This is a genomic window from Streptomyces sp. NPDC051133, assembly GCF_040682635.1.
Lineage (GTDB): Bacteria > Actinomycetota > Actinomycetes > Streptomycetales > Streptomycetaceae > Streptomyces.
Map to the genome: position 1 here is coordinate 1 of NZ_JBFBBK010000063.1, position 46,428 is coordinate 46,428.

General features: G+C 72.7%; 40 protein-coding genes and 3 pseudogenes. 21 read left to right on the forward strand and 22 right to left on the reverse strand.

Annotation, left to right across the window (positions count from 1 at the left end; translation table 11 throughout):
* The first annotated feature begins 88 nt into the window (after positions 1-88).
* Positions 89-427 carry a nuclear transport factor 2 family protein gene (locus AB0N17_RS39220; RefSeq protein WP_366016452.1) on the forward strand — a complete coding sequence of 113 codons (339 nt, stop codon included), beginning with the start codon at positions 89-91 and terminating at the stop codon, positions 425-427.
* A 211-nt stretch (positions 428-638) separates the two neighbouring features.
* On the opposite strand, the pseudogene AB0N17_RS39225 reads toward AB0N17_RS39220, so the two are convergent.
* Both AB0N17_RS39225 and AB0N17_RS39230 read right to left on the reverse strand, forming a co-directional pair.
* Positions 639-1,106: pseudogene (locus AB0N17_RS39225) on the reverse strand (DUF4981 domain-containing protein); the annotation flags it as partial.
* 123 nt (positions 1,107-1,229) lie between these two features.
* Positions 1,230-1,418, reverse strand: a pseudogene (locus AB0N17_RS39230) (hypothetical protein); the annotation flags it as partial.
* Positions 1,419-1,758: 340 nt separating this feature from the next.
* Between AB0N17_RS39230 and AB0N17_RS39235 the strand changes: the two are divergent.
* Positions 1,759-3,096 (forward strand): 6-phospho-beta-glucosidase, encoded by a 1,338-nt coding sequence (locus AB0N17_RS39235; protein WP_366016453.1) that lies wholly within the window; start codon positions 1,759-1,761, stop codon positions 3,094-3,096.
* Between the two features lie 111 nt (positions 3,097-3,207).
* Here the strand turns inward: AB0N17_RS39235 and AB0N17_RS39240 are convergent, their stop codons facing one another.
* Complete coding sequence (locus tag AB0N17_RS39240) at positions 3,208-4,335, reverse strand: ATP-grasp domain-containing protein (RefSeq protein WP_366016454.1); 1,128 nt, start codon at positions 4,333-4,335, stop codon at positions 3,208-3,210.
* Positions 4,336-4,619: 284 nt separating this feature from the next.
* On the opposite strand from AB0N17_RS39240, the gene AB0N17_RS39245 reads away from it, so the two are divergent.
* On the forward strand, positions 4,620-5,525 hold the full coding sequence (locus AB0N17_RS39245; protein ID WP_366016455.1) for a metallophosphoesterase: 906 nt from the start codon (positions 4,620-4,622) through the stop codon (positions 5,523-5,525).
* Complete coding sequence (locus tag AB0N17_RS39250) at positions 5,473-6,153, forward strand: 4'-phosphopantetheinyl transferase superfamily protein (protein WP_366016456.1); 681 nt, start codon at positions 5,473-5,475, stop codon at positions 6,151-6,153. The genes AB0N17_RS39245 and AB0N17_RS39250 overlap by 53 nt, the downstream gene beginning before the upstream one ends.
* A gap of 25 nt (positions 6,154-6,178) precedes the next feature.
* Here AB0N17_RS39250 and AB0N17_RS39255 read toward each other — a convergent pair whose 3' ends face one another.
* From AB0N17_RS39255 to AB0N17_RS39265, 3 genes are all read right to left on the reverse strand, one after another.
* Positions 6,179-6,406 carry a hypothetical protein gene (locus tag AB0N17_RS39255; protein ID WP_366016457.1) on the reverse strand — a complete coding sequence of 76 codons (228 nt, stop codon included), beginning with the start codon at positions 6,404-6,406 and terminating at the stop codon, positions 6,179-6,181.
* A gap of 305 nt (positions 6,407-6,711) precedes the next feature.
* Positions 6,712-7,269: a toxin-antitoxin system, toxin component gene (locus tag AB0N17_RS39260; protein ID WP_366016458.1), complete on the reverse strand. Its 558-nt coding sequence runs from the start codon at positions 7,267-7,269 to the stop codon at positions 6,712-6,714.
* Between the two features lie 14 nt (positions 7,270-7,283).
* Positions 7,284-7,940, reverse strand: a complete 657-nt coding sequence (locus AB0N17_RS39265) for a helix-turn-helix transcriptional regulator (protein ID WP_366016459.1) — start codon at positions 7,938-7,940, stop codon at positions 7,284-7,286.
* Between the two features lie 241 nt (positions 7,941-8,181).
* Here AB0N17_RS39265 and AB0N17_RS39270 point away from each other — a divergent pair, with 241 nt between their 5' ends.
* The 9 genes from AB0N17_RS39270 to AB0N17_RS39310 all read left to right on the forward strand — a co-directional run bounded on the left by AB0N17_RS39270 (position 8,182) and on the right by AB0N17_RS39310 (position 20,490).
* Positions 8,182-8,853: a hypothetical protein gene (locus AB0N17_RS39270; RefSeq protein WP_366016460.1), complete on the forward strand. Its 672-nt coding sequence runs from the start codon at positions 8,182-8,184 to the stop codon at positions 8,851-8,853.
* Between the two features lie 131 nt (positions 8,854-8,984).
* A complete protein-coding gene (locus tag AB0N17_RS39275) occupies positions 8,985-9,983 on the forward strand; it encodes a LacI family DNA-binding transcriptional regulator (RefSeq protein ID WP_366016461.1) in 999 nt (332 codons plus the stop codon).
* A gap of 128 nt (positions 9,984-10,111) precedes the next feature.
* Positions 10,112-11,464, forward strand: coding sequence for a sugar ABC transporter substrate-binding protein (locus tag AB0N17_RS39280; protein ID WP_366016462.1), 1,353 nt, complete (start codon positions 10,112-10,114; stop codon positions 11,462-11,464).
* A gap of 5 nt (positions 11,465-11,469) precedes the next feature.
* Positions 11,470-12,426, forward strand: coding sequence for a sugar ABC transporter permease (locus AB0N17_RS39285; protein ID WP_366016463.1), 957 nt, complete (start codon positions 11,470-11,472; stop codon positions 12,424-12,426).
* Positions 12,423-13,304 carry a carbohydrate ABC transporter permease gene (locus AB0N17_RS39290; protein ID WP_366016464.1) on the forward strand — a complete coding sequence of 294 codons (882 nt, stop codon included), beginning with the start codon at positions 12,423-12,425 and terminating at the stop codon, positions 13,302-13,304. The genes AB0N17_RS39285 and AB0N17_RS39290 overlap by 4 nt, the downstream gene beginning before the upstream one ends.
* A 35-nt stretch (positions 13,305-13,339) precedes the next feature.
* Positions 13,340-14,947, forward strand: a complete 1,608-nt coding sequence (locus tag AB0N17_RS39295; protein ID WP_366016465.1) for a glycoside hydrolase family 13 protein — start codon at positions 13,340-13,342, stop codon at positions 14,945-14,947.
* 57 nt (positions 14,948-15,004) lie between these two features.
* Entirely contained in the window at positions 15,005-17,185 is a 2,181-nt protein-coding gene (locus tag AB0N17_RS39300) for a discoidin domain-containing protein (protein ID WP_366016466.1), read from the forward strand.
* Positions 17,186-17,523: 338 nt separating this feature from the next.
* Complete coding sequence (locus AB0N17_RS39305; protein ID WP_366016467.1) at positions 17,524-19,572, forward strand: phosphocholine-specific phospholipase C; 2,049 nt, start codon at positions 17,524-17,526, stop codon at positions 19,570-19,572.
* Positions 19,573-19,638: 66 nt separating this feature from the next.
* Entirely contained in the window at positions 19,639-20,490 is an 852-nt protein-coding gene (locus tag AB0N17_RS39310) for a phospholipid scramblase-related protein (RefSeq protein ID WP_366016468.1), read from the forward strand.
* A gap of 143 nt (positions 20,491-20,633) precedes the next feature.
* On the opposite strand, the gene AB0N17_RS39315 is transcribed toward AB0N17_RS39310, so the two are convergent.
* Together AB0N17_RS39315 and AB0N17_RS39320 are read right to left on the reverse strand one after the other, a co-directional pair.
* Positions 20,634-21,593: a hypothetical protein gene (locus AB0N17_RS39315; RefSeq protein ID WP_366016469.1), complete on the reverse strand. Its 960-nt coding sequence runs from the start codon at positions 21,591-21,593 to the stop codon at positions 20,634-20,636.
* Entirely contained in the window at positions 21,590-22,390 is an 801-nt protein-coding gene (locus AB0N17_RS39320; RefSeq protein ID WP_366016470.1) for a phosphatase PAP2 family protein, read from the reverse strand. The genes AB0N17_RS39315 and AB0N17_RS39320 overlap by 4 nt, the downstream gene beginning before the upstream one ends.
* Before the next feature lie 223 nt (positions 22,391-22,613).
* Between AB0N17_RS39320 and AB0N17_RS39325 the strand changes: the two genes are divergently transcribed.
* The gene (locus AB0N17_RS39325) at positions 22,614-23,228 is read left to right on the forward strand and encodes a TetR/AcrR family transcriptional regulator C-terminal ligand-binding domain-containing protein (protein WP_366016471.1); all 615 of its coding nucleotides are present in this window, start codon (positions 22,614-22,616) and stop codon (positions 23,226-23,228) included.
* A 170-nt stretch (positions 23,229-23,398) separates the two neighbouring features.
* On the opposite strand, the gene AB0N17_RS39330 is transcribed toward AB0N17_RS39325, so the two are convergent.
* A complete protein-coding gene (locus tag AB0N17_RS39330; RefSeq protein ID WP_366016472.1) occupies positions 23,399-24,496 on the reverse strand; it encodes a DUF2510 domain-containing protein in 1,098 nt (365 codons plus the stop codon).
* 536 nt (positions 24,497-25,032) lie between these two features.
* Between AB0N17_RS39330 and AB0N17_RS39335 the strand changes: the two genes are divergently transcribed.
* Positions 25,033-27,723: an AAA family ATPase gene (locus AB0N17_RS39335; RefSeq protein ID WP_366016473.1), complete on the forward strand. Its 2,691-nt coding sequence runs from the start codon at positions 25,033-25,035 to the stop codon at positions 27,721-27,723.
* 34 nt (positions 27,724-27,757) lie between these two features.
* Here AB0N17_RS39335 and pcaD read toward each other — a convergent pair whose 3' ends face one another.
* The 7 genes and pseudogenes from pcaD to AB0N17_RS39370 form a co-directional block, all read right to left on the reverse strand.
* Entirely contained in the window at positions 27,758-28,894 is a 1,137-nt protein-coding gene (pcaD, locus tag AB0N17_RS39340; protein ID WP_366016474.1) for a 3-oxoadipate enol-lactonase, read from the reverse strand.
* Entirely contained in the window at positions 28,891-30,231 is a 1,341-nt protein-coding gene (pcaB, locus tag AB0N17_RS39345; protein WP_366016475.1) for a 3-carboxy-cis,cis-muconate cycloisomerase, read from the reverse strand. The genes pcaD and pcaB overlap by 4 nt, the downstream gene beginning before the upstream one ends.
* The gene (gene pcaG, locus AB0N17_RS39350; RefSeq protein ID WP_366016476.1) at positions 30,228-30,830 is read right to left on the reverse strand and encodes a protocatechuate 3,4-dioxygenase subunit alpha; all 603 of its coding nucleotides are present in this window, start codon (positions 30,828-30,830) and stop codon (positions 30,228-30,230) included. The genes pcaB and pcaG overlap by 4 nt, the downstream gene beginning before the upstream one ends.
* A gap of 5 nt (positions 30,831-30,835) precedes the next feature.
* Positions 30,836-31,609 (reverse strand): protocatechuate 3,4-dioxygenase subunit beta, encoded by a 774-nt coding sequence (pcaH, locus tag AB0N17_RS39355; protein WP_366016477.1) that lies wholly within the window; start codon positions 31,607-31,609, stop codon positions 30,836-30,838.
* 33 nt (positions 31,610-31,642) lie between these two features.
* A pseudogene (locus tag AB0N17_RS39360) lies at positions 31,643-31,867 on the reverse strand (3-oxoadipyl-CoA thiolase); the annotation flags it as partial.
* Positions 31,864-32,508, reverse strand: coding sequence for a CoA transferase subunit B (locus AB0N17_RS39365; RefSeq protein ID WP_366016478.1), 645 nt, complete (start codon positions 32,506-32,508; stop codon positions 31,864-31,866). The gene AB0N17_RS39365 and the pseudogene AB0N17_RS39360, both read right to left, overlap by 4 nt.
* Complete coding sequence (locus AB0N17_RS39370) at positions 32,508-33,263, reverse strand: CoA transferase subunit A (protein WP_366016479.1); 756 nt, start codon at positions 33,261-33,263, stop codon at positions 32,508-32,510. Before AB0N17_RS39370 ends, AB0N17_RS39365 begins: the two co-directional genes overlap by 1 nt.
* A 184-nt stretch (positions 33,264-33,447) precedes the next feature.
* Between AB0N17_RS39370 and AB0N17_RS39375 the strand changes: the two genes are divergently transcribed.
* On the forward strand, positions 33,448-33,915 hold the full coding sequence (locus AB0N17_RS39375) for a MarR family transcriptional regulator (protein WP_366016480.1): 468 nt from the start codon (positions 33,448-33,450) through the stop codon (positions 33,913-33,915).
* A 58-nt stretch (positions 33,916-33,973) separates the two neighbouring features.
* Here AB0N17_RS39375 and AB0N17_RS39380 read toward each other — a convergent pair whose 3' ends face one another.
* A complete protein-coding gene (locus tag AB0N17_RS39380) occupies positions 33,974-34,969 on the reverse strand; it encodes a DUF3048 domain-containing protein (protein WP_366016481.1) in 996 nt (331 codons plus the stop codon).
* 338 nt (positions 34,970-35,307) lie between these two features.
* Between AB0N17_RS39380 and AB0N17_RS39385 the strand changes: the two genes are divergently transcribed.
* A complete protein-coding gene (locus AB0N17_RS39385) occupies positions 35,308-36,498 on the forward strand; it encodes a zinc-dependent alcohol dehydrogenase (RefSeq protein WP_366016482.1) in 1,191 nt (396 codons plus the stop codon).
* Between the two features lie 77 nt (positions 36,499-36,575).
* Here AB0N17_RS39385 and AB0N17_RS39390 read toward each other — a convergent pair whose 3' ends face one another.
* Positions 36,576-37,652: an ATP-dependent DNA ligase gene (locus AB0N17_RS39390; RefSeq protein WP_366016483.1), complete on the reverse strand. Its 1,077-nt coding sequence runs from the start codon at positions 37,650-37,652 to the stop codon at positions 36,576-36,578.
* Positions 37,653-37,726: 74 nt separating this feature from the next.
* Between AB0N17_RS39390 and ligD the strand changes: the two genes are divergently transcribed.
* Together ligD and AB0N17_RS39400 are read left to right on the forward strand one after the other, a co-directional pair.
* Complete coding sequence (gene ligD / locus AB0N17_RS39395) at positions 37,727-38,746, forward strand: non-homologous end-joining DNA ligase (RefSeq protein WP_366016484.1); 1,020 nt, start codon at positions 37,727-37,729, stop codon at positions 38,744-38,746.
* 535 nt (positions 38,747-39,281) lie between these two features.
* On the forward strand, positions 39,282-40,394 hold the full coding sequence (locus tag AB0N17_RS39400; RefSeq protein WP_366016485.1) for a LacI family DNA-binding transcriptional regulator: 1,113 nt from the start codon (positions 39,282-39,284) through the stop codon (positions 40,392-40,394).
* 177 nt (positions 40,395-40,571) lie between these two features.
* On the opposite strand, the gene AB0N17_RS39405 is transcribed toward AB0N17_RS39400, so the two are convergent.
* Positions 40,572-41,366: a VOC family protein gene (locus AB0N17_RS39405; protein ID WP_366016486.1), complete on the reverse strand. Its 795-nt coding sequence runs from the start codon at positions 41,364-41,366 to the stop codon at positions 40,572-40,574.
* A gap of 271 nt (positions 41,367-41,637) precedes the next feature.
* Between AB0N17_RS39405 and AB0N17_RS39410 the strand changes: the two genes are divergently transcribed.
* Positions 41,638-41,883: a WhiB family transcriptional regulator gene (locus AB0N17_RS39410; RefSeq protein WP_366016487.1), complete on the forward strand. Its 246-nt coding sequence runs from the start codon at positions 41,638-41,640 to the stop codon at positions 41,881-41,883.
* Between the two features lie 19 nt (positions 41,884-41,902).
* On the opposite strand, the gene AB0N17_RS39415 is transcribed toward AB0N17_RS39410, so the two are convergent.
* From AB0N17_RS39415 to AB0N17_RS39425, 3 genes are all read right to left on the reverse strand, one after another.
* Complete coding sequence (locus tag AB0N17_RS39415) at positions 41,903-42,877, reverse strand: acyl-ACP desaturase (RefSeq protein WP_366016488.1); 975 nt, start codon at positions 42,875-42,877, stop codon at positions 41,903-41,905.
* Positions 42,878-43,118: 241 nt separating this feature from the next.
* The gene (gene ddaH, locus AB0N17_RS39420; RefSeq protein WP_366016489.1) at positions 43,119-43,895 is read right to left on the reverse strand and encodes a dimethylargininase; all 777 of its coding nucleotides are present in this window, start codon (positions 43,893-43,895) and stop codon (positions 43,119-43,121) included.
* A 152-nt stretch (positions 43,896-44,047) separates the two neighbouring features.
* Complete coding sequence (locus AB0N17_RS39425) at positions 44,048-45,673, reverse strand: ABC-F family ATP-binding cassette domain-containing protein (RefSeq protein ID WP_366016490.1); 1,626 nt, start codon at positions 45,671-45,673, stop codon at positions 44,048-44,050.
* Between the two features lie 454 nt (positions 45,674-46,127).
* Between AB0N17_RS39425 and AB0N17_RS39430 the strand changes: the two genes are divergently transcribed.
* Positions 46,128-46,428, forward strand: a 301-nt coding sequence (locus AB0N17_RS39430) for a dihydrofolate reductase family protein (protein WP_366016491.1), incomplete at its 3' end; no start/stop codon positions are given.

The following is a 46,428-nucleotide window of genomic DNA, read 5'->3' on the forward strand; positions in this document are numbered from 1 at the left end:
GAGGGCGAACCGGCTTTCCCTGCCCTGCTCCGCAGGAGCTTCGTTTCCTCCCCCGGCTGAAGCCGGGGGTATCCACGAAGGAATCCCGATGAACGGTTCCCCGGCGAGCGTCGTCGAGGCGGCGTTCCGCCACTACCGGTCGCAGGACCGCGAGGCGGCCCTCCCGCTCTACGCCGACGACTTCACCTTCACCAGCCCCCAGGACGACCACATCGGCAAGGAGGCGTTCTTCGCGCGCTGCTTCCCCACCGCCGACCGGTTCACCGATCAGCGGATCCTGCATCTCGTCGCCGCCGACGAGGAGGTCGTGTTCGTCCAGTACGAGTACGGGCTGAGCGGCGGCGACCGGTACCGCAACGTCGAGGCGATCACCGTGCGGGACGGGCTCATCCGGGAGGTGCGGGTCTTCTTCGGCGGTACGGTGTGAGGCACGTCCGATACGTCGCCGCCCGCCCCGAGCACCGTCGTGCCGGACATCGTAGTGCCGGACACCGTAGTGCCGGTGCCCGGGACAGCGCCCCTTGCGGACACTGCCCGCCCCGGACACTGCCCGCGTCGGCCACTGCCCGCGCCGGGCACGCCCACCCGGCCCGATGCCGCTCGGGCCGCGAGTCGCCTCCTTACGTCGCCTCACCTGCGGCGGCCCGCAGCCGGATCCGGGGTGCGCACACCTCGGTGCCGGGCGGCGCCCACGGCTGGTCCTCGGCCGTCACGACCCGCAGCGTCAGCCAAGCCTCGCCGCCGTCCTGCGGCAGCTCCAGCGGCAGCGGTACGGCTGCGGTCTCGCCGGACCGCAGATCGGGCAGTTCGGCGTGGGCGGTCAGGGTGCGGCCGTCGGCCAGCGACAGCTCCCACATGCCCGTCAGCCCGCCCAGGCCCTGCCGGCGTCGGTGATTGGTGACGACGATGCCCTCGTGCCGGTAGCAGCGGATGCGCACCGGAGCCGCGTGTTCCCGCTGCGCGTACCGTGTCGGCGCCGGGGCACGACCCGGCGGGAAGGCCGCCCCGTCCGTGCCGAACGCCCCGTGGTGCGCCGGCTCGACGAAGGCGCCGCCGCACGCCCGGCGATGGCCGGAAGGGGCCAGACCGGAGGGAGCAAGTCCAGAGGGGCCAAGTCCGGCGAGGTCAAGTCCGGCCAGGTCAAGTCCGGAGCGGCCCGGTCCGGAGGGGAGCGGTCCGGAGGGGAGCGGTCCGGAGGGGAGCGGGTGTACCTGGGCGCCCGCTGCACGGGCGGCCCGGTGGGCCGCCGGCGCGGCGACACCGCCTGTATGCAGTCCTGCGCCGACTGCGCCGACTGCGCCGACTGCGCCCACTGCGCCCACGTGTCCGCCCGGTCTTCCGTCGCTCACGGGGTGCAGGATCGCGTGGTCCCGCAACTCCCGGATGAAGCGTCCTTGAAGACCCGGCGGGGACTCGATGACCACCGCGCACCAGGCCGAGATCTTCGTGAGGGGGCGCGTCGGACCGGTCGGCCGTCCGCGGACCCGAAGGCGTCCTCCCATGCTGCCGTGCCGTGCCGTGTCGCCCCCGCGATCATGGCAGGCTTGACCGGCACCTCGACCGGGCCCGTGGCCGCGGGACCTGGACGTGGCACCTCGGCCGCGGTCCGCGGTCCGCGGTCCCGGGGACGGGAACCGGGCCGGGCCTGGACGTGGTGGTGGCGCACGCACCGGTGACTTCGGCCGTGCGGTCCGCGCCGCCGTCGCGGGGCCCGGGGCCGAGGTGCTGGGCGACAGAGGACTCGGGAAGGGCGCAGAGGTGAAGCTGACGATTCTGGGTGGCGGCGGGTTCCGGGTGCCGCTTGTATACGGTGCACTGCTGAACGACCGCGCCGAGGGGCGGGTGACGGAAGTCGTTCTGCAGGATCTCGACGACCGTCGACTGTATGCGGTGACCCGTGTACTGGCGGAACAGGCAGCCGGAGTCCCGGACGCCCCCACCGTCACCGCCACCACCGACCTCGACGAGGCGCTGCACGGCGCCGACTTCGTCTTCTCCACGATCCGCGTCGGCGGCCTCGCGGGCCGCGCGGACGACGAACGGGTGGCCCTCGAGCAGGGCGTGCTCGGCCAGGAGACCGTCGGCGCCGGCGGGATCGCCTACGGTCTGCGGACCGTCCCGGTCGCCGTCGACATCGCCCGGCGTGTGGCCCGCCTCGCCCCGGACGCCTGGGTCATCAACTTCACCAACCCGGCCGGCCTGGTCACCGAGGCCATGTCCCGCCACCTCGGCGACCGCGTCATCGGCATCTGCGACTCGCCCGTCGGCCTGGGCCGCCGTATCGCCCGCGTCCTCGGCGCCGACCCCGGCGAGGCCTTCGTCGACTACGTCGGCCTCAACCACCTGGGCTGGGTGCGCGGTCTGCGTGTCGCCGGGCGCGACGAACTCCCGCGCCTGCTCGCCGACCCCGCGCTGCTCGGCTCCTTCGAGGAGGGCAGGCTCTTCGGCACCGACTGGCTGCAGTCCCTGGGTGCGATCCCCAACGAGTACCTGCACTACTACTACTTCAACCGGGAAGCCGTACGCGCCTACCAGGAGGCGGAGAAGACGCGGGGTGCGTTCCTGCGCGAGCAGCAGGCCCGGTTCTACGAGGAGGCCTGCCGTACGGGTGTTCGCGCCCTGGACGTCTGGGACCGCACCCGCGCCGAGCGTGAGGCCACCTACATGGCCGAGAACCGGGAGACGGCGGGCGCCGGTGAACGGGAGGCGGACGACCTCTCGGGCGGCTACGAGAAGGTGGCGCTCGCGCTGATGCGGGCCATCGCCCGGGACGAGCGGACCACGCTGATCCTGAACGTGCGCAACCGGGGCACCCTCGCGGCGCTCGACGCCGACGCCGTCGTCGAGGTGCCCTGCCTGGTCGACGCGAACGGCGCCCACCCGTTCGCGGTCGATCCGCTGCCCGGGCACGCGAGCGGGCTGGTCGGCGCGGTCAAGGCGGTGGAACGCGAGGTGCTGTCGGCCGCCGGTTCCGGGTCCCGCGCGACCGCGGTGAAGGCCTTCGCGCTGCACCCGCTGGTCGATTCCGTGAACGTGGCCCGCAGGCTCGTCGAGAGCTACACCTCCGTCCACCCGGGCCTCGCCTACCTCACGTAAGGGGGAGGCCGGAGAGACCGGGACGCCGCAGGACCTGCGAGCGGCCGACCGGATCGGACAGGACCGCTGAATCCTGCCCGGTGACGTCCGGGAGGCGGCGCGGGACGGCGTCTAGAGCGGCAGCGCCTGAGCCGTACCGGCCGTCTCCGCCCTGCCCTGAGGTGCGGGAACCGCCGGCAGCAGCACCGCGCCGGCCACCCGCTGCTGCGGCAGCGACGCGGTGAGCAGCGGACGCGGCCCCGCCACCACCGTGTAGTCCTGCCCCAGGAACGGCGGCTCGATCACTCCCGGGTCCTCACCCAGCGCCAGCTGCACGGCCGCCCACGGCGCGTTCACCCCGCAGAGGGACAGCTGATGCAGTCCCCCGGCGGGCCGCGTGTTGACGTCGAGGAGCACCGGGCGGTCGCCGAGCATCCGGAACTGGATGTTGGACAGGTGGTGCAGCCCGAACCCCTCCGCGATCAGCCGGGCCGGCGCCAGCCACCGCTCGTCCAGGGTGAATCCCCGGCGGCGGCCGTTCTTGGTGCGGCCGACCGCGAGCCGTACCCGGTTGTCCGGGCCGGTCAGGCAGTCCACGGACACCTCGGGCTGCTCCAGGCGCGGCATCACCAGCCAGTTCACCGGCTCCTCGGCCTCCCGCAGCGCCTCGACGACCATGTCGAGCTGGACGTACGGGCTGGGGAAGCCCGCGAGGCCGGCCAGCGAGAAGGGGGAACGGGTGATCATCCGGAACCCGGCGCCGCCCGCGCCGACCGCCGGCTTGAAGCAGGCCCGGTGCCCGGCTGCCTCCAACTCCTCGACAGCGGCGAGGAGTTCGTCGGCCGTACGCACCCGCCACCACGGTGGCACGGGCACGCCGACCGAGCGGACCGCCTCATACGCGGTCGCCTTGTCCTCGAAGACGGCCACCGCCTGCGGCGTCGGCGCCAGCAGCGCCGTACCGGCCGCCGCGAACTCTGCGCGGTGCGCCACGATCGCCGCCTGGTGCAGCCGGGGCACGAACACGTCGATGCCGCGCCGGGCGCACTGGTCGAGGGCGTACTCGGCGTAGGCGGCCGGGGACAGCCCCTCCGGCTCCGGTTCCGCGGTGTCGGCGGCGGCCAGCACGGGGGAGTCGGGGTCGCCGTGCGTGGCATGGATCTCCACCGCGCGGTCGCTGGGGTTTCTGCGCAGCTGATCCATGAAGAACACGTTCTCCGCGTACGTGCGGTTGAGCCAGACGCGTACGCGAGAGAGCATGCAGGCCGCCTTTCGGGCATTTTCGGGCACGGCGCAGCGGCCCGGGCCCGGGCAGGAGGGAGGAAGGGACACCGAACGGCCCTGTGGGAAGGGAGGTGAGGGCGTTGGCGTTGGGGCGATCATACGGCTTTCAAAGGCCCGTGCGTGCAACGCGGATGTTACGGATCCGCGGGTGCGGGAGACGGGCGCTCCGGGGTGCCGGCATGCGGCCGGGAGGTGTCTTGTCCGGGGTCCGTGAATGTGTTCTCGTGGTGCGGACGGGTGGTGATCGAGAGGGGTGCGGGGTGGATGCGACGGCCGGGGCCGGACAGCTGCTGGCCATCAGCGATCTGCACATCGGCTACCGGGAGAACCGGGAGCTCGTCGAGAGCCTGTACCCCGACGGCGAGGACGACTGGCTGATCGTGGCCGGTGACGTCGCGGAGACCGTCGCCGACATCCGCTGGACCCTCGCCACGCTCGCCGATCGTTTCCACACCGTGCTGTGGGCGCCCGGCAACCACGACCTGTGGACCCACCCGAGCGACAGCGTCACCCTGCGCGGCGTCGCCCGCTACGAGCATCTGGTCGGTGTCTGCCGCGAGTTGGGTGTGATCACCCCCGAGGACCCCTATCCCGTGTGGCACGGCCCCGGCGGCCCGGTCGTCGTCGCCCCGCTGTTCCTCCTGTACGACTACTCGTTCCTGCCGGCCGGCTGCGCCACCAAGGCCGAGGGCCTGGCCTACGCCGAGCGCACGGGCATCGTCTGCACCGACGAGTACCTGCTGCACCCCGATCCCTACCCGACCCGTGAGGACTGGTGCCGGGCCCGGGTCGCCGAGACCGAGCGCAGGCTCGCCGCGCTGCCCGCCGGCCTGCCGACCGTGCTGGCCGCGCACTACCCGCTGGACCGCCATCCCACCGAGGTCCTGTGGCACCCGGAGTTCGCCATGTGGTGCGGCACCGAGCTGACCGCCGACTGGCACCGCCGGTTCCGCGTCGCGACGATGGTCTACGGACATCTGCACATCCCCCGCACCACCTGGCGCGACGGAGTCCGCTTCACCGAGGTCTCCGTGGGATATCCCCGTGAGTGGCGAAAGCGCCCGGAACCCCCGGGAAGGCCGCGCCGCATTCTGCCGATGGAGGTCGAAGCCGGTGATCGAGGAGCTGCTCCCGGAGTCGGTCGTGGCCGTGGAGGCACACCGTGACGACCCGCTGTGGGACGCCCCGCTCCACCCGCGGGAGGAGGCGCTCGTCGCGCGCGCGGTGCCCAAGCGGCGCCGCGAGTTCGCCGCCGTACGCGGCTGCGCCCGGCGCGCCATGGAGAAGCTCGGCGTGCCCGCGCAGCCCGTGGTCAACGGCGAGCGGGGCGCGCCCTGCTGGCCGGCCGGCCTGGTCGGCAGCATGACCCACTGCGACGACTACTGCGCCGCCGCGCTGGTGCGCGCCACCGACCTGGTCTCCCTCGGCATCGACGCGGAACCGCACGGACCGCTGCCGGCGGGCGTCGCCCCGTCCGTGAGCCTGCCCGCCGAGGCCGAGCGGCTGGCCCGGCTCGGCGCGGAGCGGCCCGCCGTGCACTGGGACCGGATCCTGTTCAGCGCCAAGGAGTCCGTCTACAAGGCGTGGTTCCCGCTCACCCGGAAGTGGCTGGATTTCAGCGAGGCCGACATCACCCTGCTGCCCGGCCCGGGCGAGGAGCGGCGCGGCACCCTGAGCGCCGAACTCCTCGTCCCGGGGCCGGTGGTCGGCGGCCGCCGCTTGCGGACCTTCTCCGGCCGCTGGGCCGTACGCGACGGGCTGGTGACCACCGCCGTCGTCGTACCTCACCCCTGACCCGGCGGCGTCCCGGCCCGGCCGCTCAGGCGGGCGGGCACCAGTCGCGCAGCAGTTGGAAGAACTCCTCCTCGTTGCCCGCGAGTCCCGCCCGTGCCAGGGCCTGCTCCGCCTCGGCGAGCACGGCGGGTGGGACCATGGCGGGCCGGGCCGCGTCCGGTGGCCCGTCGAAGGCGGCACGCACCGTGTGCAGCAGCCGAAGGTAGGCCTGTACGGCGGTGCGCTCACGGTCGGTCAGTACGGCGGTGGGCATCGGTCGGCTCTCCCCGAGTAGGCAACGCGGTCACACGCCCTGCGGCGCACCTCCCAGCTTGCCGCCCACCACTGACAACGCCCCTGCGACCCGCACCGCTCAACCCGCTCGGCGGAGGCGGAATGCCGGGGGAGAGGCTGGAGAAGGCCGTGTCGAGCGGGGGTGGGGGGCCGGGGCGCAGGTGGGCCGTGGAGGTACCTCTGTCTCTCAGGTGTGCCCCCAGATGGGGGCGTCCCCCGGGGCACACCCGTGTCCGGGCAGAAGGTGCGGCAGGGTGGCGGCCCTGTGGTGGCGGCCCCGTGGTGTCAGCCCTGTGGCCCGAGGTAGCCGAGGGACGCCTCGATGCGGCCGGCCACGCCGTCGCGCTGGACCGGACCACGCAGGGCCGAGCCGGCCAGCCAGGTGCGGCACTTGCTGGCCAGGAGCAGGCCGAACGTCTCGGCCTGCCGTTCCTCGGCGAGGTCGAAGCGGGTCCGGGCCGCGACCCGGTGCACCGTCTCCTGCAACGCGGCGCGGTCGGTGTCGTCGTGCAGCAGCCGGGTGGCGACCCCCACCCCGTCCACGTGGTGCCCGGAGTGGTCGGCCTGCATGTGCCACAGTTCGTGACCGAGGATCACCAACTGGTGGTCGGGAGCGGTGCGTTCCTCCACGACGACGAGGTCGCGGTCGGCCAGGTCCAGCCACAGCCCGCTCGCGGTGCCGGCCGGGAAGGCGGCCGTACGGAACTGCACCGGCCGTCCGCGGCGCCGGCTCATCGCCTCGCACAGCGTGCCGTACAGCTCGCGCGGCGGTGCCGGGGCGGGCAGGGTCAGCCCGCCCACCAGCTCGTTGCACAGCCGGCGCATGTCCCTGCCGATGCCCACGGTCCTCCCCACGCTCACGACTCGGGCCGCTTGACGCTTTCCAGGAGCATGTCGAGCCACTCCGCGACCTTGTCCCGGTGCTGGTCGGTGGGCAACTGCGCGGCCCGCCAGGCGATGCCGCGCACGCCGTGGTCCTGCAGCAGCCGCTCCAGCGGATCCTCGACGGTCTCGGCCGCGGCCCGTTCCCGGTCGGCGAGCCGCTGCAGCAGCTCCTGCTCGGTGCGCTGCAGCGCGCCCGCGAGCGCCTCGGGGTCCTCCGCGGTGAGGAAGCCGGCGTGCACCCGGAAGAAGCGCTGCAGTGCGTCGCAGTGCTCCATGGTGGGCCGCCGGTCGCCGTTGATCAGGGCGCCGGCCTGCTGCCGGGACATGCCCGCGCCGTCGGCTATCTCCTGCTGGGTGTACTTGCGGCCGTTGGGCTTCAGCCGGGTGCGGCGCAGCAGGTCCAGGCGCTGCAGGAAGCGTGCCTGGACGTCCGGCTCGCCGGCCGGCCGCCCGCTCAGCAGTGCCTTGACCACCGGTTCGGGGACACCGCAGGCGACGGAGAGCCGCCCGGTGTCGACCACCTCGGCCTGTGGCACGCCGAGCCGGTCGGCGAGCGCGGTGACGCGGGCGACGACGGCCGGCAGCTGGGCGGTCGCCGTGGCGCCCGGATCCTCGTAGCCATCCGTCACCGACAGAACTCCTACGTCTCTTCGAGGGCAACAGGTGTGTCTGTGCGTCTCACCGGCGATCGCCGTGAACTTCCCGGAGAGTAGCGGGTGTCTCGAACTCCCATCCAGGTCTCGCCACAACTGTGGCGAATTTCAGCCGTCAACCGGCATGAAATGCCACGATAGTTGACATCGGTCGGCTCGGGACAGCAGGATCGCATCGCCGCGTGAAGGCGGCAGAGGCAAGAGGGGTGACCTCCCGATGGCACATCAGGCAGGAGGGCGGCGGCCGGTACCGCGGCCCGTCCCCGAGACCTGCGCGACCCAGGCCTACCTGCAGGACTACGCCGCGCTGCTGGAGTCCCTGCCCCTGCCGTCCCTGGTCGTGGACCACCGCTGGAACGTGGTCATGGCCAACGGCGCCTTCGGAACGCTCTTCCGTGGCATGCGGCCGCACCCGTCGGCCATGCCCGGCGAGAACTTCCTGAGGTTCGTCCTGTTCCACCCGGACGCCGCCGAGATCCTCGGCGAGCACGAGGCGGGCTGGTGCCTGCCGATGCTGGCGCAGCTCGGGGCGGCCCTGGAGGCGTACGGCCACGATCCCGAACTCCAGGCGGTCCGCCGGGACGTCACCCAGGACCCGCTCATGGAGGCCGCCTTCCGGCAGGGCCTGCCGCACTGGATCCGGGCCGTCGGCGAGGCCGCGACCCGGCTGGACGGCGCCGTCCGGCTGCTGCGCCACCCCGACCCGCGCCGGGGCCCGACCGAGTGCCGGATCGTGGACGAGACACCGCAGACCCTGCGGGAGCTCGGCTACCGGCGCCTGACGATGGTGCTGCGCGACGCCCGCCGCTCCGGCGCGCCCGCCCGCCGCGCGCGCCGCCCGCGCGCCACGAGCGCGCACCTCTCGGTCGTCCCGGCCCCCGAGGACTGACCCGGCACCGCCGGCGTTCAGGTCACCGGCGGCGCCGGGTCGGAACGGCCCACCCCTCTCCGCACACTCGACGGGTGCGTCGCGCGCTCCTTACGCAAGCGACTTGCATTACTTGCGCTACGCTTGCGCTCATGACGCGACGACTTGCGGAAGTGGCGAAGAAGGTCGGGGTCAGCGAGGCCACGGTCAGCCGGGTGCTCAACGGCAAACCCGGGGTCTCCGACGCCACCCGGCAGGCGGTGCTGACGGCGCTCGACGTCCTCGGCTACGAGCGCCCCACCCAGCTGCGCGGAGAGCGCGCCCGGCTCGTCGGGCTGGTCCTGCCCGAGCTGCAGAACCCCATCTTCCCGGCGTTCGCCGAGGTCATCGGCGGCGCACTCGCCCAGCTGGGGCTCACCCCGGTGCTGTGCACGCAGACCAAGGGCGGCGTCTCGGAGGCGGACTACGTCGTACTGCTGCTGCAGCAGCAGGTCTCCGGTGTCGTCTTCGCCGGCGGCCTGTACGCCCAGGCCGACGCGCCGCACGACCACTACCGGCTGCTCGCCGAGCGCAACATCCCGGTCGTGCTGGTCAACGCGGCCATCGAGCACCTCGGTTTCCCGGGCGTGTCCTGCGACGACGCGGTCGCCGTCGAGCAGGCCTGGCGGCATCTGGCCTCGCTCGGTCACGAGCGGATCGGGCTGGTCCTCGGCCCCGGCGACCACCTGCCCTCGGCCCGCAAACTGGCCGCCGCCCGGGCGGTCGCCGGCGACCTGCCCGAGGAGTTCGTCGCGCGCGCGATCTTCTCCATCGAGGGCGGGCACGCCGCCGCGTCCCGGCTGATCGACCGCGGTGTCACGGGCATCATCTGCGCCTCCGACCCCCTCGCCCTCGGCGCGGTCCGCGCCGCCCGCCGCAAGGGGTACGACGTCCCCGGCCGCATCTCCGTCGTCGGCTACGACGACTCCGCCCTCATGAACTGCACCGAGCCCCCGCTGACCACCGTCCGCCAGCCCATCGAGGCGATGGGGCGCGCGGCCGTCGAACTGCTGAACGTGCAGATCGGCGGCGCCGCCGTCCCCGCCGAGGAGCTGCTGTTCGAGCCCGAACTGGTGGTGCGCGGATCCACCGCGCAAGCTCCGCGGGACTGACGTCGCCAAGATCCATCCGACTGTCGAATAATTTCAGATTTCACGCGACATCTTGCGCAGCGATGTCGTCGGTGCTTGAGTGTGCGGCGCCCACCGCTCCTGCCCTAAGTGCCATGAGGGGTCCACCGATGAGACACACCGGGTTCCGCCGCACCGTCGCCGCGATCGGCGTCTGTTCCTCGCTCGCCCTCGCCGCCACCGCCTGCGGGTCGGGCGACGACGGCTCGGCGGGCGGGAAGACCCGCATCACCGTCAACTGCGAACCGCCCAAGAGCGCCAGGACCGACCGGGCGTTCTTCGACGAGGACGTCGCCGCCTTCGAGAGGCAGAACCCGGACATCGACGTCGTCGCGCACGACGCCTTCCCCTGCCAGGACCCGAAGACCTTCGACGCCAAACTCGCCGGCGGCCAGATGGAGGACGTCTTCTACACGTACTTCACCGACGCCCGGCACGTCGTGGACATCCACCAGGCGGCCGACCTCACGCCGTACCTGAAGGAGCTGAAGTCCTACGACACCCTCCAGAAGCAGCTACGGGACATCTACACCGTCGACGGGAAGGTCTACGGCATACCGCGTACCGGATACAGCATGGGGTTGATCTACAACCGCAAGCTGTTCCGGAAGGCCGGCCTCGACCCCGACAAGCCCCCCACCACCTGGGACGAGGTCCGCGCCGACGCCAGGAAGATCGCCGAGCTCGGCGGCGGCACCGTCGGCTACGCCGACTACAGCGCCCAGAACCAGGGCGGCTGGCACTACACCGCCGAGCTCTACTCACAGGGCGGCGACGTCGTCGGCCCCGACGGCAAGAAGGCCACCATCGACACCCCGGAGGGCCACGCCGTCCTGCAGAACCTGCACGACATGCGGTGGACCGACGACTCCATGGGCAGCAAGCAGCTGCTCGTCATCAACGACGCGCAGCAGATGATGGGTTCGGGCAAGCTCGGCATGTACCTCGCCGCCCCCGACAACATCCCGATCCTGGTCAAGGAGAAGGGCGCGGACTACGACGACATCGCCATCGGCCCGATGCCCGGCGGCAAGGGCACCCTCATCGGCGGCGACGGCTACATGTTCAACCAGCACGACACGCCCGCCCAGATCCGCGCCGGCCTGAAATGGCTGGACCACATGTTCCTCACCCCCGGAGCGGGCTTCCTCGGCGACTACGCCCGCGCCAAGAAGAACGACGCCCCCGTCGGCCTGCCCGAGCCGCGCCTGTTCACCGGCGCCGCCGACGCCAAGGACCAGCAGGCCAAGAAGGCCAACGCCAACGTCCCGGTGGAGAACTACCAGCCCTTCCTCGACGGCAACCAGCGGCTGCGGATGAAGATCGAGCCGCCGGACGCCCAGCAGATCTACTCCGTCCTCGACGGCACCGTCTCCGCGGTCCTCACCAAGAAGGACGCCGACATCGACCAGCTCCTCAAGGACGCGTCCGGCAAGATCGACAGCATCCTGGCCCGGAGCTGACCGCCGTGACGAAGACGGCCGAACGGCGGCCCGAGGCGACGGCCGCCGTCCACCCGGTCCCGGCGCCGCCCCCGGCAGGGGACCGCAGGCGGCGCCGCCTCGCCGACCAGGCCCGCGCCTACGGCTTCCTCCTCGGCGGCCTGATCTGCTTCGCCCTGTTCTCCTGGTACCCGGCGATCCGCGCGGTCGTCATCGCCTTCCAGAAGTACACGCCCGGTTCCCGGCCCCAGTGGGCCGGCACCGCCAACTTCACCCGCGTCCTGCACGACCCGGAGTTCACGGCGGCCTGGCGCAACACCCTCACCTTCACCCTGCTGGCCCTGCTCATCGGCTTCGCCGTCCCGTTCCTCCTGGCCCTCGTCCTGAACGAACTCCGCCACGCCAAGGCCTTCTTCCGGGTCGTGGTCTACCTGCCGGTGATGATCCCGCCCGTCGTCAGCGCCCTGCTGTGGAAGTGGTTCTACGACCCCGGGGCCGGCCTCGCCAACGAGACGCTGCGCTTCCTGCACCTGCCGACCTCGAACTGGTCCAACGGCACCGACACCGCCCTCGTCTCCCTGGTCGTCGTGGCCACCTGGGCCAACCTGGGCGGGACCGTCCTCATCTACCTCGCCGTCCTGCAGTCCATCCCGGGCGAGCTGTACGAGGCCGCCGAACTGGACGGCGCGAACCTGCTCCAGCGCATCCGGCACGTCACCGTCCCGCAGACCCGGTTCGTGATCCTGATGCTGATGCTCCTTCAGATCATCGCCACCATGCAGGTGTTCACCGAACCGTTCGTCATCACCGGCGGCGGCCCGGAGAACGCCACGGTCACCGTGCTCTACCTCATCTACAAGTACGCCTTCCTCTACAACGACTTCGGCGGCGCCTGCGCCCTCAGCGTCATGCTCCTCGTGCTGCTCGGCGCGTTCTCCGCCGTCTACCTGCGGCTCACCCGCACCGAGGGGGACGCCGCATGAGCAGCGCCACCCGGACCCTGATCTCCCCGGCCACCCTCGCCCGCCCGCGCGGCAGAGCGGTCTACTGGACCGTCTTCGGTGCGGTGACCGTCCTCTTCGCGCTCGCCTTCCTCTTCCCGGTCTACTGGATGGTGACCGGCGCGATGAAGTCCCCGGACGAGGTGGCCCGGACCCCGCCCACCCTGATTCCGCACCACTGGCACCTCGCCGGCTACACCGACGCCTGGGACCTGCTGCAGCTGCCCCGGCACCTGTGGAACACGCTGGTGCAGGCCGCGGGGGCCTGGGCGTTCCAGCTGGTGTTCTGCACGGCCGCCGCCTACGCCCTGTCCAAGCTGAGGCCGGCCTTCGGCACGGTGATCCTCGGCGGCATCCTCGCCACGCTGATGGTCCCGGCCCAGGCCCTGGTCGTACCGAAGTACCTGACGGCCGCCGACCTGCCGCTGATCCACACCAGCCTGCTCAACGACCCCCTCGGCATCTGGCTGCCGGCCGTCGCCAACGCCTTCAACCTCTACCTGCTCAAACGGTTCTTCGACCAGCTGCCCCGCGACGTGCTGGAGGCCGCCGAGATCGACGGCGCCGGAAGGCTGCGCACCCTGTGGTCGGTCGTGCTGCCCATGTCCCGGCCGGTGCTGGGCGTGGTGTCGATCTTCGCGCTGGTCGCCGTCTGGCAGGACTTCCTGTGGCCGCTGATGGTCTTCTCCGACACCGACGAGCAGCCGATCAGCGTGGCCCTCGTCCAGCTGTCGCAGAACATCCAGCTCACCGTGCTCATCGCCGCGATGGTGATCGCCAGCATCCCGATGGTGGCGCTGTTCCTCGTCTTCCAGCGGCACATCATCGCCGGGATCAGCGCGGGCAGCACCAAGGGCTGACGCCACCGCACCGCCTCACAGAAAGGCCAAGCTCCGTGGGACAGCCCACCCATGCCCCGAAGGACCGCGACTGGTGGCGCTCCGCCGTCATCTACCAGGTGTACGTCCGCAGCTTCGCGGACGGTGACGGCGACGGCACCGGCGACCTGGCGGGCGTCCGCGCGCGGCTGCCCTATCTCGCCGGACTCGGCGTGGACGCCCTGTGGTTCACCCCCTGGTACCTGTCCCCCCTGAAGGACGGCGGCTACGACGTCGCCGACTACCGGGTGATCGACCCGGCCTTCGGCACCCTCGCCGAGGCGGAGAAGCTCATCGCCGAGGCGCGCGAGCTCGGTATCCGGACCATCGTCGACATCGTGCCCAACCACGTCTCCGACCGGCACCCGTGGTTCCGGGCCGCCCTCGCCGCCGCGCCCGGCAGCCCCGAGCGCGAGCTGTTCCACTTCCGGGCCGGGCGCGGCGCGCACGGCGAACTCCCGCCCAACGACTGGCCGTCGCAGTTCGTCGGCTCCACCGAGCCGGTGTGGACACGCCTGCCCGACGGCGACTGGTACCTGCACCTGTTCACCCCCGAGCAGCCGGACCTCAACTGGGCCCACCCGGCGGTCCGCCAGGAGCACGAGGAGATCCTGCGGTTCTGGTTCGAGCGGGGCGTGGCCGGCGTCCGCATCGACTCCGCGGCCCTGCTCGCCAAGGACCCCGAGCTGCCCGACCTCGCCGTCCGCCCGGACCCGCACCCGTTCGTCGACCGCGACGAACTCCACGACATCTACCGCTCCTGGCGGCGGGTGGCGGACGAGTACGGCGGCGTGTTCGTCGGCGAGGTCTGGCTCCCCGACGCCGAGCGCTTCGCCCGCTATCTGCGCCCCGACGAACTCCACACCGCCTTCAACTTCTCCTTCCTGTCCTGCCCGTGGGACGCCGGACGGCTGCGCGCGTCGATCGACACCACCCTCGCCGAGCACGCCCCCGTCGGCGCCCCGGCCACCTGGGTGCTGTGCAACCACGACGTCACCCGCACGGTCACCCGGTACGGCCGCGAGGACACCGGGTTCGACTTCGCCGCCAAGGCCTTCGGCACCCCGACGGACCTGGCCCTCGGCACCCGCAGAGCGCGGGCGGCCGCCCTGCTGTCGCTGGCGTTGCCGGGGGCGGTGTATCTGTACCAGGGGGAGGAACTGGGACTGCCGGAGGCCGAGATACCGGTCGACCGCATACAGGATCCGATGTACTTCCGCTCGCATGGTGTCGACCCCGGCCGGGACGGCTGCCGGGTGCCGCTGCCGTGGGTCGACGGTATGCCGTATGCGGGATTCGGTGCACGGCAGGAGCCGTGGCTACCGCAGCCGGTCGACTGGCCATCGTATGCAGTCGACCGTCAGCAGCAGAACGCCGACTCCATGCTGTCCCTCTACCGCGCCGCCCTCGCCCTGCGCCCGCACTTCGGCGACGGCCCCCTGACCTGGCTCCCCGCCCCCGACGGCGTCCTCGCCTTCGCCCGCGCGGACGGCGCGCTGTGCGTGGTCAACCTCGCGCCCGCGCCCGCCGGCCTGCCCGCGCACTCCCGCCTCCTGCTGAGCAGCGGCCCGCTGGACGAGACGGGCCGGCTGCCCCAGGACACGGCGGCCTGGCTGCGCGCCTGAGCCGCATCGTACGCACCTCCCTGTCCCACCCCACCCCCACCACGAAGGGACCGGAACATGCACAGGAGCACGACCAGACATGTCAGGCGCATGCCAGCCATCGGGGCGACGGTCGCCCTCGCCGCCGGCATGCTCGTCACCCTCGCCCCCGCCGCGCACGCGGCCACGGCGGGCGCCTCCCTCCCCTTCACCTCGGTCGAGGCCGAGTCGGCGAGCACCACCGGTACGAGGATCGGCCCCGACTACACGCAGGGCACCCTGGCCTCGGAGGCCTCCGGGCGGCAGGCCGTCCGGCTGACGGCCGGGCAGCGCGTGGAGTTCACCGTGCCGCGTGCGTCCAATGCGGTGAACATCGCATACAGCGTCCCGGACGGTCAGTCAGGTGCGCTGAACGTGTACGTCAACGGCACCAGGCTCGCCAAGACCCTCCCGGTGACGTCGAAGTACTCGTACGTCGACACCGGCTGGATCGCCGGCTCCAAGACGCACCACTTCTTCGACAACGCCCGGCTGCTGCTGGGCCAGAACGTCCAGGCCGGTGACAAAGTCGCCTTCGAGCCGGCCGGCACCCAGGTCACCGTCGACGTCGCCGACTTCGAGCAGGTCGCCGCGGCCGCCTCCCAGCCGGCCGGCTCGGTGTCCGTCGTCGCCAAGGGGGCCGACCCCAGCGGCGCCGGAGACTCCACCCAGGCCTTCCGGGACGCCATCGCCGCCGCCCAGGGCGGCACGGTCTGGATCCCGCCGGGCGACTACCGGCTCACCTCCTCCCTCAGCGGCGTGCAGAACGTGACGCTGCGGGGAGCGGGCGGCTGGTACTCCGTCGTGCACACCTCCCGCTTCGTCGACCAGTCCGGTTCCTCCGGGAACGTCCACATCAAGGACTTCGCGGTCATCGGCGAGGTCACCGAGCGCGTCGACTCCAGCCCGGACAACTTCGTCAACGGCTCACTCGGCCCGGACTCCTCCGTCTCCGGCATGTGGATCCAGCACATGAAGTGCGGGATGTGGCTGACCGGCACCAATGACGACCTCGTCGTCGAGAACAACCGCATCCTCGACACCACCGCCGACGGCATCAATCTCAACGGCACCGCCAAGGGCGTCCGCGTCCGCGGCAACTTCCTGCGCAACCAGGGCGACGACTCGCTCGCCATGTGGTCGCTGTACGCACCGGACACGGACTCCAGCTTCGAGAACAACACCATCTCGCAGCCCAACCTGGCCAACGGCATCGCGATCTACGGCGGCACCGACATCGCGGTGAAGAACAACCTGGTCTCCGACACCAACGCCCTCGGCAGCGGTATCGCGATCTCCAACCAGAAGTTCATGGACCCCTTCAGCCCACTCGCCGGCACGATCACCGTCGACGGCAACACGCTGGTGCGCGCCGGCGCGATGAACCCCAACTGGAACCACCCGATGGGCGCCCTGCGCGTGGACTCCTACGACAGCGCCGTCAACGCGACCGTCGCCATCACCCACACGACGATCACCGACAGCCCCTACAGCGCCTTCGAGTTCGTCTCCGGCGGCGGGCAGGGCTACCCGGTCCGCAACGTCACCGTGGACGGTGCGACCGTGAAGAACACGGGCACGGTCGTGGTCCAGGCCGAGGCGCAGGGCGCGGCCGGCTTCAAGAACGTCACCGCCACGCAGGTCGGCTCCGCCGGCGTCTACAACTGCCCCTACCCGGCGAACTCCGGCTCGTTCGCCCTGACCGACGGCGGCGGCAACTCCGGCTGGTCGAGCACCTGGTCGGACTGCTCGACCTGGCCGCAGCCCGGCCAGGGCAACCCCGAACCGGACCCGAACCGCAACCTCGCCAAGGGCCGCCCGGCCACCGCGACCGGCTCCCAGGACGTCTACACCCCCGGCAAGGCGGACGACGGGGACGCGGGCACCTACTGGGAGTCCGCCAACAACGCCTTCCCGCAGTCCTGGACGGTCGACCTCGGCTCGTCCTACGCGGTGCGCCGGCTGGTGCTGAAGCTGCCGCCGTCCCCGGCCTGGGGCGCGCGCACCCAGACCGTCACCGTGCTCGGCAGCACCGACGGATCGAGCTGGTCCACCGTCGTCGGCCCGCAGGGTTACCGGTTCGATCCGGCCACCGGCAACACCGCGACGGTGTCCCTGCCGAGCGGCACGAACCTGCGCCATCTGCGCCTGACGGTCAGCGCCAACACGGGCTGGCCGGCGGGGCAGTTCAGCGAGGTGGAGGCGTACCTGACCAGCTGACACCGCCGGCCCCGCGCCGCGCGCCGCGGACCCGCTCGTGCCCCGGGCCGAGCGGTCCGTGTCCCCGCGGCGCGGGGCGCCGGCGTGTGCGGCCTGCGGCAGCGGGACGACCACCTATCCGGACAAGTCGATGCCCAAGGCGACCGTGTCACCGCGTAGAACTGGGGAAATGGTCGGGACGGTCGTTCCTACTGTGCGCAGCTGCACCACATGTACCGAGGACTTTCACACGGGCGCCACCAGACCCTTCCCTGACGTTTGGTGCTCTTGGAACACTCGCTCCGCGCATGTTTCCTCATGTTCCGAGCCTGCGTACCAGGATGAGAGGTTCCTCACCCATGTCCGAAGTCAACCGGCGCCGCTTCCTTCAACTCGCGGGCGCCACCACGGCGTTCACCGCGCTGTCCGGCAGCATCCAGCGTGCGGCCGCCCTGCCCGCCCACTACCGCACCGGGACGGTCGAGGACGTCGAGCACATCGTCGTCCTGATGCAGGAGAACCGGTCCTTCGACCACTACTTCGGGTCGCTGCGAGGGGTCCGGGGCTTCGGCGACCCCCGTTCCGTGACGCAGAACGGGCGCTCGGTCTGGAAGCAGTCCGACGGCACGAAGGACATCCTGCCCTTCCGCCCGGACGCCGACGACCTGGGCCTGGCCTTCATCCAGGACCTGCCGCACGGCTGGCAGGACACCCACGCCGCCTTCAACGGGGGCAGGTACGACAAGTGGGTGCCGGCCAAGGGCACCACGACCATGGCGCACCTGACCCGTGAGGACATACCGTTCCATTACGCCCTGGCGGACACCTTCACCCTGTGCGACGCGTACCACTGCTCGTTCATGGGCTCGACCGACCCCAACCGCTACTACATGTGGACGGGGTACGTCGGCAACGACGGCACGGGCGGCGGCCCGGTCCTCGGCAACGACGAGAAGGGGTACGGCTGGACGACGTACCCCGAGCGGCTGGAGAAGGCCGGGGTCTCCTGGAAGATCTACCAGGACGTCGGTGACGGTCTGGACGCCGCCGGCGGCTGGGGCTGGATCGGCGACGCCTACCGCGGCAACTACGGCGACAACTCCCTGCTGTACTTCGACCAGTACCGCAACGCCAAGCCCGGCGACCCGCTGTACGACAAGGCCCGCACCGGCACCGACGCCACGAAGGGCGAGGGCTTCTTCGACCAGCTGAAGGCCGACGTCAAGGCCGGCCGGCTGCCGCAGGTCTCCTGGGTCGTGGCGCCCGAGGCCTTCACCGAGCACCCGAACTGGCCCGCCAACTACGGCGCCTGGTACGTCTCCCAGGTCCTGGACGCGCTCACCTCGAACCCGGAGGTGTGGGGGAAGACGGCGCTGTTCATCACCTACGACGAGAACGACGGCTTCTTCGACCACGTCGTCCCGCCGTTCCCGCCGGCCTCCGGCGCGCAGGGCAAGTCGACCGTGGACCCCTCGCTCGACCTGTACAAGGGCGACGCGAGCCATGTCGCCGGCCCCTACGGGCTCGGCCAGCGCGTGCCGATGCTGGTGGTCTCCCCGTGGAGCAAGGGCGGTTACCTCTGCTCCGAGACCTTCGACCACACCTCGATCATCCGGTTCGTCGAGCGCCGCTTCGGCGTGCACGAGCCGAACATCTCGCCGTGGCGGCGGGCCGTCACCGGCGACCTGACGAGCGCCTTCGACTTCTCCGCCAAGGACACCAAGCCGGTCGCGCTGCCGTCCACGGCCGGCTACCGGCCGCCGGACCACGACCGCCACCCCGACTACGTGCCCAAGCCGCCCGCCAACGCCTCGCTGCCCAGGCAGGAGCGCGGCAGCCGGCCCACCCGCCCGCTGCGGTACGCGCCGGTGGCGGACGGTTCGGCGGACACGTCGGCCGGCACCTTCACGCTCACGTTCGCCTCGGGGGCGCACGCGGGCGCGGCCTTCCTCGTCACCTCGAACAACCGCACCGATGGCCCCTGGACCTACACGACCGAGGCCGGCAAGAGCCTCTCCGACACCTGGAACTCGGCCTACTCCGGCGGCTCCTACGACCTGTCCGTGCACGGCCCGAACGGCTTCCTGCGCGTCTTCAAGGGCCGTAACAAGGCCGCGGGGCCGGAGGTCACCGCCCGGCAGGCCGGCGACCACCTGGAGCTCACCTGCACCAACAAGGGTTCCGGCACGGTGAAGTTGAAGGTGGCGAACGGCTACGGCGGCAGGTCCCTCACGGTGAGCGTGCGGCCGGGGGCCACGGTGAAGCAGTCCTTCGACCTCACGGCGAGCAGGCGCTGGTACGACCTGACCGTCACCTGCGACGCCGATCCGGCGTTCCTGCGCGGTTTCGCCGGCCACGTCGAGAACGGGCTGCCCGGCGTCAGCGACCCGGCGATCGTGACGGAGTGAACGGCCGATGAACAGCGCTCCGTGCGGACTGGTCAGGTACCGGTCACATCAGGGTAGTGTGCCCCGGTGACCACGCAATCGAACACTCCTGCAGGCTGGTACCCGGATCCGCACGGAGCGCCGCAGACGCTGCGCTACTGGGACGGCACGCAGTGGACCGACCACACCAACCAGCAGGGCCAGCAGCCCGCGGGCCAGGTCCCGCAAGCGCAGGCCGCCGTCCAGCAGCCCCCCTTCCCGCAGCAGCAGACCGCCGACGCCAAGGTGCAGCGGCAGGTGCAGCAGCAGGCCGGGGTCGCGGCCGGCGGTCCCGGCGGCGGCACCCTCTTCACCGAGCCCGTCCTGGTCGTGAACCAGAAGGCCAAGCTGATCGAGGTGACCAACGAGTACAAGGTCATGGATCAGAACGGCCGGGACCTCGGTTCGGTCACCGAGGTGGGCCAGGGCGTGCTCCGCAAGATCTTCCGGTTCGTCTCCAGCTGGGACCAGTTCCTGACGCACAAGCTGGAGATCCGTGACGCCTACGGCCAGCCGCAGCTGCTGCTGACCCGGCCCGCGAAGATCTTCAAGTCGCGGGTGATCGTGACCCGTCCGGACGGCTCGCAGGTCGGCGAGATCGTCCAGCAGAACATGATCGGCAAGATCAACTTCGCGATGAACGTGAACGGCCAGCAGGTCGGCGCGATCAAGGCGGAGAACTGGCGGGCGTGGAACTTCGCGATCGTCGACCACGCGGACAACGAGGTCGCCCGGATCACCAAGACCTGGGAGGGCCTCGCCAAGACGCTGTTCACGTCCGCGGACAACTACGTCCTGCAGATCCACTACCAGCTGCCCGAGCCGCTGCTGAGCCTCGTGGTGGCGACGGCCCTGACCGTCGACACCGCCCTGAAGCAGGACTCGCGGGGCTGGAACTGAGCGGGTCCCGACGGGGAGCAGCCGCACGGGGAACACGGCGACGGCGGCCGGTGGGCGCGTGGTGACGCGCACACCGGCCGCCGTCGTGTCGGTTCGGCGTGTTCCCCCGTCGTGCCGTCCCGCCCTGTTCCCCCGCCGGCCCCTCAGAGCGCGGTGAGGTGTCCCGGCTGTTCCGGCTGCCGTGGTACCAGGGCCGGTTCGGCCGCCGCCGTGTCCGGCTCCAGCGCCAGCACCGCGGCCACGGGGTGGTCCTCGTCGCCCGGTTCCGGCGCCGGCTGCGGCACCGGGGGTACCCGGGTGAGCAGCAGCACGCCCCAGGAGGCCAGGCCCGCCCCCGCCAGGGCGAGCAGCACGCCGGCCGGACCGCCCCGCAGGCCCTGTCCGAGCAGGGTGAGGCCGATCACCGCGGCGGCCACCGGGTTGGCGAGGGTGACCACGGCCAGCGGGGCGCCGAGGCCGCCGCGATAGGCCGTCTGCGACAGCAGCAGCCCACCCACGGCGAACGCGGCGACCAGCACGGCGACCACGATCTCCTCGGTGTGCAGGCCCGGTCCGGAGCGGTCCGTGGCCGCCACGGTCACCGTCTGCGTGAGCGCCGAGGCGACCCCGGAGGCGAAACCGGACGCGGTCGCGTGCCGCAGGCCCGGCCGGGTGCCGGGCCGGGACAGCATGCCGATCGCCGCGGCGGTCGTACCGGCGACGGCCACCGCCTCGGTCAGCGACAGCACCCGCGCGGGCGCCGGACCGGACGCGCTGACCAGCAGCGCGCCGAGTCCGAGCAGGGTCAGGGCCGTACCGCGCCACTCCGCCGCGGTGACCCGCCGCCCGGCCGCGCGCGCCCCGAGCGGCACGGCCGCCACCAGGGTGAGCGCGCCGAGCGGCTGGACGACGGTCAGCGGGCCGTACTTGAGGGCGACGACGTGCAGCAGCGCGGCGGCGGCGTTCAGTCCGACCGCCGACCACCAGGCACCGGTGCCCAGCAGACGCAGCAGGCCGGTGCCTGCGCTGCGGGAGGCGAGGCGTTCCTGGGCGACGGCGGCCAGCGCGTAGGCGACGGCCGAGACCAGGGAAAGGGCGACGGCGATCAGCGCGGCGGTGCTCATCGGCCCGCTCCCACCAGGACGTTCCCGCGCGGTGCGAGCCGGTCCGTGCCCCGTCCGGCCGGGCCGGCCGTCCGGTGCGGCGGGTGGAGGACGGCGAGGGCGGCGCCGAGCATGGCGGTGGCGACGATCGCGTCGAGCCAGTAGTGGTTCGCCGTGCCCACGATCACCAGCAGGGTGACCAGCGGGTGCAGCAGCCACAGCCAGCGCCATCGGGAGCGGGTGGCCGCGATCAGGCCGGCCGCCACCATCAGGGCCCAGCCGAAGTGCAGCGACGGCATCGCCGCGAACTGGTTGGACAGATGGTCGCTGGACGGGGGGCCGTAGACGGAGGGGCCGTAGATCCGGGCGGTGTCCACCAGGCCGGTCCCGGTCAGCATCCGCGGCGGGGCCAGCGGGAACGTGAACGGCAGCACCAGCGCGGCCGCGGTGACGACGGCCAGCACCCGGCGGGCCCATGTGTAGTGCGCGGGCCGCCGCAGGTACAGCCAGATCAGGAAGGCCAGGGTGGCCGGGAAGTGGACGGTCGCGTAGTAGGTGTTGGCCAGGTGGACCGGGGTGCCGCCGTGCAGCAGTGCGGACTGCACGGCGCTCTCCCGGGGCAGGTCCAGCGCGCGTTCCAGGTCCCAGACGCGGTGGGCGTTGCGGAAGGCGGTCGCGGTGTGCCCGACGGCCAGCTGCCGGCCCAGTTTGTAGACCAGGAAGAGCCCCGCCACCAGCAGAAACTCACGTATCAGGGCCGGACGCGCGGTCGCGTCCGGCTCCTCGGATGCCTCTGCAGGCTCGGTGCGGGCATTCATCCCCCGGCCCCTTCACTGACGGTGGTGCGTGTGGTGGTGCGAGCGAGCCCGGGCGTGCCCGGCACTCATCGATACGTCCTCGTACCGATACGCCAGTGTACCGATACGCTGGAGTACCGGTACACTTGCGTATCGATTGATGTGCGACACACTGGAGACAGGCTCGGCGCTCGCTCTCGTGCGAGGCTCGAGCCGGGCGGACACGAGTGAGGGGATGCACCACATGACGTCGCAGGCCGCGGACGGACCGGACACGGTCGTCGCCTCGCGCCGCTCCAAGATCACGCCGGAGCGTGAGCGGGAGTTCTTCGACGCCGTGCTGGACCAGATCCGCGAGTGCGGCTACGAATCGGTCACCATGGAGGGCGTCGCCGCCAGCACCCGGTGCAGCAAGTCCACGCTCTACCGGCAGTGGAAGACCAAGCCGCAGTTCGTCGCGGCCGCGCTGCGGGCCAGCCGCCGGGTGCGGTTCGCCGGCATCGACACCGGGTCGCTCGCCGGGGACCTGCGCCAGGCGGCGCGGGCCGCGGGGGACTGGTCCGGCAAGGACACCAAGCTGCTGCAGGCACTGGGGCCCGCGATGACCGCCGACCACGAACTGGCGCAGGCGCTGCGCGAGGCGCTGGTGCACCCGGAGATCGCCGCCCTGCAGGAGATGCTCGCGCGGGGCGTGGCGAGGGGCGAGGTCCGGGCGGGCCATCCGGCCCTGGAGTACATCCCCGCCATGATGTTCGGCGTGCTGCGCGTCCGGCCGGTGCTCAGCGGCCAGTACGCCGACGCCGACTACCTCGTCCGGTTCGTGGAAGCCGTCGTGCTCCCCGCACTCGGACTGACCTGAGACCCAGGCCGCCGTTCACGGGATGACTGAACGGTGACCTGCTCGCGCCGCACCGTGGGGACGGGGGCGGCGCGCACCCCCCGGCCGGGTGGGGTTCCCCTTGAGCGGAGGGGCGCCCCACCCGGCCGATCGACGTGCCGGGCGTGCCCGCCGGTGCGCGCACGCGCGGCTCAGACGTTCTGGCCGTTCCCGCCGCCGGCGAAGACCTTGATCCCCTTCAGGATGCCGTCGATGACCGACACCTTCTGGCCGACGTCCACGCCGAAGCGCACCACCACGATCTGCTTGGCGTCGTTCGGTGAGGGGAACGCGACGGACTCGACGTAGCCGTCGGCGCCCTTGCTGGTGACCGCCTTCCAGCGCACCAGATAGCCCTTCTGCCCGGCCACCGTCACCGCCTGGGAGGCCAGCACCTGGTGCGAGGTGATGCTTCCGTAGGTGGTGCCGCCGTAGGACTGCTTGGCGTTGGCCGCGATGTCCGCCTTGGCGACCGCCTCGGCCGTCGTCCCCTTGATGTTCAGCGCCTGGGCCGGGGCCGTGTAGGCGCCGCCCGCGGTGCACGTCTGGGAGGAGTCACCCGGGCACTTGTAGGAGTCGTCGGAGGTCACCTGCGCGCCGACGCCGATCGTCTGTCCGGTCCAGCCCTGCGGCACCGGCAGGCTGACGCCGTTGACCGGGTCGGGGACGGTGCCGCCGCCCTTGACCTTGGGCGCCTGGGACTGCCCCGGCGAGGGTGAGGCACCCCCGGGACCACCGGATCCGTCGGAGCCGCCCGGACCACCGGTTCCGCCGGATTCGCCGGATCCCCCCGAGCCGCCGCCGGGCCCGCCGAACGGCCCGCCCTGCCCGCCGTCCTGTCCGCCGCCCGGAGCCCGCTGCGACCCGGCGCGGTCGTCGCCGCCCCCGTGGGGGTCCCCGGCCAGGGCGTACACGCTGACCCCGATGCACGCCAGCACCACGGCCGCCGCCGCGACGGCGACACCGTTGCGCAGCCGGTGCCGGGGCGCGGCCGGCGGCGCGGCGGGATACGCCGGGTACACCGGATGGCCCGGCGGAGCGTCGTAGCCCGCGGGAACGCCGGGCGCCGGATGCGCCGGGTGCGGGCCGGCACCGGCCGGCGGCTGTGTCGGGGGACCCCAGGTGGCGGCCGTCCCGGCGGGGCGGGTCTGGTCCGTCCAGGCCTTGCCGTCCCACCAGCGTTCGGTGGGCGGACCGTCGTTCGTCTGCCCCGGGTCGGGGTACCACCCGGGAGGAGTCACCTGCGTCATGCCCCCACCGTATGAGGCGAGGGTGAAAGTGTGATGAGAGACCCGGGTTCCCGTGACCTACCCCCCGCCGGGCCCGCGCGCAGAGAGCCGTCGTACGGTGCGCTCACCATCCCCGGCGGGCGCAGCCGCAGCCCATCCCCGGCGGGCGAAGCCGCAGTGTGTTGCCGTCCAGCCGGAGCCCGGCCGCCCCCCGACGCCAAGAACCGCTCGGCCGGCACCGTCGCCCGGAAGCCGTGGACACCGGACTCGTACCACTCGACGAGGTCGCCCACCGACTCCAGCCGTCACCGCCCGCCGCCACCGCCCGCACCCGCGGCGCGTGCCCGGGCGCACGCTCCTGGTGAACCGGCCCCGCCCTCAGCACCGTTGACGCTCCGTCCGCTGCTGACCGGCGGGCCGGCCGCGGTGCGCGTCGCCCGGCCGCACCCGCGTTCACCCGGCGGGGCAACACCTGCCCCGACCGGCCACCACACATCCCACCGGACGGCTACGCTCGTGGTCTGTACGTCATTCGGGCGACCTGGGGAGGTATCGGGATGACGGAGGGACGGCCGCAGGCGGCCGCCTCGGCTGCCCTGTGGGAGCGGGACGCGGAGATCGCCACCGTCGCACGGGCGCTCGACGTCCTGTGCGCCGACCGGTCCTCCGCGGGCAGCCTGCTCGTCTTCCGGGGCGAGGCCGGACTCGGCAAGACCGCGCTGCTCGCCGAGATACGCCGGACGGCCGAGCGGCGCGGCTGCACCGTGTGGACCGCGCGCGGTGCGGAGACCCTGAGGTCCGTCCCGTTCAACGTGGTACGGCAGCTGCTCCAGCCCGCGCTGCTGTCCCTGCTGCCCGATGAGGCCCGCGAGTACCTCGGCGACCGGTACGACATCGCCGGCCCCGCCCTCGGCATAGCCGACCCGGGTGAGGACACCCCGGACCCGCAGTACGTGTGCGACGGACTCGTCGCCGCGGTCCGCAGGCTCGCCCGCCGCGAATGGCCGCTGGTGCTGATCGTCGACGACGCGCACTGGGCCGACCAGGAGACCCTGCGCTGGCTCGCCGCGTTCGCCCAGCGCCTGGACGACCTGTCCGTCCTCGTCGTGGTCGCCCGCCGGCCCGGCGAGGTCAGCGGCGACAGCGCCCGCCACCTCGACGAGGTGGCCGCCGCCTCGGACCGCCCCGTCAACAACCTCAGCGCCCTCACCCCCGACGCCGCCGCCGGACTCACCCGCGCCACCCTCGGCCGGCACGCCGACGGCGCGTTCTGCCGCGAGGTGTGGGCCGTCACCGCCGGCAACCCCTACGAGACCGTCGAACTCCTCGCGAAGGTGCAGGACAGCGAACTGACCCCGGTCGAGGCCCGCGCCGGAGAGCTGCGCGCCCTCAACCGCGCCGCCCGCGGCGGCGGACTCGTCGACCGGCTCAAGGGCCTCGGCCTGGAGGCCACCCAGTTCGCCTGGGCCGCCGCCATTCTCGGCACCGACATCAGCGTCGACATGGTCGCCCGCCTCGCCACCATGGACCCCGGCATCGCCCGGCACTGCGCCGACCTGCTCTGCACCGCCCGCATCCTCACCGAACCCGCCCCCGCCCCCGCCCCGGGCATCGAACAGGAGGACGGCGCACTCGAGTTCGTCCACCCGCTCATCGCCACCGCCGTCTACAACTCCATCCCGTCCGGCGTGCGCACCGCCATGCACGGCGTCGCCGCCCAGATCATCACCGAGCTGGGATGCGGCGCCGCCCAGGCCGCCCGGCACCTGCTGAAGGTGCACCCGGACGGCGACGAGGAACTGGTCGGGCAGCTGCGCGAGGCCGCCCGCGAGCATCTCGCCGTCGGCGCCCCCGACGCGGCCCGCCACTGCCTGGAGCGCGCCCTGGAGGAACCGCCGCGGCCCGACGTCCACGCGCAGGTCCTCTACGAACTCGGCTGCGCCACCCTGCTGACCGCGCCCGCCGTCACCATCGGCCACCTGCAGAGCGCACTCGGCATGCCCGGCCTCGACGGACGCGACCGCGTCGACGCAGTGGTCCGCCTCTCCCAGGCACTGCTCCACAACGACCAGCTGGAGGAGGCCGTCCGCACCATCGAGGCCGAGACCGCCCGGCACACGGCGGAATCCGTCAGGATGCGGCTGCAGGCCTTCCAGTTCATGTGGGAGGGCATCCACGGAGAGACCGTCTCCCCGGCCCGCTCCCGCCGCCTGGCCGAACTGGCCCGCACCTGCACCGGCCGTGACAACTCCGAACGCGCCCTGCTCGTCCTGCGCGGCTTCGACGCCATGACCCACGGCGAGAGCGCCGAGGAGGTGATCGAGCTGTGCGACCGCGCCCTGGTCAACGGCCGCCTGGCACCCGGCCTCGGCTGGACCGACCGGGAGTGGGGCATCGAACTGCTGATGATGCTCGGCAGCGCCTACACCTACGCCGACCGGCTCGACCGCGCCGAGAGCCTCTTCGCCGAAGCCCTGCGCGTCTACACCGGCGCGGGCTGGCGCGGCGGCCACCTCTCCCTCGCCAACGCCTTCCTCGGCCTCGCCTACCGCAGGCAGGGCAGGCTCCGGGACGCCGAGACCACCCTGCGCGAGGCGCTGGTCCTCGCCGAACGCGTCGGCCGCGGCCTGCCGTTGTACTGGTCCGCCAGCTGCGGACTCGTCGACACCCTGCTGGCCCGCGGCCGCGTCGACGAGGCCTGGTCGGTCGCCGAACAGTACGGCTTCGCACCGCCCTACCCGTCGACCATCGTGCTGCCCGACATCCGCTCCGTACGCGGCCGGCTGCTGCTCGCCGTCGGCCGCACCGAGGACGGCATCCACGAACTGGAGGCCGCCGAGAAGACCGCCGCCTCACGCGGCGGCCACAATCCCGTCCTCGCCCCCTGGTCCATCGACCTCGCCAAGGCCCTCGCCGGCCGGGACCCGGCCCGCGCCGGCCGGCTCGCCGCCGACGCCCGCCGGCAGGCCGAACGCTTCGGCACGGACACCGCCATCGGCGAGGCCCTGCGCTGCTCCGCCGCCCTGGAGACCGGCCGGCGAAGAGTGCAGCTGGCCGCCCGGGCCGTCACCTACCTGGAGGCCTCGCCCTGCCAGTACGAGCACGCGGCGGCCCGCGTCGAGTACGGCATCGCCGCCGGCTCGGTCACCGAACTGAACCGGGGCCTGGACCTGGCGCGCGCCTGTGGGGCGGAGGGGCTGGTCGAGCAGGCGCAGCGGGTGCTGGAGACGGGGCGGGGGCTGAGGTAGGGCGCGGCCGGGGGACGGGCGGCAGCCGGCCGGCTCAGCCCTCCCCCTCCGCCTCCCCCTCCTCCTCGGCGAGCACCCGCTGGGCCGTCGCGAACGCCGAGTTGGCGGCCGGCACCCCGCAGTACACGGCCGTCTGCAGCAGCACGGCGCCGATCTCCTGCGGCGTCAGCCCGTTGCGCCGGGCGGCCCGCACATGCATGGCCAGCTCGTCGTAGTGGCCGTGCGCGACCAGCGCGGTCAGCGTGATCATGCTGCGCTCGCGGCGCGACAGGGTCGGGTCGGTCCAGATCTCGCCCCAGGCGTAGCGGGAGATGAAGTCCTGGAAGCGGGCGGTGAACGGGGTCTGCCGGGCCTGCGCCCCGTCCACGTGGGTGTCGCCGAGCACCTCCCGGCGTACCGCCATGCCGCTCGCGGGCGGACCGTCGAGCTGCGTGCGCAGGGCGCTCAGCACGGCCCGCGGGCACTGCGCCGGCGCCAGATGGGAGGCCCCGGGCAGCTCGACCAGCGTGGCGTGCGGCACCGCGTCGGCGATCTGACGCAGATGAGCGGGCGGCGTCGCCGGATCCTGCCGGCCCGCCACGAGCAGGGTCGGTACGGCGATGTCGCCGAGCCGGTCGCGCAGGTCGAACGCGGCGAGCGCGTCGCAGCAGGCGGCGTACGCCCGCGGGTCGGCCTCGCGATGGTCCCGCACGAGCCGCGGCACGGTGAACCCGGGGGTGAACCAGCGGGCGTCGGCGTTGTCGGCCAGCCACCCCAGGCCGTCCCGGCGCACGCGTGCGGCGCGTTCCCGCCAGGCCGTGCTGCCGCCGAAGTCGGCCGAGGAGCAGAGGACGGCGAGGGAGGTCAGCCGTTCGGGGTGGTGCACGGCCAGGTGGAGGCCGACCGCGCCGCCGAGGGAGACGCCGGCGTAGGCGAACCGGTCGATGCCGAGCGAGTCGGCGAGGGACAGCACCAGAGCGGCGAGGTCGCCGACGGTGGCGCCCGGCCCGATCAGGTCCGCCGCCGACGCCCCGTGACCCGGCAGGTCCCAGCGCACCACCCGGTGACCGGTGGACAGTTCGGGCGCGACCTGGTCCCACAGCGCCAGGGAGGTGCCGAGCGAGGGGCCGAGCAGCAGCGGGGGCGCGGAAACCGGGCCTTCCGCACGGTGGTTGAGGAGTTTCACGGTCAACGTCGCTCCAGCGCATGGTCGGTGAGTGCACCGGCGAAACCGGTGTAGTGGGCGGGGTCGGTGAGCACGGCCAGGTTCAGACCGTCCAACTCCGGCTGCTCGGCCAGGAGTTCGCCGAGAGTGCGGTGCTCGGCGTGGGCGCGGCCGGCGAGTTCGGTGAGCAGCTCCTTGGCGCGGGCGCGGCCCACGCGAGGGGCCAGTGCGGCGGAGAGCCGCTCGGAGACGATCAGACCGCGGGTGAGGCCGAGGTTGCGGCGCATCGCCGCCGGGTGCACCCGCAGCCCCTCGGCCAGTTCGGCCGCGTGCTCGGCCGTGCCGCCCACCAGCCGGAGCAGGTCGCGCAGCGGCGACCACTCGGCGTGCCAGGCGCCGGCCGGCCGCTCGTCCTCGGCGGCGAGGGAGCCGTACAGGGTGGCCGCGAGCTGGGGCGCACGGCGGGCGGCGGCCGCGAGCAGCGTGGAGCGCACCGGGTTCGCCTTGTGCGGCATGGCCGACGAGCCGCCGCCGCTGCCCTCGCTCACCTCGCCGATCTCGGTGCGCGACAGCGTCAGGACATCCACGCCGAGCTTGCCCAGTGCCCCCGCCGTGAAGGCCAGGCAGCCCGCCAGGTCCGCGATCGGCGTGCGCAGCGTGTGCCAGGGCACCTGCGGTGCGGCGAGCCCGACTTCGCGGGCGTACGCCCGGGTGAGGGTGGCCGCGTCCTGGGCGCCGTACGCCTGGAAGGCGGCCAAGGTGCCCGCCGCGCCGCCGAGTTGGGCGGGCAGGGCGTCCCGTACCCGGGTGACGCGGTCCGTCGCGTCCAGGACCAGCGAACGCCAGCCGGCCGCCTTCAGCCCGAACGTGGTCGGTACGGCGTGCTGGGTGAGCGTCCGCCCCGGCATCACCGTGTCCCGGTGCTCGGCGGCGAGCGCGGCCAGCGCCCGCTCGGTGCGGTGCAGGTCGGCCAGGACCACGCCGAGGGTCCGCACGGCGACCAGCATCGTCGCCGTGTCCATGATGTCCTGGCTGGTGGCGCCCCGGTGGACGTAGGGGCCGTACTCCTCGCCGGCCTCCCTCGTCAGGTCGGCCACCAGCGGGATGACCGGGTTGCCGCCCGTCCGGGCACGCGCCGCCAGCGAGCGGATCCCGAACCGGCCAGGGACCGCGGCCCGGGTCACCGCCGTCGCGGCCTCGGCCGGGGCGAGCCCCAGTGCCGCCTGCGCCCTGGTCAGCGCGGCCTCGGCGTCGAGCAGCGCCTGCAGGAAGGCGTGGTCACCGGTCTCGGACGCGGCGCGCGACAGACCCCACTCGGGGGCGAGCAGGCCGGTGCCGGCATCGGGAGGGAACGCAGATGTCACTGGTACTCCAGGAAGACCGTCTCGCCTTCACCCTGAAGGCGGATGTCGAAACGGTAGGTGCCGCGGCCCTCGTCGGCGGCGATCAGCGTGGCGCGCCGGTCGCCCACCCGGGTGAGCAGCGGGTCGGCGGCGAGCGCGGCCTCGTCGCCCGGCAGGTAGATCCGGGTGAACAGGTGCGTGAGCAGGCCGCGTGCGAAGACACAGACGCTCAGGTACGGGGCGTTGCGGCCGCGCGGGCCGGGCCGCAGGGTGCGGGCGTACCAGTGGCCGTTCGCGTCGGTCTGGGCGCGGCCCCAGCCGGTGAACTCCACGCCGTTGCGGCCGAGGTGGCCGCCGGTGGCCGGGTCGCGCCGCAGGGAGCCGTCCACCTGCGGGACCGTGCCGTCGGGCGCGGGCCCCCACAGCTCCACGAACGCGTCGGGCAGCGGCGCGCCCGCGCCGTCGAGGACGTGGCCGTGCACGGTGACCGTGTCCGGGTGGCCGAACGGCGCGATCTCCTCGCCGCCGGGGAACGGCAGGGCGTAGCCGTAGAAGGGGCCGACCGTGTGGGACGGGGTGGGCAGCACCTGCTCCGGGCCGCCCGTGTCGGTCTTCGTCATGGTGGTCAGCGTCCTTCTTCCATCCAGGTGGCGGCCGGGCCGTCGAGCACGATGTCCCAGTGGTAGCCGAGGGAGAACTCGGGCACCGACAGGCTGTGGTCGTAGGCGGCGACCAGCCGCTGCCGGGCCGCGTCGTCGGGCACGGACTGCAGGATCGGGTCGTACGGGGAGAGCGGGTCGTTGGGGAAGTACATCTGCGTCACCAGCCGCTGGGTGAACGCCGTGCCGAACACGGAGAAGTGGATGTGCGCCGGGCGCCAGGCGCCCACGTGGTTGCGCCATGGGTAGGGGCCGGGCTGGACGGTGGTGAAGCGGTAGTGGCCGCCGGCGTCGGTGAGGGTGCGGCCGACGCCGGTGAAATTCGGGTCGAGCGGGGCGTCGTGCTGCTCGCGCCGATGGGCGTAGCGGCCGGCCGAGTTGGCCTGCCAGATCTCGATCAGCTGGCCGCGGACCGGGCGTCCGGTACGGTCCAGCAGCCGCCCGGAGACGGTGATCCGCTCGCCGATCGGCTCCCCGGTGTGCTGCCGGGTGAGGTCGTTGTCGATCTCGGTGACGTCGCGCTCGCCGAAGGCGGGGGAGGACAGCTCCACCAGTTCCGGGTCCTGGGCGGTGTCGACGGGGACCAGGGGCCGCACGGGGTGGCGGAGCAGCGAGGAGCGGTAGGGGGCGTAGTCGCGGCGCGGGTGGTGCTCGACGGGGGCGCCGTCGGCGACGCGCTTCTCGTACGCGGCGTGCTCGGCGGCGATCTCCTGGTCGATGTCCTGCTGGGTGAGAGCCATGGGGAATCCTTGGGGTCAGCGTTCGAGGACGAGGGCGGCCATCCGGGCCATCCGGGCCACGTTGCGGTTCGCCTCGCCGGCGCCGCCTGCGTTGCCCAGGTACACGTCCTCGATCCGGGCCGGGTCCAACGCGGGGGTCCGGGCGAGGAGTTCGCGGCTCGCGTGGGCGGCCAGGTCGTCGGGCCGTACGGCGGACAGCGCGTCGTTGTAGCGTCCGATCGGGGTGCGGACCGCGTCGACGATGTAGACGTCCCTCATGACAGGCCCTGCGTGAGGATCAGTTCGGCCTCGGTCCGCGCGGCGATCCGCGCGGCGGGCACACCCGGCGCGCACTCGACCAGACGCAGGCCCTCGTCGGTGACGTCCAGGACGCCGAGGTCGGTGATGATCCGGTTCACACACGCCTTGCCCGTGAGCGGCAGCGTGCACTGCTTCAGGATCTTCGGGGAGCCGTCCTTCGCGGTGTGGGTCATCACCACGATCACCCGGCGGGCGCCGTGGACGAGGTCCATCGCGCCGCCGATCCCGGTGACCAGCTTGCCGGGCACGGCCCAGTTGGCCAGGTCGCCGCCGGCGGAGACCTGCATCGCGCCGAGCACGGCCACGTCGATGTGCCCGCCGCGGATCATCGCGAACGACAGCGCCGAGTCGAAGAAGGAGGCGCCCGGCAGGACCGTCACGGTCTCCTTGCCGGCGTTGATCAGATCGGGGTCGACGCAGTCGTCGGTGGGGTACGGGCCGGTGCCGAGGATGCCGTTCTCGGACTCCAGCACCACCTCGACTCCCTCGGGCAGATGGTTCGGGATGAGCGTCGGCAGCCCGATGCCCAGGTTGACGTACTGGCCGTCGCGCAGCTCGCGTGCCGCGCGGGCGGCCATCTCCTCGCGTGTCCAGGCCATCAGCCGCTCACCGTCCGCCGCTCGATGCGCTTGTCCGCCGCCTGCTCCGGGGTGAGGGCGACCACCCGCTGGACGAAGATCCCCGGCAGGTGCACCGCGTCCGGGTCGATCGCGCCGGGCTCGACCAGCTCCTCGACCTCCGCGATCGTGATCTTGCCGGCCATGGCGGCCAGGGGGTTGAAGTTCCGTGCGGACTTGCTGAACACCAGGTTCCCGTGCCGGTCGCCCTTGGCCGCCCGGACCAGGGCGTAGTCGGTGCGGATGCCGCGTTCGAGCACGTACGCGGTGCCGTCGAACTCCCGCACCTCCTTGGGCGGCGAGGCCAGCGCGACCCCGCCCGAGCCGTCGTACCGCCAGGGCAGCCCGCCGTCGGAGACCTGCGTGCCGACCCCGGCCGGGGTGTAGAAGGCGGGGATCCCGGCGCCGCCCGCGCGCAGCCGCTCCGCGAGCGTGCCCTGCGGGATCAGCTCCACCTCCAGCTCACCGGCGAGGTACTGGCGGGCGAACTCCTTGTTGGCGCCGATGTACGAGCCGGTCACCCGGGCGATCCGCCCGGCCGCCAGCAGCACCGCGAGCCCGGACTCCATCGCCCCGCAGTTGTTCGACACCACGCCCAGAGCGCCGACCCCGCGCTCGTACAGCGCCTGGATCAGTACGTTCGGCACACCGCTCAGCCCGAATCCGCCGACGGCGAGCGAGGCGCCGTCCGGTACCTCGGCCACCGCCTCCAGGGCCGTGGCGACCACCTTGTCCATCCGTGAAGCCCCATCTCTTCGCAATTAATCAGGGCACTGAGTATTTCAGCGAGGTGCCCTTCACGCTGTCACCGCAGGCAGAAGCCGTCAAGACCATGGGATTTGTGCGACGGCAGCGGGCAGACAGGCGAGCGGTGCGGCGGGTATCGTTCAGTACACCGACGAATCGATCAGGGGAGCGCGCATGGCCGCGGCGGACCTCGCCACCCATCCCGGGCACCTGGCCCGGCGGCTGCAGCAGGCGCACTACCTGCTGTGGAACACGATGGTTTCGGAGGAGATCACCTCGCCGCAGTTCGCCGTGCTGAACGCGCTCGTCGCCGAGCCGGGCCTCGACCAGCGGACCGTGGGGGAGCGGGTGGGCCTGGACCGGTCGACCATCGCCGAGGTCATCAGCCGGCTCGGCCGGCGCGGGCTGCTGCACAAGGTGCGCGACCCGCAGGACGGCCGGCGCTTCCTGCTCCGCCTCACCGACGACGGCCTGCGCGCCCACCGCAAGCTGACCGTGCGCACCGCCCGGATGAACCAGGTCTTCCTCGCCCCGCTGTCCGCCCGGGAGCAGACCGTGTTCTTCGACCTGATCCGCCGGGTCGCGGACGCCGCCGAGGACCTGCGCAACCCGGGCGAGCCGACGGCGGCCCGGCAGGCTTGAGCGGCCCGGGTGCACGGTGCCGGGTCAGGAGGGGACTCGGCTCAGGAGGGGGCCCGGCTCAGGAGGGGGCCTCGGCGAAGACGACCCACACCTGTCCGCGGGCGAAGTTCAGCGGGCCGCCGTCCGCCGTCGTGAACGCCGTACCGCCCGTCGCGGCCGGCCGCGACCAGGAGGCGTCGAAGGACCGTCCGTCGCGCAGCACCTGCGCCCGTCCCGAGCCGACCGTCTCGGTGTACGGCGTCGGGTTGCCGAGCACGTCGTGGTACCGGGACGTCCGTACCGTCACGTACTGCACCACGACCGTCGCCGGTGCCGGCCGCCCCGCGTCGGTGGTCACCGTCGGGACGCCGTCCATGGCGACCAGCCAGCCGTGCCGCGCGGCGGACCAGGTGAAGGTGAAGCGGGCGGCGGGATAGCGGACGGTGCGCGAGGCCGTGGGGGTGCCGCCGGACGGGGCGGCCCCGTAGCTGAAGCCCGTCGTCAGGGCTCCCCGGCCGGGGGCGGAGGGCAGCAGCCGGGCCGGGTGCAGATAGAGGTCGTGCGGCGCGGCCCTGCCCGGGCCCCGGTAGTAGGCGCCCGGGGCCCCGTCGGGCGTCTCCGGCCGCAGCGGCGCCCGGTCGATCAGCGGCAGCAGCTTGCGCTGGGCACCCGAGAAGGCGAGGGTCGGCCGGTCGAACTGGCGCAGCAGTTCGAGGTCGGACTCGCGGGCGCTGCGCACCGGACCCACGGTCTTCGGCAAGGTGGTCGCGTACACCGCCATCAGCCGGCTCAGGCCGCCCTCCACCTGCTCCGCGTAGACCACGTCCGCCGCGCCGAGGCCGGTCTGAGGGCGGGCTGCGGGCACATTGTCGATCTTCACGGCGAGCGGTGAACCGGCCGGCGCGACGGAGCGGCCCGGTGCCGGGATCGTGGCCGGCGTGCGGGCCGGTGCCGGTGCCGGGCCGTGGCCGGCGCGGTCGTGGTGGCTGCAGCCCGCCGTCAGGGAAGCGGCAAGCGCGGCGGTCACGACGACCGCCGCCGACGCGGCGCGGCCCATGCGCGCTCTGTGTCTCATGCCCACCGTTGCCCCCGTTCCCCTGGTCCGATTGTGCGCTCATCGGGTCATCACCCGCCATACCCGGTCGCTTCCGGTTGCTTTCGGTCGCTCCCGGCCGCTTCCGGTGGCGCTCGGGCGGCGGGGGTGCGCAGACGCGGGGCCGCGGACCGCCGTGACGGGCCGAGCGGGTTCCGGACGCGGGCCGCGCGCCGGCCGGGCACCACGGGCCGGGTTCGGCGCAGGTGGACACGGGTACCCGGCTGCCACCCGAGACGGGGCCCCGAGACAGGGCGCAGACACCGCAGACCGGACGCGCCAGGGAACCGGCGCGCACGCGACCAAGGGAGCGCGACCCCATGAAGGCAGTCACCTGGCAGGGCAAGCGGGACGTACGGGTCGAGGACGTGCCCGACCCGCGGATCGAGGAGCCCACCGACGCCGTCATCCGCATCACGTCCACCGGACTGTGCGGCTCTGACCTGCACCTGTACGAGGTGCTCACACCGTTCATGACCCCCGGCGACATCCTCGGACACGAACCGATGGGCATCGTCGAGGAGGTCGGCCCGGGCGTGCCGGACCTCGCGGTCGGGGACCGGGTCGTGGTGCCGTTCCAGATCGCCTGCGGCAACTGCTGGATGTGCCTGACCGGGCTGCCCACCCAGTGCGAGACCACGCAGGTCACCGGGGAGCACATGGGCGCCGCCCTGTTCGGCTACACCCGCCTGTACGGCGCCGTCCCCGGAGCCCAGGCCGAGTATCTGCGCGTGCCGCAGGCCCAGTTCGGGCCCATGAAGGTGCCCGAGGGCCCGCCGGACGACCGTTTCGTCTATCTCTCCGACGTCCTGCCCACCGCCTGGCAGGCGGTGGAGTACGCCGCCGTCCCGCGCGGCGGCACCCTCGCCGTCCTGGGCCTCGGCCCGATCGGCGACATGGCCTGCCGGATCGCTCTCGCCCGCGGCGCCGAGCAGGTGTTCGGCGTCGACCTGGTGCCCGAGCGGCTCGCCCGGGCCAACCGGCGGGGCGTGCGGACGTACGACCTCCGGGCCTTCGACGACGAGAAGGCGCTGGTCCACGCGATCCACGACGAGACCGGCGGCCGGGGCCCGGACGCCGTGATCGACGCGGTCGGCACCGAGGCGCACGGCAGCGCCGCCGCCAAGCTCGCCCAGACGGCCACCGGGATGCTGCCCCGCAAACTCAGCGGGCCGCTCGCCGAACGCTTCAGCATCGACCGGCTGGCCGCCCTCCACATGGCCGTCGACCTGGTCCGGCGCGGCGGCACCATCTCGCTCAGCGGCGTCTACGGCGGCATGGCCGACCCGATGCCCATGCTCACCCTGTTCGACAAGCAGATCCAGCTGCGCATGGGGCAGGCCAACGTCCGCCGCTGGAGCGACGAGATCATGCCCTACCTCACGGACGAGGACCCGCTCGGCGTCGAGGACTTCGCCACCCACCGGCTGCCGCTCGCCGACGCGCCGCACGCCTACGAGATGTTCCAGCGCAAGGAGGACGGCGCCGTCAAGATCCTCATGCAGCCGTAGCGCACCGTGCGGTCGTGGCTTCCGGCGCGGCGGCAGCTCTCCGTACGGCGCGGCGGTAACTTTCCGTGCGGCCGTGGTCAGGCCCGGTCCCGCTCGCCGAGGATCTCCGCCAGGTCGTAGCGCACCGGCTCCTCCAGCTGCGCGTAGGTGCAGCTCTCCGGAGCGCGGTCCGGGCGCCAGCGGCGGAAGCGGGCCGTGTGCCGGAACCGCTGCCCGTTCTCCATGTGGTCGTACGCCACCTCCGCCACCCGCTCCGGCCGCAGCGGCACCCAGGACAGGTCCTTCTTGCCCGACCAGCGGCTCGGCGCACCGGGCAGCCGGGCCGTCTCGTGAGCGGCCTCGTCCGACCAGGCCGCCCACGGGTGCCCGGCCACGTCGTCCATCCGCAGCGGCGCCAGCTCCTCGACCAGCTCGGCCCGCTTCTTCATGGCGAACGCGGCCGACACGCCCACGTGCTGGAGCCGGCCGTGCCCGTCGTACAGGCCCAGCAGCAGCGAGCCCACCACCGGGCCGCTCTTGTGGAAGCGGTACCCGGCCACGACCACGTCCGCCGTCCGCTCGTGCTTGATCTTGAACATGGCCCGCTCGTCCTGCCGGTAGCGCAGGGTGAGCGGCTTGGCGACGACCCCGTCGAGACCGGCTCCCTCGTACTGCTCGAACCACTGCTGCGCCACGTCGAGATCCGTCGTCGCGGGCGCCACGTGCACGGGCGGCGTCGCGTCGGCGAGCGCCCGTTCCAGCAGCGCCCGGCGTTCGGTCAGCGGCACCTCGAGCAGCGACTCGTCGTCCAGCGCGAGCACGTCGAAGGCGACGAAGGAGGCCGGGGTCCGCTCCGCCAGCGTCCGTACCCGGGAGGCCGCCGGATGGATCCGCTCGGTCAGCGCGTCGAAGTCCAGATGGCCCTCGCGCGCGATGACGATCTCCCCGTCCAGCACGCACCGCTCGGGCACCCGCTCCTTCAGCGCCGCCACCAGCTCGGGAAAGTACCTGGTCAACGGCTTCCCCGTACGACTGCCCAGCTCGACCTCGGCCCCGTCCCGGAACACGATCGCGCGGAACCCGTCCCACTTCGCCTCGTAGTGCATCCCCGGCGGGATCTTCGCCACCGACTTGGCGAGCATGGGCTTCACGGGCGGCATGACAGGGAGATCCATGGGACCGATTCTGCTCGTGTACCTCCCCTTCTGCCCGGTGTGCGAGGTATGCGGGGTGCGCCTACCGTGGCCGCATGGGCGATGCGGTGGAACTGGACGTGGGCGGCCGGACCGTACGGCTGTCCAGCCCGGACAAGGTCTTCTTTCCGGAGCGGGGTTTCACCAAGCTGGACCTCGCGCGGTACTACGCCGCCGTCGGCCCCGGCATCCTGCGCGCCCTGCGCGACCGTCCCACCACCCTGGAGCGCTACCCGGACGGGGTGGGCGGCGAGTGGTTCTTCCAGAAGCGGGCCCCGAAGGGCATGCCCGACTGGATCCCGACCGCGCACATCACCTTCCCCAGCGGCCGCAGCGCCGACGAGATGTGCCCCACCGAGCAGGCGGCCGTCGTGTGGGCCGCCCAGTACGGCACCCTCACCTTCCACCCCTGGCCGGTCCGCGCCACGGACGTCGACCACCCCGACGAACTCCGCATCGACCTCGACCCGCAGCCCGGCACCGACTATGCCGACGCCGTCCGCGCCGCCCACGAACTGCGCGCCGTCCTGGAGGAGTTCGGCGGGCTGCGCGGCTGGCCGAAGACCTCTGGCGGCCGGGGCCTGCACGTCTTCGTCCCCATCGAACCCCGCTGGACCTTCACCCAGGTGCGGCGCGCCGCGATCGCGGTCGGCCGGGAGATGGAACGCCGGATGCCCGAGCACGTGACGATCAAGTGGTGGAAGGAGGAGCGGGGGCGCCGGATCTTCCTGGACTACAACCAGACGGCCCGCGACCGCACCATCGCCTCCGCCTACTCCGTACGGCCCCACCCGCACGCCCCCGTCTCGGCGCCGCTGCGCTGGGACGAGGTCGGCGTGGCCCAGCCCCGCGACTTCGACCTCGCCACCATGCCGGCCCGTTTCGCCGAACTCGGCGACGTGCACGCCGACATGGACGACCACGCCTACTCCCTGGAGGCCCTGCTGGAGCTGGCCCGCCAGGACGAGCACGACCACGGGCTGGGCGATCTGCCGTACCCGCCGGAGTATCCGAAGATGCCCGGCGAACCGAAACGGGTCCAGCCGAGCCGGGCCCGACGCGAACCGACCACCTGAGGCGCGCCGAGGGAGCGGCGGGCGACCGCGCGGCCCCGGGTGCCGTCCGGGTGCCGGGCGGCCCTGAGCGCCGTTGGCGTGCCGGCCGGCCGTGGGTGGCGCGTGACCGGCGGAGGCCGTGCCCCGGGCGTGGCGGCGGCGAGCAGCCGTCCGGTCCGTGTCCCGGCCGGCGGGTTCGCCGCACGCGGCCAGGACGCGGCGGCAGTCGGCCGGCAGCCGTCCGGCAGCGCCTCGTCCGAGACGACGTCGTAGCGGATGTCGCCCCGGCGCGCCGGATCGTCCGACGCCAGCCCCCGCAACAGGTCCGGCACCTCCGTCGCCGAGTCCGTGTACGCATTGCCCCCGCGACGCCCGGTCGACGTCCTCGATCCCGCTGAACATTTCGGCCTCCCCCTGGTCCGCGGCCGGCGTCCGCCACTGATCACAGCATGCGGCACGGCACTGACAACGGCCCCCGCCACGGGGGATCATGCTGGGGTCGTCCCGGTCCAGGCCCGGTTATCCTGGCCGGCAGCCGCCGAGGAGGAGGCCCGAAGTGACCGAGGCAGTGTCGCGTCCGACGCTGGAGGCCGTGGCCGCGCGGGCCGGGGTGTCCCGGGCCACCGTGTCCCGGGTGGTCAACGGCGGGGACGGGGTCCGGGAGCCACTCGTCGAGCGGGTCCGGCAGGCCGTTGAAGAGCTGGGCTACGTCCCCAACCAGGCGGCGCGCAGCCTCGTCACCAAGCGGCACGACGCCGTCGCCGTGGTCATCGCCGAGCCGGAGAGCCGGGTGTTCGCCGACCCCTTCTTCGCCCTCCAGTTGCGCGGCATCAGCAAAGAGCTCACCGCCCAGGACAACCAGTTGGTGCTGCTGCTCACCGAGGGCCGCGACGATCACGCGCGCGTGGCCCGTTACCTGGCCGGGGGCCATGTCGACGGCGCGCTCGTCTTCTCGCTGCACCTGGACGACCCGCTGCCCGGCCTCATCCAGGACGCCGGCGTGCCCACCGTGTTCGGCGGGCGGCCCGGCTGGGGCGACGACGGCGGGACGCCCGGCTCCGCGCGGACGGCGGCCGCGGGGCGGCACCGGGGCGTGGTGTACGTCGACTGCGACAACCGGGGCGGGGCCCGGGCCGCCGTACGTCACCTCGTGGGCCTCGGCCGCCGGCGCGTCGCGCACATCACCGGCGCCCTGGACCAGACCTCGGCGGTGGACCGGCTCGACGGCTACCGGGACGTCATGGCCGAGACGCCGGGCGGCGGTGATCCCCGGCTGGTCGTGGAGAGCGACTTCACCCCGGCCGGCGGCGAGCGCGCCATGCGGGAACTGCTGGAGCGGTGCCCGGACGTGGACGCCGTGTTCGCGGCGAACGACCTGACCGCGCTGGGTGCGCTGCGCGTGCTGCGCGAGAGCGGCCGGCGGGTGCCCGCGGACGTGGCCGTGATCGGCTTCGACGACATGGTGCCGCTCGCCGAGCAGACCGATCCGCCGCTGACGACGGTCCGTCAGGAGATCGAGGAGATGGGTCGGCTGATGGCCCGCCTGCTGCTGAGCGGCCGGCCCGCCGCCCGCGACCGCACGGGCACCCGGCAGACGTCGGCGCCCTCGCCGGCCCCGGCCACCGACGTCATCCTCCCGACGACCCTGATACGCCGCGCGTCCGCATAGCGCCCCTGCCTGCAGCCCCCGTATTCCCGGCGCACCGTGGCAGCGGGGCCGGCGCAGGCCGCCTCCGGCGGCTCCCTGCCGGTGCCCGGCCGGGCAGCCGCGAGCCACCGACCGGCCGACGGCGGCCGGCCCGCCCGCCCCGGCCGCCGGGCCCCGTCACCGCCCGGGGCGGCAGGCCTACGCGGCCTCCGGCGACTCGCTCTTGATGACCGCGAAGCGCACGCCGTACGGGTCGGTGAGCTTGGCGATGCGGCCCACGCCCGCCAAGGTCGTCGCCGGCATGCGGACCGTCCCGCCGAGCCGCCGCGCCTTCTCGACCACGGTGTCGGTGTTCTCGACCTCGAAGTAGGGCAGCCAGTACGGGCCGCCCTCCGCCTCGGCGGGTGCGTCGGCCAGCGGCACCATCCCGCCGAACATGGCGTCGTCACCGGCACCGGACGGGTTGACGCAGGTGTACGTCCCGCCGGGGAAGGGCACGCCGGAGGTCTCCAGGCCGAGCGCCTGGTGGTAGAAGGCGGCGGCCGCCGCGATGTCCGGCGTGTACAGCTCGACCCAGCACAGCGCGCCCGGTTCGCCCGCCACGTCCACGCCCTTGGTCATCCCGGGCTGCCAGATCCCGAACTTCACCCCGGCCTGGTCGGCGAGGACCGCCATGTGTCCCTGCCCCATGACGTCCAGCGGCCCGAACAGCACCCTGCCGTGGGCCTGTTCGACCGCCTTGGCGGTGTCCTGCGCGTCCTCGCTGCGGAAGTACACCGTCCACGAGGGCGGTCCCTGCTCGGGGCCGGCCTGGGATCCGCCCGCGACGGTCCTGCCGTCCAGCTGGAAGAAGCCGTAGCCGCCGGCGTCCGGCCCCGCCGACTGGAACTGCCAGCCGAAGAGGCCGCCGTAGAAGGAGAGGGCGCCGTCGATGTCGGGGGTGGTGACGTCGATCCAGTTCGGGGCGCCGGTGACGAAACGGGTGGTGAGCATCTTCGCCCTCCTCGGAAGGGGTCCGGTCCTGCGCACTGCCGAGTCTGGCACCCGCCACCGACAATCGCCGCCTGAGTACCGCGACGCGCCGGGCCCCCGTCCGCGCTCACCCTGGGTGACCCGGCGCGTTCACCCGGTTCTCGTTCTCTCCCGCGCGCCGCCGTGCGCGAGCGCGGTCCCGGGGAGCATCATCGGGGCGGCCGGAGGCCCCGAGGGCGCCGTTGACCGCGCGTTGATCGAACGTTTTTCGCCGCGCGGCACGATCCTGGCCATGCACTTCGAGACGATCACCCCGGCCGACGACACCTGGCAGGCGCAGGCCCTGTGCGCGCAGACCGGGCCGGACTTCTTCTTCCCCGAGCCCGGCAGTTCGGTGCGCGACGCCAAGCGGATCTGCGCCATGTGCGAGCTGCGCCCGGCCTGCCTGGAGTACGCGCTGGCCAACGACGAGCGTTTCGGCGTGTGGGGCGGGCTCTCCGAGAAGGAGCGCCTCGCCCTGCGGCGCACCTCCCCCTGAGGCCGCCCGGCGGCGCCGGTCAGCCGCCGGCGCGGGCCGCCATCCGCGCCTTCCGCGCGGCCAGCTTCTCGTCGAACTTGCTGGCCTCCGCGTCCAGCCCGCCCATGAACAGGCCCAGTTCCTCCTGCGCCTGACGGCCCTCGGGGCCGAGGCCGTCGATCTCCATGATCTTCAGGAAGCGCAGCACCGGCTGCAGCACGTCGTCGTGGTGGATGCGCAGGTTGTACACCTCGCCGATCGCCATCTGCGCGGCGGCCCGCTCGAAGCCGGGGATGCCGTGACCGGGCATGCGGAAGTTCACCACGACGTCCCGGACCGCCTGCATGGTCAGGTCGGGAGCGAGGTCGAAGGCGGCCTTCAGCAGGTTGCGGTAGAAGACCATGTGCAGGTTCTCGTCGGTCGCGATGCGGGACAGCATGCGGTCGCAGACCGGGTCGCCGGACTGGTGGCCGGTGTTGCGGTGGGAGATCCGCGTGGCCAGCTCCTGGAAGGCGACATAGGCGACGGAGTGCAGCATCGAGTGCCGGTTGTCGGACTCGAAGCCCTCGCTCATGTGCGACATGCGGAACTGCTCGAGCTTGTCCGGGTCCACCGCGCGCGAGGTGAGCAGATAGTCGCGCATCACGATGCCGTGCCGGCCCTCCTCGGCCGTCCAGCGGTGCACCCAGGTGCCCCAGGCGCCGTCGCGGCCGAAGAGCGAGGCGATCTCGTGGTGGTAGCTCGGCAGGTTGTCCTCGGTGAGCAGATTGACCACGAGGGCGATGCGGCCGATCTCCGTCACCTTGGACTGGTCCTTCTCCCACGCCTGTCCGTCCTCGAACAGCCCGGGGAAGTTACGGCCGTCGGTCCACGGCACGTACTCGTGCGGCATCCAGTCCTTGGCGACCTTCAGGTGCCGGTTCAGCTCCTGCTCGACCACTTCCTCCAGCGCGTACAGCAGCCGCGCGTCGGTCCAGGCGGACGGGCTGCCGAGGTGAGGGGAGGTGATCGTCACGGGAACTCCAGGGGGACGCCGGGCAGAAGGGGGAGTGAAGAGGACGGTCCGGCGAGCGGTGCCGGAAAACCTACGAGATCGTAGGCTACGAATCCGTAGGTTACGAAGCCGTAGGTTAAGGCTGTCGTAAAGATCCCTGATCAGCGTGTGGGCGGGGCGTTTCCGGCGATGTCCGCCGGCCCTGCGGGACGGCCCCGGGACGCGCAGGTCCCGGGGCCGTCGGAGTGATGGATTCACCCGATCAGGCGTACAGCTGCCGCAGGCGCACCGAGAGGCATGTCACACATCCCTCGAGCTTCTCGAACTCGCTGATGTCGACCGTGACCACCTCGTGGCCGAGGTCGGTCAGCAGGTCCGCCGTCTTCGGGGCGCTCGCCGCCATCAGCAGCTTGTGGCCGCCGAGCAGCACCACGTGCGCGCCGGACTCCTCCGGCACCGACAGGAAGCCCGGGAACAGCGACGGCCGGTCCACCTTCGGGATGTGCCCGATCACGGTGCCGTCGGGCAGCGCGGTCACCGCCGACTTCAGGTGCAGCACCTTGCTCACCGGCACGGCGACCACGCGCGCGCCCAGCGGTTCGAACGCGGCCCGCAGTTGCTGCACACCGGCCGCGTTGGTGCGTCCGCCGCGGCCGACGTACACCGTGTCGCCGGCCTTCAGGACGTCGCCGCCGTCCAGCGTGCCCGGCTCCCAGATCCAGTTGACCGAGCAGCCCAGGCGGGCCACCGCCTCCTCGACGCCGGCGGTCTCCTGCCGCCGGGACTCGGCGCCGGGCCGGGTGATCAGCGCCACGTTCTTGTACATGACGACGGTGTCCTCGACGAACACCGCGTCCGGGCAGTCGTCCTCGGGGTCGACCTCGATCGTCTCCCAGCCGTGCGTGCGCAGCGCCTCGACGTAGGCCTCCCACTGCTCGCCGGCCAGCCCGGCATCGACCTTCTCCCGCTCGATGTGCGTCACCAGGCCTTCGGCGAGGCGGGGGCCGGGGCGGCGGACGAGGGCCTTCTTGCTGGGCACGAGGGGCCTTTCGAATCGGTGGTGCGGCTTTCGGTGCCGGTGACACGGCCCCGGTCCGCCATCATGCAGGGCGCCGCGGCCTGGACAAAACCCTCGTTGTCAGGCTGTGGCCCTCCTGAGACGTGCGGTACCGGCACCGTGCGGGCCTCTCCCTAGGCGGACCGGCCCAGCTCCTGCGGTGTGGTGTCCGTCAGTTGCCCCTCCTCCATCAGCAGCCAGCGGGTGATGCCGATCGACTCGAGGAACGGCAGGTCGTGGCTGGCCACCAGCAGCGCGCCCTCGTACGCCTCCAGCGCCGAGGTCAACTGCCGCACGCTCGCCATGTCCAGGTTGTTGGTCGGCTCGTCGAGCAGCAGCAGCTGGGGCGCCGGGTCGGCGAGCATCAGCGCGGCCAGGGCCGCCCGGAACCGCTCGCCGCCCGACAGGGTCGCCGCCTTCTGGTCGGCCCGCGCGCCCCGGAACAGGAAGCGGGCCAGGCGCGCCCGGATCCGGTTGTTGGTGGCGCCCGGCGCGAACCGGGCCACGTTCTCGGCGACCGTCAGGCCGTCGTCCAGCACGTCCAGCCGCTGGGGCAGGAAGCGCAGCGGGACGTGCACCCGTGCCTCGCCGGACACCGGTTCCAGCCGGCCGGCGACCGTCCGGAGCAGTGTCGTCTTGCCGGCGCCGTTGCGGCCGACCAGCGCGATGCGCTCCGGGCCGCGCAGATCGAGGATCCCCTCGACCCGCGCGCCGTAGGCCGTCACCAGGTTCTCCAGGGTGAGCACCTCCCGGCCGGGCGGCACGGCCGTGTACGGCAGGTCGACGCGGATCTCGTCGTCGTCCCGTACGGCGTCCGCCGCCTCGTCGAGGCGTTCCCTGGCCTCGGCGAGCCGTTCCTCGTGCATGATCCGGTGCTTGCCCGCCGACTCCTGCGCGGCGCGTCTGCGGGCGCCCATGACGATCTTCGGTTCGCGTTTCTGCTCGTACATCTTCTGCCCGTACCGCTTGCGGCGGGCCAGCTTGACCTGGGCGTCGGCCAGCTCGCGCTTCTGCTTGCGCACGTCGGCCTCGGCGACGCGCACCATCCGCTCGGCCGCCTCCTGTTCGACGGCCAGGGTCTCCTCGTAGGCGGAGAAGTTGCCGCCGTACCAGGTGACCTCCCCGGAGCGCAGCTCCGCGATCTGGTCGACCAGGTCGAGCAGTTCCCGGTCGTGGCTCACCACGACCAGCACGCCCGGCCAGGCGGAGACGGCCTGGTACAGACGGCGGCGCGCGTACAGGTCGAGGTTGTTGGTGGGCTCGTCCAGCAGCAGCACGTCGGGACGGCGCAGCAGCAGTGCGGCCAGCCGCAGCAGCACCGACTCGCCGCCGGACACCTCGCCGACGCCGCGGTCCAGGCCGATGTGACCGAGGCCGAGTTCGCCGAGGGTGACGAGGGCGCGCTCCTCGACGTCCCAGTCGTCGCCGAGCGTCTCGAAGTGCTCCTCGGCGGCGTCACCGGCCTCGATGGCGTGCAGCGCGGCCCGCCGCCCGGCGATGCCGAGGACCTGGTCGACGCGGAGCGCGGTGTCCAGGTGGACGTTCTGCGGCAGGTGGCCGACCTCGCCGGCCGCCTTGACGGTGCCGTCGGCCGGTACGAGTTCACCGGCGAGCAGCTTCAACAGGGTGGACTTGCCCGAGCCGTTGACGCCGACGAGCCCGGTCCTGCCGGGTCCGAAGGCGATGTCCAGGCCGTCGAGGACGACGGTGCCGTCGGGCCAGGCGAAGGAGAGGGACGTGCAGGTGAGGGAAGATGACATGGAGGCCTCGCAAGGGGTGCGCGTGCGGTCGGGTGGGCGCATCTCGAGACACCGCGAGGCGGGAACCGAAGGGCCTGGGCACGCAGAGGCCGGAAAAAGAAGAGGGGCCTGTGCCTGAGGACGGCTCGGACGCCGAGGTCGTACGCCGCGCACACCTCACCGGTGCGAACGCGGTGTCTCAGGACCTCAGACGAGCAACGTCCTTCTCCAATCGACGGCAACAGAACCGCTGTACACCGTAGGAGAGCGCCGAGAGGCTGTCAACGCGATTGAACACGGTGCCTCTGCCGTGGCAACAGCCGGGCACCCCTCGCGCACGCATCACCGCGTGCGGCAGGCGCAGCGTAACGCGACGCCCTTTCGGGAACAACGCGCGGCGCAGAGCACGTGTGCCGGTTCAGCCGATGAGTTTGCGGCGGTTGTGCGGTCTACCTGCCGACTAAGGGAGCGCATCATGCGCAAGATCATCGTTTGCACGTTCCTGACGCTGGACGGCGTCATGCAGGCGCCAGGCGGTCCGGACGAGGACGCTCAGAGCGGCTTCGAGCACGGCGGCTGGCAGAAACCGGTGTCCGACGACGAGGTCGGCACGGCGATCGCCGGTTGGTACCAGGCCTCCGACGCGATGCTGCTCGGCCGCAAGACGTACGAGATCTTCGCGTCGTACTGGCCGACCGCCGATCCCGGCAACCCGTTCACCCATCGGATGAACAGCATGCGCAAGTACGTCGCGTCTCGGACCCTGACATCCGTCG

Bases quoted from the DNA above. Each gene is read 5' to 3' on its own strand.
- AB0N17_RS39220 (WP_366016452.1), top strand. From the start codon at position 89: ATGAACGGTTCCCCGGCGAGCGTCGTCGAGGCGGCGTTCCGCCACTAC.
- AB0N17_RS39240 (WP_366016454.1), bottom strand. From the start codon at position 4,335: ATGCTCTCTCGCGTACGCGTCTGGCTCAACCGCACGTACGCGGAGAAC.
- AB0N17_RS39255 (WP_366016457.1), bottom strand. From the start codon at position 6,406: ATGCCCACCGCCGTACTGACCGACCGTGAGCGCACCGCCGTACAGGCC.
- AB0N17_RS39270 (WP_366016460.1), top strand. From the start codon at position 8,182: ATGGCACATCAGGCAGGAGGGCGGCGGCCGGTACCGCGGCCCGTCCCC.
- AB0N17_RS39275 (WP_366016461.1), top strand. From the start codon at position 8,985: ATGACGCGACGACTTGCGGAAGTGGCGAAGAAGGTCGGGGTCAGCGAG.
- AB0N17_RS39280 (WP_366016462.1), top strand. From the start codon at position 10,112: ATGAGACACACCGGGTTCCGCCGCACCGTCGCCGCGATCGGCGTCTGT.
- AB0N17_RS39290 (WP_366016464.1), top strand. From the start codon at position 12,423: ATGAGCAGCGCCACCCGGACCCTGATCTCCCCGGCCACCCTCGCCCGC.
- AB0N17_RS39300 (WP_366016466.1), top strand. From the start codon at position 15,005: ATGCACAGGAGCACGACCAGACATGTCAGGCGCATGCCAGCCATCGGG.
- AB0N17_RS39305 (WP_366016467.1), top strand. From the start codon at position 17,524: ATGTCCGAAGTCAACCGGCGCCGCTTCCTTCAACTCGCGGGCGCCACC.
- AB0N17_RS39315 (WP_366016469.1), bottom strand. From the start codon at position 21,593: ATGAGCACCGCCGCGCTGATCGCCGTCGCCCTTTCCCTGGTCTCGGCC.
- AB0N17_RS39320 (WP_366016470.1), bottom strand. From the start codon at position 22,390: ATGAATGCCCGCACCGAGCCTGCAGAGGCATCCGAGGAGCCGGACGCG.
- AB0N17_RS39325 (WP_366016471.1), top strand. From the start codon at position 22,614: ATGACGTCGCAGGCCGCGGACGGACCGGACACGGTCGTCGCCTCGCGC.
- AB0N17_RS39330 (WP_366016472.1), bottom strand. From the start codon at position 24,496: ATGACGCAGGTGACTCCTCCCGGGTGGTACCCCGACCCGGGGCAGACG.
- AB0N17_RS39335 (WP_366016473.1), top strand. From the start codon at position 25,033: ATGACGGAGGGACGGCCGCAGGCGGCCGCCTCGGCTGCCCTGTGGGAG.
- pcaG (WP_366016476.1), bottom strand. From the start codon at position 30,830: ATGACGAAGACCGACACGGGCGGCCCGGAGCAGGTGCTGCCCACCCCG.
- pcaH (WP_366016477.1), bottom strand. From the start codon at position 31,609: ATGGCTCTCACCCAGCAGGACATCGACCAGGAGATCGCCGCCGAGCAC.
- AB0N17_RS39365 (WP_366016478.1), bottom strand. From the start codon at position 32,508: ATGGCCTGGACACGCGAGGAGATGGCCGCCCGCGCGGCACGCGAGCTG.
- AB0N17_RS39370 (WP_366016479.1), bottom strand. From the start codon at position 33,263: ATGGACAAGGTGGTCGCCACGGCCCTGGAGGCGGTGGCCGAGGTACCG.
- AB0N17_RS39375 (WP_366016480.1), top strand. From the start codon at position 33,448: ATGGCCGCGGCGGACCTCGCCACCCATCCCGGGCACCTGGCCCGGCGG.
- AB0N17_RS39380 (WP_366016481.1), bottom strand. From the start codon at position 34,969: ATGAGACACAGAGCGCGCATGGGCCGCGCCGCGTCGGCGGCGGTCGTC.
- AB0N17_RS39385 (WP_366016482.1), top strand. From the start codon at position 35,308: ATGAAGGCAGTCACCTGGCAGGGCAAGCGGGACGTACGGGTCGAGGAC.
- AB0N17_RS39390 (WP_366016483.1), bottom strand. From the start codon at position 37,652: ATGGATCTCCCTGTCATGCCGCCCGTGAAGCCCATGCTCGCCAAGTCG.
- ligD (WP_366016484.1), top strand. From the start codon at position 37,727: ATGGGCGATGCGGTGGAACTGGACGTGGGCGGCCGGACCGTACGGCTG.
- AB0N17_RS39405 (WP_366016486.1), bottom strand. From the start codon at position 41,366: ATGCTCACCACCCGTTTCGTCACCGGCGCCCCGAACTGGATCGACGTC.
- AB0N17_RS39410 (WP_366016487.1), top strand. From the start codon at position 41,638: ATGCACTTCGAGACGATCACCCCGGCCGACGACACCTGGCAGGCGCAG.
- AB0N17_RS39425 (WP_366016490.1), bottom strand. From the start codon at position 45,673: ATGTCATCTTCCCTCACCTGCACGTCCCTCTCCTTCGCCTGGCCCGAC.